Source organism: Salinivibrio sp. VYel1 (genome assembly GCF_009377945.1).
Lineage (GTDB): Bacteria > Pseudomonadota > Gammaproteobacteria > Enterobacterales > Vibrionaceae > Salinivibrio > Salinivibrio siamensis.
Genome location: NZ_RSAM01000002.1, coordinates 1 through 56675 on the forward strand (window position 1 = coordinate 1; position 56675 = coordinate 56675).

Below are 56675 nucleotides of genomic sequence, written 5' to 3' on the forward strand. Positions count from 1 at the left end.
GCTTGATTGTATTGCTTCCAATTGCTGATTTTGTACTTGGCGTTGCTCATCATCGGTGACCTGTTTGAGGCTTTGATGATCTGATCGCAGCTCGGATGATAAGTTCAATGATTTAGGAAACAACGCCGATGAAAATCGCTAGTGTTGATAACTTTCGTTTTTATGACATGCTCCATAGTTGTGCCAGTATCTTAGCCATGAATGGCGCGAGTTTGCTTGAAATCTGTCAGAAATCCCGATAGAACAGAGCTTCGGTTTTGTTGCTTGTGGCGGAAATAAGCTTTAACTGTTGATCGTACCGTTTGTCATCGTAGAGGTGGAAAAGTGTGGTGCAAGCTGGCCTAAAAACTGTCTAGCCTTCTGAAAGTAAAATAACAGCTATTACATTTGTCGTACTCGCTTGTTAAACTGACACAATATCAAATTATCTTCTTTCTCTCTGAATCATGGCTAGATCAAACATAGAACAGCAACAGGAAGTGGAAATCAATGAGACCAAAAAACCGGTAGGTTATCTCCATCTGGTATTTGAGTTGGATTGGGCTGTAGGGAGAGTAGTAGCAACATTACTCAACGTATGCTTGTTTATAATTTTAGTGGGGGTGGCCCTGTTATCCTTATGGTTGGAGCTGAACAATATTTTCGAACATCAAGAGGGCCTATCCGACATATCAACTATCGAGTCTTTGTTCGTAATTTTAGCTCTAGTTCTTTTAAGGCGATATCTCTTCTACACACGTCAAACTAGTGAGCGTTGGTGGAATATTCTATCCATGCCTTTAATCTGGTATGGCAGATTTGTACTATTCGTCTGGTTGGCTGTTAGTGTTGTCGCTTTCTCTGATTTGCTAGATGGGACAGAGTATCTAAACTGGGCATTCCTTCATGGTGAAAACTATAGTCAGATGCTTGCGTTTGCTTGCATGCTATTAAGCCTATACATAGCAGTACCCAGCAAAAATAAAAGGGTAAATGAACTTGACTCTCAAGCTCTAAATAGAGATGACAGTAACGATAAGAACAATGCAACTTCGCAGGAGCAACCCCAAAAATCAACGTCGGGTATCTAGAATGCTACTAAAAAATACCTTTATTATTACTCTTGGTCTATTGCTAGTACCAGCAATCACTTCAGCAAGTCCTCCTCCACTAGCTGATAGTTGCGCTGAGTTAATCAACATATACGTGTCCAAGAATGAAAAGCACCTGCTGGCAGCTCAAACTACTTCGTTATCCGAAAGCTTAAGAGCAGGCTACTGCTTGGGCGTGATAGAGCAATACGCAAAAGGTGACTATCACTGTCGCTCTGATTGGTTTAAGCGAGCGGAATTTATTGCGAAATACTCTCTTGAGGAAAATCCACCATCTGAAAGCAAGTTGTTGAGGTTGTCTTGTGAAATATGATGGATTGTCACCTCCTGACGCGATAAGAGCGTTGTTTTCTGTTGAACTTTCCGAGCACAAGTCATTTAAAGACCTTGTTTACCCTCTTGTACGAAGTAAAAATTTTCTTCTCGTGCACAGAGAAACGATGGGGATTGGTTCAGAGAAAAAACACTTGCTCATTGCACGCGAAAGTCTAAATAAGTTTCACAATGCAGTGTTGCTGCAAGGCTTTTTTGCTGACAGTAAACGCGTTAAAGCTATCTTTACCGATAGTAGTAAACGGATGGAAGCTGCCGAGTTTTTAGACGTTACTTTAGCTGGTAGACAATCCATTGTTGGCATAGGAATCCAATCTGAAGCACTGGATAAGTTGATTAGCGCAATGAAATCGAGTATTTCGTTGTCTGAAACTCGTCTACCAAATCCATTCCATGAGCTCCCACAATTATCGATTGGTAATGTCACCAGTGTTATGCAAGCTTTGCTAGCTCAAAGTGCTGTATTGACTGATGGCGAAACCATGATGCTACATTACTTAAATGGTGAGCTTGAAAGGGCTTATGAAGCAGCATCTTTACTTCAAACTGAACACCCTGTTCTATCCAAATATCAGTCACTGATAATCCAGCAATACCTTGAAGCGAACGAGTTCGATAATTTATTGGACGATTTATTAAATTAGCTGTTGCGAGTGCAGTGCACTCAATCATGCTTTTCTTAGTTCATCAAGAAGAGCAAGAATGACATCAACAAAACAGCTTATTGATACATTCTAGTCTCATATCCCACTGTGCCAGGTTAAGCGTGCTTTCGAAATTGAAAGGTCACTTAAATCGGGGGGCTCTATCTAGTCTAGGAGGGAAGAAGGTTCGCGCTTCCTCGACCTTTATAAGGTTCAGGTTAGGAAGAGGGCTTCGATTTGCTTGGCAGGATAACTCAGATGGACTACACCCTAGAGCGATAACAACTAGGCAAGAATTTGAGCGAACTAGCAAGCAAATTCATGAGTCTAGCTTTAAATAAGGAAATCAGAATATGGCTAAGAAAATAACACCAGCTAGCAATGCGTCCAATATCCCAAATGCAAATAAAGGCTCCAATGGAACTAACCGTCAGTACGACCAGAGTCAGGGTAATCGTGGTAAACAGATGAACCCTAACAATAAAGGGAATAAATAATATGCCAGATCCGAGTGAAATGTCTCAAGATGAGCTTGATATCTGGTCAGATATCAACAACCCAAATAACGACGCAGATATGGATGATTGGGCTGATGCCCACAATCCTAATAATGATGATTACTTGGGTGACGATGAGTAGCTAGAAAACGGCCATAGTCAGGTTGACTGTGGCCGGATTTACACTTTTGTGCTTGGCGATTACTGAAGCCTCTAAATTGCAGGTTGCTTGTAACCTCAACAATGCGATCAACTAGCATTACTTCCAAAGCCAGCGGTCGGCTCGTTCTTCGAGCATATCGCAGTAGATATCACTTTCTTGGTGCACGGTTTCTACCGCAAAGGTGCGCCGATTGACGCGCATGTAGGTCACCGTGTAGGTATCGCACGGGTCGAGCGCTTCGATTCACCCCCGTGACTAAGAGGGAAAGAAAACGTTTTGCAGTGCGATGAGTTAGCCGTAGTTGTGGAAGGCTTGTCGCTCTGATCGCAAATTGAAAGGGAGAAACACTGTTAGGCTGAGTTGGTTCGGAATGAACATCGACAAGCTGGAAAATAGCGCGGAACGTTTTCTATGTCCCTAAACGCAAAAAAGCCCACATGATGTGGGCTTTTTAATATGGCTGGGGTACCAGGATTCGAACCTGGGAATGACGAGATCAAAACCCGTTGCCTTACCGCTTGGCGATACCCCAGTAGGCGTTGCCTAACTTGGTGCGGAGAGAGGGACTTGAACCCTCACGTCCTTTCGGACACTAGCACCTGAAGCTAGCGCGTCTACCAATTCCGCCACCTCCGCAAAAGGTGGGTAACTCGGCAATAAAAAACGCTGCCAAATTACAAAAATACATGGTGGCTACGACGGGATTCGAACCTGTGACCCCATCATTATGAGTGATGTGCTCTAACCAACTGAGCTACGTAGCCACGCTATAAGGCAAAAGCCTTAAGACGGAACGGATTATGCGGATCGAGAGCCTGAGCGTCAAGTATGGCTACCCATTTTTTTATGATTTTCATCTCGTTGGCTGCAATATTCACCAGTTTGTGCTGATTTTGCCAACAGTATGCGTACAAGGCATGCTCTGGACAGTGGTGAGGTCAGCTGTAAGACAAAAAAGCCAGCCCGTAGGCTGGCTCAAGATCATCAGGGTGGGGTCTCGACAACACACCCATGGCGCTTAACGCTTGCGCGTTAAACGTTGAAACGGAAGTGAATGACATCGCCGTCTTTAACAATGTACTCTTTGCCTTCCAGACGCCACTTACCGGCATCTTTGGCACCGCTTTCGCCATTGTTAGCAATGTAATCATCATAGCCAACGACTTCGGCGCGGATAAAGCCTTTTTCAAAGTCGGTGTGGATTTTACCTGCCGCTTGTGGCGCGGTAGAGCCAATCGGCACTGTCCAGGCGCGCACTTCTTTCACCCCTGCGGTGAAATAGGTATGCAAGGTAAGCAGCTCGTAACCGGCGCGAATAACGCGATTAAGGCCCGGCTCTTCAAGGCCCATTTCATCCAAGAACGCGGCCGCTTCTTCGGCGTCCAGCTCGGCAATTTCGCCTTCAATTTCGGCGCACACAGCCACCACGGTCGCGCCTTCTTGGGCGGCGATGTCGCGCACTTGATCCAAATATGGGTTATTTTCAAAGCCATCGTCGTTAACGTTGGCAATGTACATGGTGGGCTTGAGCGTCAAGAAGTTAAGATATTGCACCGCAGCGGCTTCTTCTTTGCTCAGTTCGACTGAGCGCAACATGTTGCCTTCTTCTAGCACAGGCAGCAGTTTTTCCAATACCGTCAGCTCAAACTTGGCGTCTTTATCTCCACCTTTGGCTTTTTTAGCGTTGCGCTGCATCGCGCGCTCACAGCTTTCTAGGTCGGCGAGCGCCAATTCGGTGTTAATCACGGCAATGTCATCAGCAGGATCGACTTTGCCCGACACATGGACAATATTGTCATTTTCAAAACAGCGCACCACATGGCCAATGGCGTCGGTTTCACGGATGTTGGCCAGGAATTTGTTACCCAGGCCTTCACCGCGTGATGCACCCGCGACCAAGCCGGCGATATCGACAAACTCCATGGTGGTCGGTAGCACTTTTTGTGGGTTCACAATTTTGGCTAACGCATCCAAGCGCAAGTCAGGCACAGGCACCACGCCCGTGTTTGGCTCGATGGTACAAAATGGAAAGTTAGCGGCGTCAATGCCCGCTTTGGTCAGTGCGTTAAATAGTGTGGATTTACCTACGTTTGGTAGGCCCACGATGCCACATTTAAAACCCATGAGATGGTAACCCTTTAATCAAAATTACTGTGCTTTGAAGGTATGTAAACGATTTTGCGCTTTAGCAAGATCGTCTTTGAGCAGTATTTCAAGGCTGCGAACCGCCTCATCAGTGGCCTGTTCTAACAGACTCTGCTCATTGGCGGGGGCTTTGGTAAGCACATATCCCGCCACCTTATCCTTGTGACCCGGATGGCCAACACCAATCCGGAGTCGATAAAATGATTTATCATTTGCCAGTTTGCTGATGATGTCACGTAGCCCATTATGGCCACCGTGCCCACCACCTTGTTTAAACTTGGCCACACCGGGTGGTAAGTCTAGTTCGTCATGCGCCACCATGATGGCGTCGACGGGAATATTGTAAAAGTTGGCGAGTGCTTGCACGGCCTTCCCGGACAAATTCATGTACGTGGTTGGGATCAACAAACGCAGATCTTGCCCGTGGACATTGATACGGCCCGTCATACCAAAGAATTTTTTTTCTTCTTTTAACGGTGCATTGTGGATCCGCGCAAGCTCTTGCACGACCCAAGCGCCCGCGTTGTGGCGTGTTTGGGCATATTCTGGCCCTGGATTGGCCAATCCAACTAGTAAGCGGATCTGATTACTCACAACGTTTCTCGCTATTTGTCTACTTATCGTAGCCGGTGAGCATCGCGCCCACGCAAAAAGGCGACATATCCTACCATTGTTGTGACTAAAGGGTCGAGCCAGCACCGACAAATGGCAGATAAAAAAACACCCCGCACAAGGGCAGGGCGCTTAGGGGCTGTTGCTGAGGTTAACTCAGTGACGATGGCTAACTTACGAGTTAAACATCGCAGAGATAGACTCTTCGTTGCTGATGCGGCGAATCGCCTCAGCGAGCATGCCAGAGAGCGTTAATTGCGATACGCGGCCAGTGGCCTGGATCTCAGCGCTCAATGGGGTGGAGTCTGTTACCACGATTTCATCAATCACAGACTCAGCGATATTTTTCGGGGCATCGCCAGAGAAAACCGGGTGAGTGGCGTAAGCGAAGACGCGCTTAGCCCCGCGGTTTTTCAAGGCTTCGGCGGCTTTACACAGGGTGCCACCGGTATCAATCATGTCATCAACGATGATGCAGTCACGCCCTTCAACGTCGCCAATCAAGTGCATCACTTGTGAGACGTTGGCACGTGGACGACGCTTATCGATAATGGCGATGTCAGTGTCATCCAGCAGCTTCGCGGTTGCACGCGCGCGAACCACGCCGCCAATGTCAGGAGACACAACCACAGGGTCTTCCAGGTTCTTCGCCAGCATGTCTTCAAGCAGAACAGGGGTACCAAAGATGTTATCGACCGGTACGTCGAAGAAGCCTTGGATTTGTTCAGCGTGAAGATCCACCGTAAGGACGCGGTCAACACCCACGTTAGAAAGGAAATCTGCAATGACTTTTGCGGTGATAGGAACACGAGAGGAGCGGACGCGGCGGTCTTGACGGGCATAACCAAAGTAAGGGATCACAGCGGTTATGCGGCCAGCCGATGCACGTCGAAACGCGTCTATCATCACGACCAGTTCCATTAAGTTGTCATTGGTCGGGGCGCAGGTGGACTGGAGGACGAACACGTCACTACCGCGCACATTCTCGTTAATCTGAACGCACACTTCACCGTCAGAAAAACGGCCTACAGTGGCGTCACCCAGTGACATGTAAAGACGGTTTGCGATACGTTGGGCGAGAACGGGTGTCGCGTTACCAGCGAACAGCTTCATATCAGGCACGGTGGAAACCTCGGGTTGCATCCATTTAGTAGTCACTGACCGACGGTTTGTTGCTGCAGCGCATCAAGTAGGGGTGAACGATTCAACCCACGTGCAACAAACCCTGTCAGCCAGTTAGGCATAGTGTCGAGTGTGGCCTGGGCATCTTGTGCAGTGTCAAACTCGGCAAACACGCACGCGCCTGTCCCAGTCATCCTAGACGGCGCGTATTCTAGCAGCCACGAAACAGCCTTATCAACCTCGGGGAATTGTTTACGGGCTATCTTTTCGCAATCGTTTTCGTATTTTTGTGCCATTAGCGCAGAAACTGTGCGCTTTGGCGTGTTTCGTTGCAACTGAGGGTGAGTGAAAATTGCAGCGGTTGAGATAGACACGTCAGGCTTTACCACCAAGTAGTATTTCTCGCGCGGCGCGACGGGCGTAAACACCTCTCCAATGCCTTCTGCTACTGCCGCCTGGCCATAAATGAAAATCGGCACATCTGCACCCAGCGTCAGGCCAAGTTGCGCCAGCGCTTGTTGGCTGACTTGGGTTTGCCACAGATGATTGAGTGCGACCAGCGTGGTGGCCGCATCGGATGACCCACCGCCAAGGCCGCCGCCCATAGGAAGGCGTTTTTCCACGTCAATATGTGCGCCTTGTTGGCATCCCGTATATTGCTGCAACGCTTTCGCGGCTTTGACAATCAAGTTGTCGTTTTCACTGACCCCCTCTATCGCGGGACTGAGGCTGATCGTGCCACTCGCGTTCGGCGTAATAGCTAGTGTGTCGCCATGGTCGAGAAACTGAAACAGGGTTTGCAGCTCATGATAGCCATTGTCGCGACGACCGGTGATGTAGAGAAACAAGTTAAGCTTGGCAGGCGCGGGCCAAAAGGTGGCTTTAGTCATTATCGAGCGTCCAATCAGAAATCATTAACTTAATGGTTTGCTGGCCTTTGGTAAGGGTAATACGTGTGGGTAGCGCAGGCTGCGTGTTAGCGCTGTAGTCTTGATAATCAATGTCCCAGCCCTGCGCTCCTTTGAGGGTCGCGACACGGTTATCTGGCCCAAGCAAAAAGGTGTCTTGCGCGCGCGGTAGGCCAATGAGCCAAGGGGCAAGGGCATCAACAGGCAATGGCGCGCCAGTTAAGTAGGCCATCAGACGCGCAGGATTAGGGTCTTGATAGGTCTTACCTTGGTCATCAATCACGGTCGCGCCTTGGGCATTCATGGTTAGCGACAGCAAGGTGGTGCCGAGAAAATTGGTGAGCCGCAGTTGAGATTGGGCGGGCGAGTGCCGCCAGTACAAATTGGCAGAAAAACGCGTGCTGGGGGCAATAAACGCGACCTTACCCCGTGCGGTGTAGCTATCCACCGATGCCAGGGCGTCGCGATGGCTCTGCCACTCAGTCGTGGGGGCTGGGGCAGTGGCACACCCCGCGAGTAGCGCTAAAAGCAACGCCAAGACGCTCACGCGTAACAAGACGCTCACGCGTAAAGAGGAGAACATCAAACCGAATATCCTTTTTGTTTTGGTCAACCGAGCATGGGTTTCGTCAGCCGACCATGGGTTTGGGTCAGACGACATCAATCGCTGTGTAACGCTACTTTGCCACAAGCGCCGGAATGAGAGAAGCCAGTCAAGCGCTTGGTTGTGTGGAGGAAAGAAAGAAATGTTTGTGGTTGTACACCTTTACATCGATCTCGTGAGGCTTCACATTTCCGTGCCACGAAAATGCTGCGATACAATGTTCGCTTTAATTCGCGGGGGGCATCAAGTAAAATCCTCCGCTCCAATCCTTACTGGTGCTGTCGGTAACAACGCTTCATGAGCCTGTTAGTTCTCGGAATTAATCACAAAACGGCCCCCGTCGAGCTGCGGGAAAAGGTCGCCTTTTCGCCGCAACAACTTGAGCAGGCGTTAGGGCAGCTTTCCGAGCATCCGCAGGTGCGCAGTTGCGTGATCGTTTCAACCTGCAACCGTACTGAGATTTATGCTGAGTTAAACCAGCCGGGTGTGGGGGTATTGGTGGAATGGCTAACGCGCTTTCATCAGCTCAGTAGCGACAGCCTAATGGCCAGCATTTATTACCATGAAGAGCAATCTGCGGTGAAGCACTTGATGCGGGTGGCGTGCGGGTTAGACTCCTTGGTGTTAGGCGAGCCGCAAATACTGGGGCAAGTGAAGCAAGCGTACGCCAGTGCCGGTGACGCGGGAATGATTTCTGGCTCATTGGAGAAATTGTTTCATAAAGCCTTTGCGGTGGCGAAGCGGATCCGTACCGAGACCGAGATTGGCGGCAATGCGGTGTCAGTGGCCTTTGCTGCTTGCACATTGGCGCGCCAGATTTTTGAGTCGTTATCAGACGTAACCACCTTGCTCGTGGGCGCTGGCGAGACCATTGAGCTGGTGGCGAGGCATTTAAAAGAGCACCAATGCAGTCAGATTATTTTTGCTAACCGCACACAATCACGCGCGCAGGCACTTGCCGAGCAATTTGACGCGAAAGTGTCGGGGCTCGATGCCCTTGAAGAGCAACTTTGCCACGCTGACATTGTGATTAGCTCGACGGCGGCGCCTATGCCATTGATTGAAAAGGCGATGGTAGAAAAAGCCTTGAAACAGCGGCGTCACCAACCCATGTTGCTGATTGATATTGCCGTCCCGCGTGACATTGATGAAAACGTGGGCAGTCTCGCGGACGCGTATCTCTACAGCGTGGATGACTTACAGTCGATTGTGGAGCACAACCGCGAGCAGCGAAAACTCGCGGCGATTCAAGCCGAAGCGATTGTGACCGAAGAAAGTGCTGATTTTATGCGCTGGTTACGCTCACGCGAAGCGGTAGACAGTATCAAGCAGTACCGTACACAGTCTGAACACATTAAACAGGCGGAACTGGAGCAAAGTATTCAGGCTCTAGCCAATGGCGCTGACGCAGAAAGCGTATTACGCCAGCTGAGTAACCGTCTGACCAATAAACTGATCCATCCCCCCACGCAGGCGATGCAGCAAGCGGCGCAAAATGGTGAGCCGGATAAACTGGCGGTGATGCGCGTTTGTCTGGGGCTGGACAGTGACAACTAACGAAGAGACATATGAAAGCATCAATATTAGCCAAGCTAGAGTCGCTATCTGAGCGTTACGAAGAAGTTCAGCACCTGCTCGGCACCCCAGACATCATTAATGATCAGAACAAATTCCGCGCGTTGTCGAAAGAGTATTCGCAGCTGGAAGAGGTGATCAAGTGCTTCAGTGAGTTCAAGCAAGCGCAAGAAGACTTGGCTGCCGCAAAAGAGATGGCCAACGAAGACGACGCAGAGATGCGTGAAATGGCGCAAGAAGAAGTCGCGCAGGCTGAACAAACCATTGCATCACTGACCGATCAGCTCCAGATCCTGCTGCTGCCGAAAGACCCGAACGATGACCGCAATTGCTTCCTAGAAATTCGCGCCGGTGCCGGTGGGGATGAAGCCGGGATTTTTGCCGGGGATTTATTCCGCATGTATAGCCGTTATGCTGAGCAGCGTGGCTGGAAACTGGAAATTATTAGTGCCAGTGAAGGGGAGCACGGCGGCTTTAAAGAAGTGATTGCCCGCGTTGCCGGTGAAGGCGCGTATGGTGTGCTTAAGTTTGAGTCTGGTGGTCACCGCGTTCAGCGCGTACCCGCAACAGAGTCACAAGGGCGCGTGCATACCTCGGCGTGTACCGTGGCGATTTTGCCAGAAATTCCAGAAGCGGAAGCCCCAGAGATTAATCCAGCTGATCTGAAAGTGGACACCTTCCGTGCATCCGGTGCCGGTGGTCAGCACGTCAACACCACAGATTCTGCGATTCGTATTACTCACTTGCCGACTGGCACTGTGGTGGAATGTCAGGATGAGCGCTCACAGCACAAAAACCGCGCCAAAGCGATGTCGGTATTGGCAGCACGCTTGATTAAAGCAGAAGAAGAAAAGCGCGCCGCAGAAGAGGCGTCAACCCGTCGTAATCTGCTGGGTTCGGGCGACCGCTCAGACCGGATTCGTACCTATAACTACCCACAAGGTCGGGTGTCAGACCACCGAATCAATCTGACGCTGTACCGTTTGGATGATGTGATGCAAGGCGATCTCAATAGCTTGGTCGACCCGGTGATTCAAGAACACCAAGCAGACCAACTTGCGGCCCTGTCTGAGCAGCAGTAATGACAGCAACGATTAGCGCACTACTGGCCGATAGCACCACAGAGCTGACCGCTTTATCGGGCGGCGCTGCGGCTGTCGACGTGAGGGCCTTACTCTGTCACGTATTAGGGCAGCCAAGCAGTTACCTCTACACCTGGCCTGAGCGCAAACTCACCGCGGCACAATTGGCGCAATTTCGCCAGCTGTTTGCCCGTCGTCTACAAGGCGAACCCGTGGCGTATATTTTGGGTTACCGCGATTTTTGGACGCTACGACTCAGTGTCTCATCCGCAACCTTAATCCCGCGTCCTGAAACCGAGCTGCTGGTGGAACAAGCGCTGGCCGTGCTGCCTGCCACGCCTTGTCGTGTGTTGGATTTAGGCACAGGGACGGGGGCGGTCGCCTTAGCCATTGCCAGCGAGCGGCCTGATGTTACCGTCGTAGGGGTCGATCTAATGCCCGAAGCAGTGGCCTTGGCAAGCCGTAACGCCCACGACAACCGCCTTCCCAATGCCCACTTTATTCAAAGTGACTGGTTCGACGCGCTCAGCGATATGAACCCGTTTGAGGTGATTGTGAGTAATCCGCCGTATATCGACAGCGCTGACCCGCACCTTCAGCAAGGCGATGTCCGCTTTGAGCCGGCCAGTGCCCTGGTGGCGGAAGAAAGTGGCTTGGCCGCGATTCGTCACATCGGCCAAACTGCGGCCACGTATCTGGTCGATGGGGGCTGGCTGATGGTCGAACATGGCTACAACCAAGGCGAAGCGGTGCGGTCTGCATGGAAAGAAGCGGGCTGGCCTGATGCCAAAACCCAACAAGATTACGCTGGGCTCGATAGAATCACCTTGGCACAGCGACTTTAACTGACACTGATAGGAAGCAGGAATCGTTATGATCTACATGGCCCTGAAGCACACCCACTTACTGACCGTGGTTTTAAGTCTCTCATTATTTGTGATCCGGTTTGTCTGGGTAATGCGCGACAGTGAGATGATGAATAAAAAATGGGTCAAGGTCACGCCGCATGTGGTCGATACCCTATTATTGAGCACCGGTGTGGCGCTGATTTTTGTGACCGGGTTTATTCCCTTCACCGAATCTGGCGCGTGGCTCACGGAAAAGCTGACCTGTGTCTTGGCTTACATTGCCTTGGGCTTTGTGGCCTTGCACTACAGCCGAGGTAAATTATTCCGAACGGTAGCCTTTTTAGGCGCATTAGGGTGGGCCTATGCCGCGGCTAACCTTGCACTACTCAAAGTTCCTCACGTAATGGGATAAACATGATGCCATTAACCGATCAACAATTAGACGCGCTGACATTGGCAGAAGGGGCGGCGACCCTGAACCATGCCATCGACTCGTCAGTCGATGTGCATCAGGTTAAAGCGTCACTGGATCGCCTTGCCGACGAAGCGGAGCACCAGCTTGGTGCCGAGCCCGATATGGCATTACGTCTGGATGGCCTGTGCCGTCTGTTTTATCACCAGTGGCAATTCAAAGGCGACATCGAGCAGTATTTTTCATCGGATAACGTCTTTATTAATAAGGTATTAGAGCGAAAAACTGGGATCCCAGCCTCATTGGGCGCTGTCTTTTTATATCTGTGCGAGCGCTTGTCGCTGCCGGTTAAGCCAATGGCGTTTCCTAGTCAGCTGGTACTGCGTATTGATGAGTTGGAAGACGCGCCGGTTTTCATCAACCCGTTTAACGGTGAACGGGTTAATGAACGTATTTTGCGTGGCTGGCTAAAAGGGAGCCAAGGCCCACTTGCCGAGCTTGAATCGTCGCACTTGCAGCCAAGTGACAACCCCACGATTATCGGTCGTTGGCTCACCGTGGCGAAAAGTGCGCTATTACGGGAAGAAAAATACGCCATGGCGCTGCGTTGTAGTGAACTGGCGCTAACCTTTAGCCCTGATGATCCTTACGAGATTCGCGACCGTGGCTATATTTTCCAACAATTGGATTGCGATCGTGTGGCGGCGACTGACTACGAGTATTTTATTGAGCAATGCCCGGACGATCCGGCGGCAGAACTGCTAAAAATGCAAGTAAAGGCGCTTAACGAAGAGCAACCAACGTTACATTAATGCGTGATCACGCATGACTAAGGATACCTGTATGACGCAAAAAACCGTCCACATTGGTGACACCCCTGTTGCCAACGATCGCCCGTTTACTTTGTTTGCCGGCATGAACGTGCTGGAATCACGCGATTTGGCCATGCAAATTTGTGAGCATTACGTCAAGGTGACCGACAAGCTTGGCATCCCGTATGTTTTCAAAGCCTCATTTGACAAGGCGAACCGCTCATCAGTGCATTCTTACCGTGGCCCGGGCATGGAAGAGGGGCTCAAGATCTTTGAAGAGCTAAAAAGCACCTTCGGCGTAAAAGTGATTACTGACATCCACGAGCAATATCAAGCGGCACCGGTGGCGGAAGTGGCGGATGTCATTCAATTGCCCGCCTTCTTAGCGCGCCAAACCGACTTGGTTGAAGCCATGGCAAAAACCGATGCGGTTATTAACGTTAAAAAACCTCAGTTTATGAGCCCTGGACAAGTGGGCAACATCGTCGATAAATTTGCCGAGTGTGGCAATGAGAAAGTGATCTTGTGTGAACGTGGCAGCTGCCATGGCTATGATAACTTGGTGGTGGATATGCTCGGCTTTGACGTGATGAAAAAAGCCTCAAACGGCAGCCCGATTATTTTTGATGTTACCCACGCGTTGCAATGCCGTGATCCACAAGGTGCCGCCTCTGGTGGACGTCGTCAGCAAACGGTTGATTTGGCCCGTGCAGGTTTAGGGACCAAAATTGCTGGTTTGTTTATCGAAGCGCACCCAGACCCAGACAATGCCCGTTGTGACGGGCCGTCAGCGCTACCACTGGACAAGCTTGAGCCTTTCCTGGCACAAATGAAAGCGCTGGATGATGTGATTAAACACTTTGCAGAGATTGATATCCGCTAATTAGCGGTCGATCGATACCGATAACAAAGCTGCCGAAATGGCAGCTTTTTTTGTCTGTATTGAAACACAATAGGTCAGCCAGTGACGGGCGCGGTCCCTAGGATAAAAGGGGAGGTCAGCAGTTGCTGAGTAATGAGTCAGCAATCTAGACAAGCAATCAAGATATTTAGATGTTTAGACGTCCATTTGTTGACTGGACGGCTAGAGGTCTGTAACCTTGATCACAGTTTTAAAAGAGGTATTACAAAAACTGCCATGACAACACCAGCAAACACCACACCGCAGCCCTCTGCGCTTGCACTCCTCCCCCTACTATTATTCTTAACCCTTTTTATTGGAGCGGGGGTTTATTTTACTCTAGAAGGTGCCGATTACGCGTTTTATCAGCTTCCTGCGCATGTCGCTATTCTGCCTGCAGTGATCCTGGCCATTGGCTTGAGCCGTGAGCGCCTGAACACCGCTATTGAACAATTTATTCGTGGTATGGGACACGGCGACATTATTGCTATGTGCTTGATCTATTTGCTCGCCGGCGCGTTTTCCGCGGTGGCCGATGCGACGGGCGGGGTCGACGCCACGGTAAACCTAGGATTGGCCCTTATTCCAGAGAGCTTAATCTTGCCTGGGTTGTTTGTGATTGCGGCGTTTATCTCAACGGCAATGGGCACCTCGATGGGCACCATTGCCGCGTTGGCACCGTTTGCATTGAATATGGCGACAGCCACGGGGCAGGCACCGGCGGTGATGGCCGGAGTACTGCTAAGTGGCGCAATGTTTGGTGATAACCTTTCTTTTATCTCTGACACCACCATCGCTGCGACGCGCTCACAAGGCTGTAGCATGCGTGACAAGTTCAAAGAGAACGTGGGGATAGCCATTCCCGCCGCCATCGCCGCGATTATTCTGTTTGTGTTTAACAATCAAAGCGCTCCCGTCGACGCACCAGAGAGTATTAACTATTTGGCGGTATTACCCTATTTGTCGATCATTGTGTTGGCGCTAGCGGGATTAAACGTGTTTGTGGTGCTCACCGCAGGGATTGCATTGGCGTTGTGTGTGGGCTTAATGAGCACCCCAGATTTCACCGTGATGACCTTCAGCCAAGAGGTCAAAGCGGGCTTTGCCAGTATGCAAGAAATCTTTGTCCTGTCGCTAATGATTGGCGGGATAGCGGAGCTAATGCGTTGTCAGGGTGGGCTGAGCTTTTTAACCCAGGCCGTCAACCGTGTGATCGCCCGGTTTGAGAAAAACCGCGGCGCGCATCACTCTCGTGCAAGCGAGTTTGGCATTGCCTTGCTGGTGTCTTTTTCTAACCTGTGCACCGCTAACAACACGGTCGCTATTGTGGTCTCAGGGCAAGTGGCGAAAAACATTGCCAGCGAGCACTCGGTGCCGGCGAAACGCAGTGCTAGCTTGCTGGATATCTTTTCCTGCGTGGTACAAGGCCTGATCCCTTATGGCGCACAAATCCTGCTCCTCGGCGCGAGTTTTGGCTTGTCGCCTTTGGTGATTGTTAGCCATTCTTACTATTGTTTCTTCCTCGCCGCGTCTGCATTAATTGCGGTGATTAGCCGCCGATGGTGGCAAGCGCGTCGCGCTTAATCGTCATGGTTGACACATCACGGCGCTGTCTTTTCTTGTCTAGATAGGTAAGCAAAGGCTGCGCCGTTTTTGATCTGTCTAGAGTGCAGGCTCTAGAAATTTTGTCTTGATCACCAAAGTCGCCTTATCTCGGTGCTGTAAGGTGATCGCAACAACAAAAATATGAAATCACTCAGCACCATAGCATCAATTCTTTTAGACTAGATAGCGTTTTATAACCACCGACAATGATGTCGATGGTGGTTTATCCATCGCTAAAAAGGTCTATGATCATGAAGGAACGTCTTTGTTTAAAGGCAGCGGTCAGCGCTGCATTAATTGCATCATTGGCAGGCTGTGCCAACTCTGGTTCAGAGACACAAGAGCAAGGTTGGGCGCCAGATACCACTTATAAACTCACCATTCTTCATACCAACGATCACCACGGTCGTTTCTGGCACAACCGCTATGGCGAATACGGCATGGCAGCACGTAAAACCCTAATTGATGATCTGCGCGCAGAAGCCAAAGCGGAAGGCAGCCAAGTACTGCTCCTGTCGGGCGGCGACATCAACACGGGCGTACCAGAGTCAGATTTGCTGCAAGCGGAGCCTGATTTTAAAGGGATGACCCAAATTGGTTACGATGCGATGGCCATTGGTAACCACGAGTTCGATAACCCGCTTAGCGTGCTTGAACAGCAAATGCAGTGGGCTGACTTCCCGATGCTCTCTGCCAATATTTATGATAAAGAAACCGGTGAGCGTAAGTATCAGGCTTACGAGATGTTTGAGCGCAATGGTCTGAAAATTGCGGTTGTGGGCCTGACTACCGAAGATACCGCCAAAATCGGTAACCCAGAATACATTGGCTCGCTCGACTTCCGCGACCCGAAAGCCGAAGCGAAAAAAGTGATCGCCAAGCTGAAAGAAACCGAGAAGCCTGACATCATCATCGCCGCGACCCATATGGGTCACTACGCCGACGGTAAGAGCGGCGTGAATGCCCCAGGCGATGTGGCGCTAGCACGTTACATGGATGACGGTGACCTCGACCTTATCATCGGCGGCCACTCACAAGAGCCTGTGTGTATGGAAGGCCCGAACATGTATAACAAGAGCTTCGAGCCTGGGGATGCATGTACGCCAGACCAACAAAATGGCGCGTGGATTATGCAAGCCCACGAATGGGGTAAGTACGTAGGTAAAGCGGAATTTGAATTCCAAAACGGCGACCTTAGCCTTGTTAGCTATGACCTGATCCCGGTTAACCTGAAGAAGAAAATTAAGGTTGATGGCGAGAAAAAACGCGTCTTTATTCAAGATGAAATTGAAAAAGACCAAGCGCTGTATGATTTCTTGAAGCCTTACCAGGACAAAGGCCAAGAGAAGCTGAGCGTCAAAATTGCCGAAAGCAACGGCAAGCTAGTGGGCGACCGCAACATTGTGCGCTTCCAGCAGACCAACCTAGGCCGTCTAATTGCCACCGCTCACATGGAGCGCGCCAAAGCAGACTTTGCGGTCATGAACTCAGGCGGTGTGCGTGACTCTATCATTGCCGGTGACATCACCTATAAAGACGTGCTCAAAGTGCAGCCGTTTGGCAATATGGTCACCTATACCGACATGAGCGGTAAAGACGTGATGGATTACCTGAATGTGGTGGGAACCAAGCCAGTTGATTCGGGTGCCTACGCGCAATTTGCGGGTCTGTCGATGGTCGTTGAAGACGGTAAAGTCCATGACGTGAAGATTGGCGGTGAGCCTATTGATATGGATAAAACCTATCGCTTCACCGTGCCAAGCTTTAACGCTGCGGGCGGCGACGGTTATCCAAAACTGACTAACCACCCTGGTAACGTCAATACTGGCTTTGTTGATGCAGAAGTATTGAAAGACTATCTGGAAGACAACAGCCCAATCGATGTTAACGACTATGCGCCACAAGGCGAGATCGTTTACAAATAAACGGATGTAAGATTGCCAGAAGAAAAAGCGGTACCGATGCGGTGCCGCTTTTTTTATGTAATCATTAGTGACGGGTTTACAAATAAGTGGCAAAAACGATGACGCCTGCAATCAAATTAGCAGAAAAACAAAGCATTGCGTTTGAAGTTCACCAGTACCAGCACGATCCCAATAACCTTAACTTTGGTGAAGAAGCTGTCCAAGCGTTAGGGCAAGACCCCGCTCGGGTATTCAAAACATTATTGTTTTGTATTAATGGTGACAGCAAGCAGCTGGCGGTGGCGGTTGTCCCCGTCAAAGGTAGCCTCAACCTAAAAGCCGCTGCCAAAGCCGCGGGTGGCAAGAAAGCAACCATGGCCGATCCGCAAGTGGCCCAGCGCACAACAGGCTACCTGGTCGGAGGGATCAGCCCCCTAGGCCAGAAAAAGCGGCTACCGACGCTTGTCGACAGCTCCGCGCAGCAGTTTGAGACTATTTGTGTCAGTGCTGGGCGGCGTGGATTGGAAATCGAACTCTCACCGGACGATCTGCTGTCTTTGACGGCGGGGCAATATGCCGCGATTGGCGAATAAATAAGAAGGATACACAGATGACTCTTACCATTTGGGCGTCGCTCGCGTTGGTTTGCATGCTTGGGGCGATGTCGCCCGGGCCGAGCTTGGTGGTAATGGCAAAGCATAGCCTTGCCAATAGTCGCTTACATGGCATTGTGGCTTCATGGGCGCATGCCTTGGGGGTTGGCCTCTACGCGCTAATTACGATGTTAGGGTTGGCGGTTATCTTTAAACAATCCCCGTTGCTTTTTACCGTCATTGCCTACGCAGGCGCTGGCTATCTCGCTTGGCTAGGAGTGAAATCATTGCTTAGTAAAGGCGGGGTGGCAGCTAAATTAGAAGCGGGACAACCCGCCAGTTTAGGCGAGGCGGCACGCGATGGGGCGATGATCTCGATGCTCAACCCAAAGCTGGCACTATTCTTTATTGCCTTGTTTAGCCAGTTTGTTGCGGTGGGCACGGACTTATTTAGTCGTAGTGTGATTGTGCTGACGCCATTATTGATTGATGGGCTTTGGTACACCTTGATAGCCTTTTTGTTATCCAGCCCTGCCATTGTCGACAAGCTACGTCACCACGGCGCGTGGGTCGATAAGCTCTCAGGTGTGGTATTGATTGCGCTGGCCGTGCGTGTGGTGGTTACGCTGCAATAGTGAGGCGAGTCAGAGGCAACAAACGGACGCGTTAATAAAAAGACTGGCAAGTGGCCAGTCTTTTTGCTTTTAAGGGCGGTGGCTTAAGTGACGTTCGCGGGTTTCTAGCTTTTTCTCTTGGCTTTTTTTGAGCATCACATACAACGCACCGGTGCCGCCTTGATGACGCAGTGCCGAGTGGTAGCAGAGCACATCTGAAATTTGTTGTAGCCACTGACAGACATAGCTTTTCATCATTGCCTGTGGGTTACTGCGCTCGCCTTTTCCATGCACAATAATCACGGTGCGCACATCCATACGCTGGCATTGTTTTAAAAAACGTAAAATTTCATCTCGGGCTTTTTCCAATGACATCTTATGCAGGTCGAGCCTTGCGTTGACGTCATATTTTCCCAGTCGTAGTTTACGAAACACGCCATCCTGTACGCCATCGCGTTTGTAAGCCATCACCTCGTCGGGCTTCACCATCTGGGCGTACTCGAGCGACAGGTATTCAGGATCGCTGTTTGCCAGTTTCTGTGCGGCCTGTTGGCGTGCAAGCTGGGCCTCAGTGGGCTGATGCGAGCCTGTTTGCTCCTCAACCTTGTCCTGCTTGATGGGCGCCACATCTGACATCATTTCTCGAAACAGCTCAAACTCGTTTTTATCACTCATCACTACAGTGCCATGTGCGTCGTGGAGTCATTTGGGGACAGTATAAACGAAAATAAAAAAAGAAACCTAGAGCCACACTCTGTGACCAACCATGCAACTCCAGGTTAAGCAATTATGCTTAAAGATAGGTAGGCAATAAAACAGGTTATTGAGGTTTGGAAGTCATCACTTTGTAGACAAAATAGCCGCCGAAAAAGCTGATCAGGCCAAATGTACAGATGATGACAATCATGGATGACAAGCCCACGGCGTTGCCGAAAAGTAGATCAAGCCAAAAGTCCATAGTCTGTACCCTCGTGTCCGTTAATGTAGGGTCAGGATGCCAATAGGAAGCGGGTTGAATACTGATCAGGATCAAGAGAAATGTCGAACAAATTATCAACATTTGTTAACAACGATCCGATCACAAACTGCGCGCAACTGATGCGAGTTTCACCGTTTAATGCGCTTAAGTGAAAAAATACACGGCGAGGGCTTGAGGTTTCGCGGTGCTTGAGTATGATAGGCGACCTCAGCAGGCAGGATGCACTTAAACGCATACTAAGCTGCTTGACAAGTTTGATACCTATTCGTAAAACTTGTCAGAGATGTCGGTGAATAGCGCAGTTTGGTAGCGCATCTGGTTTGGGACCAGAGGGTCGGGGGCCGGAAGCCGGTCCAATCGAATCCTTCTTCACCGACCACTATTTTTAAGCTCGGTAATCTAGGGTTGCTTGGCTGATGTAAAGAACATTGTCGGTGAATAGCGCAGTTTGGTAGCGCATCTGGTTTGGGACCAGAGGGTCGGGGGTTCGAATCCCTCTTCACCGACCACTATTTAGGTAGTGGAGAGCGCGTTTGGTCGGGGGCCGGAAGCCCGGTCGCGCGGGGGCCGCCCCATCAAAGCCCTCTTCACCGACCATTATTTTGAAACTGAGTGATCGAAGGTTACTTGGTTGACGTAAAAAGCATTAACGGTGAATAGCGCAGTTTGGTAGCGCATCTGGTTTGGGACCAGAGGGTCGGGGGTTCGAATCCCTCTTCACCGACCAACAAGAAACCCCAGCCTTTTGGCTGGGGTTTTGTCGTTATAGTGGCAGGGTGTTTATGGTTTTGGGTAATGCTGGAAGGCTTGCGTGTTGCCTGCGTCATCAAACGCCATCACTGTGTAGGGCTGGTGACGGTCGCCATATTCCATGCCTGGCGAGCCGATCGGCATGCCAGCGACAGCGAGACCTTCTAACCCAGTATTGGTAGCGAGTAGCTTTTTCACCTCTTTGGCTGGCACATGCCCCTCAATCACATAGCCGTTGATACGTGCGGTATGGCACGATTGCATCTCCGCAGGCACGCCCATTTCTTGCTTAATGGACGCCATATCGTCATGCGGTTTAACCTCCAGCTCAAAACCGGCTTGCGCCATGTGCTCAACCCAATCGTCGCAACAGCCACAGCTGGGCGATTTATACACCACGCCGCTCGCGGCCATCGCTGAGGCACTCATCAGGCCCACTGTCGCTGCAAGTAATTGTAAACGCTTCATTATCGCTCCTTGTTACTTATCGTCTGATTTTATTTTGAAAAAACGTAGTCGATTGGCGTTGGTGACAACCGTAATCGAAGACAGCGCCATCGCGCCCCCTGCTATCACCGGGCTGAGCAACATGCCAGTGAATGGATAAAGGATGCCGGCCGCGACTGGGATCCCTAAGGTGTTATAAATAAAGGCCCCAAAGAGGTTCTGCTTCATATTGCGCACGGCGGCTTGAGACAAAGCAATCGCGTTGGCCAATGCCCCTAGGTGCTGGTGCATCAAGGTGATTTGCGCACTTTCTATGGCAATATCACTGCCACTGCCCATGGCGACACCCACATCGGCTTGTGCTAGTGCAGGGGCATCGTTAATGCCATCGCCGACCATCGCCACACGCTTGCCTTGCTGTTGCAGATGTTGAATTTGTTCCGATTTACCATCGGGAAGCACCCCAGCAATCACATGATCAATGCCTAGCTGACGACCAATGGCATTGGCGGTATCAGGATGGTCACCAGAGAGCATGATCACTTCGAGCCCTTGCGATTGCAGGTTGGCAACCGCGTCAATGGCATCGTCACGAATAGGGTCACTGACGCCAATCAACGCTTGTACACTGTCTGCATTGGCAAGATAGATGGCGGTCTCGCCACGCTGAGTCATGGCGTCGATATCGCTTTGATGGGAGGCCGTCTCGATCCCTTGTGCGTCCATCCAGGCTTGGTTGCCAATGAAGTAGCGCGCCCCATCGATCTGCGCCTGGATCCCTTTGCCAGATTCGCTATTAAAGTCGTTTGATGTTGGCAGCGAGAGATCTTGTGCCTTGGCATAATTAACAATAGCCTGCGCCAGCGGGTGCTCAGAATGCTGCTCCAGCGAGGCGGCGATTGCCATTAAACGTTCTTGGTCACCGTTAATCGCTTTTAAATGGGTCACTTCGGGTTGGCCGCGTGTCAATGTCCCGGTTTTATCAAACACTAGCGTGTGGAGTTTGGCGGCGGTTTGTAGCGCATCCGCATCACGAATTAATACCCCGACTTCGGCGGCGCGACCCACCGCAGCAGTCACCGATAAAGGCGTGGCCAAGCCAAGCGCGCACGGACAAGCGATAATTAGCACGGTCGTGGCGGTGACTAGCATATAGCTGACCGACGGCTCTGGACCGACAACATACCAGATAGCCGCCGTGATCAGCGCAATGGCCACTACGATGGGCACAAACACCGCGGAAATGCGATCGGCAAGCTTGGCCAGCTCGGGTTTACTGCTTTGGGCTTCGCGCACCAAATCGATAATACGTGCCAGCATGGTATCGCTACCGACGCCGGTGGCTTTAAACGTCAAGCTCCCTTTTTGGTTGACTGTCCCCGCGTGCAGCGTGTCTCCCTGCTGTTTGCTGACCGGCACGGGCTCACCTGTGAGCATCGACTCGTCAATATAGCTGCTGCCTTCGACCACTTCGCCATCTACCGGCACTTTCGCCCCCGGTTTTACCCTAAGCGTCATCCCTTGTTTGACTTTATCAAGCGGACGCTCTGTCTCCTGGCCGTTCTCGATAACCAGCGCCATGGGCGGCTGCAAATCAAGCAGCTGGTCAAGCGCTTTGGAGGTGTTGGCACGTGCGCGTGCCTCAATCGCATGGCCTAGGCTAATCAAACCAATGATCATCGCTGAGGCTTCAAAATACACATGCCGTGCTTGTTCAGGGAATAATGCCGGTGCCACGACGACGGCGGTAGAATACAGCCACGCTGCGCCCGTCCCGAGCGCCACCAAGGTATCCATGGTGGCGCGTTTGTGCATCAACGCTTGCCAAGCATTGGCAAAGAAGTGACGGCCACCCGTAGCCAAAAGCAAGAGGGTAAGGATGGCCACCGCGCCCCACGCCCACTGATCTTGGCTGGATTGAATGGTCATGCTGCCACCGACTATCCCCCAAGCCATAATTGGGCCACCAAGACCTAAGCCAGCTATCGTACTGCGTTTAAAGTTTTTTAACTCGGCGGCTTGTTGGTGCTGCTGGCGCTCGCGGCGGTCATTATCATCCTCGACTTTTTCTGCGCCGTAGCCAGCGTTCTCCACCGCGTCAACGATAGCATCAGGTGAGGCATTGCCTTTTACTATCGCACTGCGTTCGGCCAGATTCACGCTCACATTGGCCACGCCATCAACGCCACTAATCGCGTTTTCCACACTGCTTACGCAGCTGGCACAGGTCATCCCCGATAAAACGTATTGCTGACGGCTCACGTTGGAAGTTGCTTTCGCGGTGTCAGCGCTGGATGAATGCGCTTGTTCAGAGTGAGAGGCGGCGGAGCCGTTGTGTGCACTGTCACTGGGCTTGGCGTTTAACTCTAGCCCACTGACCGTGTCTGAGGCTGTGTGACTACCGGTTTCAGTGTTTTGGTTATCGTCGGTGGCAAGCTCAGCCTGATAGCCGAGCTGATCAACCATTTTAATCAACGTATCAGCAGTTAAGCTGGTGTGGACGTGCGCCTCTGTTTTACTCACCGAATGAGAAAACACCGTGGGCTGCTCGTCCAGCGCTGCTTCGACTTTGGCCACACAACGGCCGCAGTTTAGCCCGCTTAAGGTGAAGTAGTGACGGTAGCCGACCTGATAGCCGAGCGCTTCAATCGCGGAGACCGCCTGGCGAAGTGGGTACTCAGTGCTCTCACCCAGGGCTTCTAACGACACTGACTGGGTGTCAATCTCTTCAATGCGAACCCCGTCGATATCCTCAAGCGCTTTTGTCACTTTTTTCACACAGCCTTGGCAGCTTAAGCCACTCAGCGGCAGTGTGTAGTAGGTTATGTTAGTGTCGGTGGTGGTCATTGCCTCTCCTTATCGCCTGACGTCATTCGATGTTGGCGATTGTCGCAACTTCAGTTAGGCTAAACTGTAAACCTTATAGCTACTGGAAGGTCAAGCGAGCAAAATGAAAATTCAACAAGTGGCAGAGAAAACCGGCCTAACCAGCAAAACCATTCGTTTTTACGAACAAAAAGGGCTGATCACCCCGCCGCATCGGGCGGAGAATGGCTATCGGGACTATCGCGCGCAGCACGTGAGTGAGCTGCAAATGATCCGCCGTGCACGATTGGTGGGGTTTACCTTGGAAGAAAGTGCGGATTTGTTAGCGTTGTCGCGCGATCCGTCGTTACGCAGTGCCGATGTCAAAGCGCGTGCCGAGACAAAATTGGTAGAGATTGATGAGAAAATGGCAGAACTGGCGGCAATGAAAACCACACTGCATGCCTTAACGCAGGCCTGTCCGGGCGATGGTGACGCGCAGTGCCCGATTATCGAAGCACTGCGCGGTGACAGTGAGCTAGGCGAGTTGGACGCCAGCCCCTCAAGTTGTTGTGCATCAGGGGATGAATCGCCCGTGACAAACTAACATTTAGTAAAGCAGCGAATAGAGCTGACGACGATAACGCGACGCCACTTCATTGCCTTGGCCGAGCGCGGTAAGGATGTCCATCAGGGTTTTCTTAGCTTCACCCTCGGCATGATTCATGTCGCGGCGAAGAATGTTCATCAGTAGCTCAAGCGCTTCTTCACTGCGATTAATCTGATTGAACTGCACCGCCAGCTCATAGGCGACGTTGGCGTCGTCTGGGTTTTCTTCGAGTTGAGCCTGAAGACGGCGGATTTCAGGCGCATCAATCGCTTGGTTATGTAGCTCAATCTTGGCGACCAAGCTTTTGTAGGTGGCATCTTGATCTTGCATCAGCACGGTATCCAGCAGCGCTTGCGCCGCATCAAACTGATGAGTCTCGACCAAGCATTCTGCCATCGCCAGTTTGTACTCACCCTTATCGCCGTGACTGGTTTCCAGCGGCTTTAGAATCACCAAAGCATCGGTGTAATTGCCTTCGGCCATAAGCTGACGCGCTTGCTCGAACGCTTGATCTTCTGGGCTTGGAAGGTGCTTGTTCAGCATCTCGCGTACGGTTTCTTCATTTTGCGGGCCAGCGAGGCCATCCACAGGTTGACCGTCTTTAAACAGCGCCAGGGTTGGCAGTGCGCGGACGCCAAACTGCGCGGCAATCAGCTGCTGCGCTTCGCAATCGATGGTCGCCAGTGTGAAGTTGCCGTGACTGTCGTGAGCAATTTGTTCAACCGTGGGTTTAAGCTCCACGCTTTCGGGCATCATGCTCGCCCAAAAGTACACCAGCACCGGCGTGCGAGACGACGACTCGAGAATCTGCTGAAAATTATGCTCGGTTAATTCGACGATATAGTTTGCGTTCATCATGGATCCTGACCAAGTGGATTTGCTTTAAGGGTGGGGGCAAACGTGCAGAAATTCAAGCAACTGGGCGTGTATTTGGGCGTGTTATTACGGTTCTGACCAAAGGCGAAAGGGATTAAAAAGAGAAAAAACGAAAAAGCCACCGGAGGGTGGCTCATTTCGTCGGTCTGCAAGCGAAGTCATTACAAAGCAAGTGCGAGTTACAACACGAGCACCACGCACAAAGCGACGCTCAAGCAGAGCCAGTTCAATTGATGCAAGGTCATCAGCCGGCTCCTTTATGATTGTTATCTAGGGTGTTGCGTTATTGGCGGATAATGTTCTAACGGACGTTTTCCACCAGTGACGGTCAGATTAGCGCTCGTCTATGACAAACGTATGACAAATGCGACAGCAACCACGCTTTTTTGGCGTTTTTTTCGCTGTTGCATCAACCGCCTTTGAGCAAGACCCGATCCAGCCAGCGGCTGGGAAGGAGCCGTTTGAGGATTGCCATCCACACTGTCGGTTGAGTCACGCGATAACGTATTTTGGGGCGAGGCGAGAACAAGGCATGCGTCAGTGGTGCGACAAGCGCGTCAGCGGGCAACGTATATTTGTTGCTGCCCTCATCCGCCGCAAGGCGGTCAAGTTGGGCTTGGTAGGCCTGGTGATGGCGGCTTTTATTAGGGTCTACCCAATGTTTAAAGGCGCTGAGTGCATTGGCACGAAACGCGGTTTCAATTGGGCCGGGCTCAATCAAGCTCACCTTAATCGGCGTGTCGCTGAGCTCTAAGCGCAAGGTATCGGTCCAACCTTCGAGGGCAAATTTGCTGGCGTTATAGGCGCCGCGGTATTTCAATGCCACGATACCCAGCACCGAGCTGTTTTGCACAATGCGTCCCTCGCCATAATTAAGCAGCATCGGCAACAAGGCTTGGGTTAAATGGTGCCAGCCAAACACATTGGTCTCAAACTGAGCGCGTAAGGCGTCGGTGGGCAAATCTTCCAGCGCGCCCGGTTGGCCGTAAGCGCCGTTATTAAACAGTGCAAAGAGTTTGCCGCCTGTCATTTGCTCGACGGTGTCGACCGCTTGGTTGATGCTGGCCGTGTCTGACACATCTAACTGAATACAAGTTAGGCCTTCTTGCTGTAAACGGCTGACATCGTCAGCCTTTCGGCAACTGGCGATCACCGTGTGTCCTTGCTCATGCAAGGCTTTGGCGCAGGCATAGCCGATGCCGGTGGAGCAGCCGGTGATTAAAATGGCGTTATTCAGCGGAGAGGCAGTGTCCATAAGATCCTCATTCATGATTCGGTTGCGTCAGACAAGTAAGGCGCGAGTTTTTCTGCCATAAAATCGGCAATCCAAGGTTGTGCGGCCGGCATCGGGTGAATGCCATCATCACGCATCCATTCAGGCTTTTGGATCACAGTCTCCATAAAAAAGGGCAGCAAGGGGGTTTGTGTTTGCTCTGCCAGTGTAGGATAAATATCAGCAAATCCTTGTGCATAGCGCTGACCATAATTAGGCGGGATTTGGATTTGCACCAACAAAGGCGTGGCATCGGCGGCGCGGGTTTGAGTGATCAATTGCTTAAGGTTGTCTCGTATACGATTAAATGGCCAACCGCGTAGGCCATCATTGCCGCCGAGCTCAATCAGCACCCATTCTGGCTGGTGGCGTTCTAATAATTGCGGCAGACGCTGCAGGCCATTGGCGGTGGTGTCGCCGGAAATACTGGCATTAATCACCTCAACCTCGACATCGTGGTCGTTGAGCGCGCGCGGCAGCTTAGCAGGCCAGGATTGTTCAGCCGCCATTTGGTAGCCAGCGCTTAAGCTGTCACCAAGGACAAGGAGCGTTTGTGCACTGGCACTGCTCACCCACAAAAAACACAACAAAGTAAGGATGCGTAACATGGCCTCTCCTGTTATTCGAGCCGAAAAAATTGCAAAACATGTCGTGACACGCGAACAGCCGCTTACCATTCTGCAGGATGTCTCGCTACAAATCGAGGCAGGCGAGTCGATTGCATTAATGGGCGTGTCCGGCGCAGGAAAATCCACCTTAATGACCTTACTTGCAGGGTTAGATACGCCCAGTGAAGGCGAGGTCGATCTACTCGGTCACAAGCTTTCCACTTTGGATGAAGATGCGCGTGCGGCGCTTCGTGCCGAATCGGTGGGGTTTGTGTTCCAAAGTTTTTTACTGGTGCCGTCACTGAACGCGCTTGAGAACGTGATGTTGCCGCTCACCATTCGCGGTGAGGAAGAAGATGAAACCCGCGCCAAGCAACTGCTGGCGTCGGTGGGCCTACAAGGACGCGAAAGCCACTTGCCGTCGCAACTGTCTGGCGGGGAGCAACAACGGGTAGCCCTGGCGCGTGCATTTATTATTCGCCCGCACGTGCTGTTTGCCGATGAGCCGACCGGCAATCTTGACCAAAAAACCGCGGCGACCATCATCGATTTATTGTTTGAGCTGAACGAAAAGCATGGCACCACCTTGGTGTTGGTCACCCACGATCCGGCGCTGGCAAAGCGTTGTCAGCGTACCTTGATGATGGACAGCGGCAAACTACAGGAGCGAGTGAATGGCGAGTAAAAACGGACTACTCAACCGCTGGGCGTGGCGCGAACTGTTACACGGGCAAATTTGGCCAGTAGCGGTGGCGCTGGCACTGATCATCACCTGTGTGTTTGCGCTATCGGCATTGGCCGATCGCATTGAAAACGTGCTCACCCAGCAAGGGCGTAACCTGATTGCCGCCGACACCGTGTTGCGCACTCGCCAGCCGCTTAACACCGAACAAATTGATGCGTTTAAACAAGCCGGCGCTACGGTATCTGCACAAACCCGCTTTGGCACCATGGCGTTCAGCGAGCAAAAAATGCAGCTGGTCAGCGTGAAAGCGGTGGATAGCCTTTATCCGCTGCGCGGCGACTTGGTGCTGGAGCAAAACGGCCAAGCGATTGGCGGTGACCGACGCATTCAACCCGGTGAGCTATGGCTGTCTGAGCGGGTGTTCAGTTTGCTGAGCGTCAAACCCGGTGACACCGTCTCGATTGGTAATCTCGATCTGAACGTCAGCGGCACTTTGGCCGCCGAGCCGGAGCTGTCGTTTAACCCCTTTAGCCAAATGCCCGCGGTGATGATGCACCGTGCCGATGTGCCGGCTGCGGGCGTAGTGCGCGAAGGCAGTCGCGTGCGCTATCGCTACTTTTTAACCGGTGACGAGCCCAGCTTAAGTGCAGCTAAAGCCAGCTACACGCTGCAAGATGGCGAGCGCTGGGTGGATGAAAACACCTCCGATCGCACTGGCGATATGCTGGATCGCAGCCGTCAGTACTTGTCGTTAACCGTGGTGCTGGTGATTGTGATGGCCGCGGCCACCTTAACCTTAACCTGTCAGCATTATGCCAAAAGCCGTGCGGACTTGGTGGCGATGCTAAAAAGCCTCGGTGCCAGCCAACAATGGGTGCGGCGCTGGTTGGCACGGCAGTTAACCTTATTGTTTGTCCTTGCCACCGCCGTGGGGTTAGCGGCGGGTTACACCCTCGAAGTGCTCTTGCGCTTGCCGCTGACCGATGTGCTGCCCTCGCCATTACCAAGCTATGGCTGGGTGCCTTGGGTGCTTGCGCCGGGTGTCGCGCTGTTGGTGGCGCTGCCAGCCTTGGGGGTGCCGCTGCTGAAACTGCTGGATGCGCCCGCGTTGGCCGCCGTGCAATCGCAGGCTGCCATCGGACGTCGCCGTCGTGGCACCGCGGCTGTTTTGATTGCGATACCGGTGGGGGCGCTTGCGCTGTGGGCGTTTGACAACACCTTGCTATGGACAGTGCTGGGGGCGATGGCGGTGATGATCGTCTTGCTGGCGCTGGCAGGGTTAGGGCTGCTCCGGTTGGTGAAATCACGGGTGCGTGCGCCGTCGGTCAAGCTCGCCTTAAGCCGAATTACCCGCAACAAACTGGCCAGCAGCGTGCAGTTAGGGGCGCTCGCGATCTCCTTTATGCTCTTGGCGATTATCTGGCTGCTGCGCACCGATTTGCTTGCCGATTGGGGACGGATGCTGCCGCCCGATGCGCCTAATGTGTTTGCGCTGAATATCGCCCCGAGTGAGCAGCAAGACTATGTGGGTGAACTCGACGAAGCCAGCCTAATGCGCTCCGATGCTTACCCCATAGTGCGTGGCCGGCTGGTGGGCAAAAACGGTGAGCGTTACCAGATCCCAACCGACGAGGCCGAGCGCGATGAAGCGGATGAGGCTTTGCGCCGCGAGCTTAACTTTACCTGGCGTGACAGCTTGCCGTCACACAATGAGGTGATTGCCGGAGACTGGCCAACCGAGAATGGCGTGTCGGTGGAAGCGGACATTGCCGAGCGCTTGGAGATTGAGATTGGCGACAGCCTGACCTTTAGCGTGACCGGCCAAGACTTTACCGCCACGGTGAACTCGATTCGTGAAGTCGAGTGGCGCAATATGCGGCCTAACTTCTACTTTATTTTCGACCGCGAGACGCTCGCCGACAAACCCGCTAACTGGCTGGTGAGCTTCAGGCTCGATGAATCACAAACACCGCTGCTCAATCGCTTGGCACGGGAGTATCCGACCGTCACGCTGCTTGATTTGCGCACCATGAGCAGTCGTATTCAGTCGATTTTGCGTCAAATTGGCTTGTCGCTCTCGGTCTTGGCGGGGCTGGCGGTGATCAGCGGCTTGCTGCTGCTACTGACTTTGCTGCGTATCAGCCTGAGCGAACGCCAGCAGGAGATAAACCTCTATCGCACTTTGGGTGCGAGCCGCACCCGTATTCAACGCACCTTGTGGAGCGAATACGGCGTGATGGCCTTTGTATCGGGCTTAATGGCAGTGCTCGGCGCAGAAGCGGCGATGGTCGGCCTGCTGAAATGGGGCTTTGAAATGGAGGTACGCCTGCATCCTGAGCTCTGGGCGGTGTTGCCTGTGTTGGCGGTGGCGCTGGTGTTTGTCACGGTCGCCTCGATGCTGCGTAAACTGATTGACCCGCAACGGCGTTAACGCGATAAAACATATCTGATTCGTCGATAACAAAGCGGGTATCAAGAAAACTGATACCCGCTTTTTTGTGCAGAACGTCTAGCAAGCAACACGCTGGTGTGGCAGGAAAAAGCCGCTATTTAAAAAGTGACTGCATGGCTTCTTCCACCTTGGGGTGTTGGAATTGAAAGCCCGCATCTTCGAGTGCGTGAGGCAGGGCGCGCTGGCTATCGAGCAGCAAATGCGAGGCTTCGCCCATCATGGTTTTAATTGCCAGTGTGGGGACAAAGAACACATGCGGGCGTTTTAAGGCACGGGCGAGGGCCTGGCTAAAACGTTTATTGGTGACCGGCTCTGGCGCGGTGCAATTAAACGGCCCCTTGAGCTCAGGGGTGTTGAGCAGATGGATAATCGCACCGACCATATCATCAATATGAATCCACGGCATGTATTGCTGGCCTTTGCCAATTGGGCCGCCCAACCCGAGTTTATAGGGCAGCATCATCCGCTTTAGCGCACCACCTTCAGCGCTTAACACCACGCCGGTACGCAGCAAGCACACCCGCGTTTGTTGCGACGCGCCTTTTAAGGCAATTTTCTCCCACTGATGACACACATGTTGGGCAAAATCATCGGCATGGACCACCAAGGTTTCGTCAAAGCTGCGGTCTTGCTGATCGCCGTAATAGCCCACCGCCGAGCCACTAATAAAGGTGTGTGGTGGGGTGCTGCTGGCATGGATTTTCTCCACCAGTTTTTCGGTTAGCCCCCAGCGGCTGGTGCAGATAATCCCTTTTTGCTGCTCACTCCAGCGTTTATCGGCAATCGGCTCACCCGCCAAATTAATAATGGCATCAATATCATTGAGGTGAGGGAGGTCATCAAGCCGCTCTAACGGGGTGACCTTATCGCCAAAGCACTGGGAGACCTTTTGCTTGGAGCGGGATAACACAGTGATTTGATGCTCGGTCAGCAAGCGTGGAATTAACGCCTGACCAATCAGGCCAGTGCCGCCAGTGATTAAGAGTTTCATGCCTGATGTCCTAACGTCGGGTAATGGTGATTATTACTAACGCTAAGAGGGTTTTAGACTTAGCGCAAGTGATTGCTTTGTATCCTGTTACGTGCCGCAACCAAAATCGGTTTGATCGCGCAGTTTTCTCTTCTGCTCCTCGCACCCCAAATTGGGAGTGCTAACATAAATAGGCATATAAAAGGTGTGTTTTTCATTCTATTGCGCAGGGAGTCATGTCGCCTACATGCAAGCGTTATTCAAATCATTGCTAGGAAGCTTTCGCGATCTCTTACCCATCATCCTAGTGATTGGCTTTTTTCAAGTGATTGTTCTGCAACAACCGCTGCCCAATTGGATATCCATCACCTTTGGGTTGGTGCTGGTAGTCGTCGGGCTGACCTTATTTGTATACGGCTTAGACATGGGGCTATTCCCGATTGGCGAATCCATGGCGCACTCCCTTGCCCATAAAGGTAGCTTAGGCTGGTTGATTGCGTTTGCGTTTTTGCTCGGCTTTGGCACCACCATTGCCGAACCCGCACTCACCGCGGTGGCGGCAGAGGCGGCAGATGTCGCCGCCAATGGCGGGATGATACACACCAGCGAAGCGGCCAAAGACAACTATGCCAACGGCCTGCGGCTAACCGTGGCGCTCTCGGTTGGGTTTGCGATTGTGCTGGGGGTGGTGCGAATCATGAAAGGCTGGCCGATCCACCGTTTAATCATTGGCGGCTATTTGTTGGTGGTGGCGATGACCATGGTCGCACCGCCGAGTATTATCGGCATTGCCTACGACTCAGGTGGGGTGACCACCTCGACCATCACGGTGCCATTGGTCACCGCGCTCGGCGTGGGACTGGCGACCGTGATCAAAGGGCGTAATCCTATGGTGGATGGCTTTGGCTTGATTGCCTTTGCCTCTCTGTCACCGATGATCTTCGTGATGGCCTACGGCATGGTGGTGGCATGAATAATCCACTCACCCTGTTTCTCGACACCTTTTTCTCCACCGTGCGCGATGTGATCCCGATTATCGCGATCATCTTTGGCTTTCAGCTGTTTGTATTGCGCAAAGCGCTCAACAACCCCAAACGGATCTTTCTCGGCTTTTTCTATGTCATTCTCGGCTTGAGCCTGTTTTTAATGGGGCTCGAGCTGGCATTGTTTCCACTCGGTTCGTCGATGGCCGAGCAGCTGACCGCTCCCGATTTTGTCGGCGCGGCACTCAAAGCAGGCGGCGAGATCGACTGGCAAGCCTATTACTGGGTGTATCTGTTTGCCGCAGCGATTGGCTTTAGCACCACGGTGGCCGAACCCTCATTGATTGCAGTGGCGATTAAAGCGGCCAAAGTGTCGGGTGGGGCGATTCGGGTGAACGGCTTGCGGGCCTCGGTGGCGCTCGGCGTCGCCATGGGGATTGCCTTAGGATGCTACCGCATTGTGGTGGGCGATCCGCTTCATTACTACATCATCACCGGCTATGTGGTGGTGGTGATCCAAACCTATTTTGCCCCGCCGTTTATCGTGCCTTTGGCCTATGATTCTGGAGGAGTGACCACCTCAACCGTGACCGTGCCCTTGGTGACGGCGCTGGGGTTGGGGCTAGCCTCTACCGTACCGGGAAGAAACCCGATGCTTGACGGGTTTGGCTTAATTGCGTTTGCCAGTTTGTTTCCGATGATCACCGTGATGGGCTATGCCCAAATCACAGCCTATTTACAGAAAAAGCACGCACAGCGTTCATCGTAAGGAGAGCCTATGCGGTTCAAATTGATCATGGCGTTTATTGAAGATGCCAAAACCGATGCGGTGCTCGATGCCGCCAGACAAGCCGGTGCCACCGGCGCGACCATTATTAACAACGCGCGTGGCGAAGGCTTGGTGAAAAAGAAAACCTTTTTAGGGCTGACGCTGGATGTGCAGCGAGACGTGGCCATCTTCCTGGTGGAAGAGCACTTAGCGCGCACCATACTCGAAACCATTAATGACGTGGGCGAGTTTGATGCCACCTCCGGCAGTGGTATCGCGGTGCAAATTGATGTGGAAGATGCCGTGGGCGTGGCCCACCAAATGCGAGAATTAACCGAAGTGGTGAAGGACGAGTTATGAAACAACATAAAACGGTAAGAGATGTGATGCATGCCCATGCCGTGTGTATTGATGGGCTCACCACGGTCGAAGAAGCGATCCGCATTGCACGCGAACAACAAGTGAAAGCGATTATTGTTAATAAGCGCGATGAGCATGACGAATTCGGCATTGTGTTAATGAACGACATTGCCAAAAAAGTGCTCGCCAAAAACCGCGCGCCATCACGGGTGAATGTTTATGAAATTATGACCAAACCCGCGCTCAGCGTATCGCCCAATATGAACGTGAAATACTGCGCCCGTTTGTTCGAACGCTTCGGCATCAGCCGCGCCCCCGTGATCGAAAACGGCCAAGTCCTCGGTATGGTGAGTTATAATCTGATCGTGATCTACGGCATGCTCGCCGAAGAAGTGGAGAGCCAGCATAGGAAGGATTAGGGTAGGCGTCACTGTGATTTTTAAGGGAGTTGTGGCTAGCTCATTTGTGCCCCAAAACGTGTTAGCAACAGGTAAGAAATCCTTACCTTTTGACCCATCTTTGCCCCGAAATGACTTAGACTAAAGATTCAGCGTAATCGGAGGGCGTGTATTCACCATACTAAAAATTATCCGAATTTAGTAGCTGTAGTTATATTCAACTCCCCACCGATAGTTCTTTACTCATACAGCATGCAAACTAGCTTGCCTAAGTGTGTAAAATTAGATCGTGTGCAAGCAAGTTCACTGAAAGCGAGGTATACTGCCACTAGTAGAATTACTGGATGAGCTTCTTTTATGATGACGATTGACGATATTCGTACCATGATTGACCAACAAGGTGTTATGCCTAACTTTACAGAACATGCTACTAAAGGAACTGTAAAGCGTGGCACTGATGGTGATGCCGATTATGAAATTTTCGTTGGTTGGGACATAGCTAAAGCAAACCAATGCGATAGCATGTGGGGCATCTTTAATACGAACTTAATTCAATTCATCAGAGACCAAAAATATTCACCAGAAGAGCTGGATGATATTGACTCGTATATTCAACTTGCTGATTCGCACTGGGACTGGTTATCGAAGAGTTGTGCTCATAGTAGTGATGAATATGAATGGTTTTACCTCTATGCAGATGGTAAACCTCAAGCAGCATGCATGATTTATCACCCCAAAAAATCAGTAATTCATGAAGAAGACATATTCTACATAGAGTACATAGCAGTAGCCCCATGGAATAGAAAAAACCCTATGCAGGAACGAGAGTTAGTAGGGTTAGGTAAGGTTATGATTCAGTTCGTCGTAAATTATGCAACTAAGACACTAGGACTTCATTTGGGCTTTTCTTTGCATTCGGTTCCGACAGCAACAGGTTTTTACGAGAGCCTTGGCATGCTCAGTTTTGAGCAGAATGACAAAGATGAACTTAAATTTTATGAAATGCCGTCTCAGGTCGCAGACCAATATTTGGAGGCATCATGAATGAGGAGTTTAAAATGCTAGATGATTTTTTTGTCTTTCCAAATGAGCCAAAGTCTCTTCAGGAGCATCTTCGTTGCTTAGATGAAGCAAATGAGACTCTCAAGGGAATACCTGTAGCATTACGCAAAGAAGATACTAAATCTCGACTGTATAAAGAGGCGATTTCAGCACAGCATCAAGGTGTGTTATACAGAAAACGTGATGATGCGTCAGATGTACTGGTTACTTATTGGCTATCCAGAGTTAAGAGCATTGCTTACTTATATGGCTCAGTAAACGATATTCCAAAATTTAAAGCTATAACAAAAGATGAGATTAGAAAGTTAATTTCTTTGAGTCAAGATACAAAAAACTTATCGGCGTTAGAGGAGACTCTAGCAAGGAAAGGAATAATTTTTGTTATTGAGCAAGCATTACCAAGATTGAAAACTGATGGTTCAGTATTTATCAATGAGAATGGGCATGCCGTTATTGCGCTGAGTCTCCGTTACAATAGGTTAGATAATTTTTGGTTCACTTTAGTGCATGAGTTGGCTCATTTGTACCTCCATAGAGAGCAACTCACCACTCCAATAATTGAAGATTTTGACGCTTCAGCAACATCATTGATTGAAAAACAAGCAGATAAATTGGCTAAAGAACTGATGATTCCTCGTCATGTTTGGCGCAATTGTCCTTGTAAATACGAGCAGGGTGATAGAGTATTAAAGGCATTTGCCGCTGAAATTGGAGTTCATCCGACAATTGTTGCAGGAAGAATAAGACGAGAGCTAAACCAATACAACTTATATAGTGGTGTTATCAATGAATTCGATGTGAGGGAGTACTTTGGTATATGAGTTATATTCCATTTCTGAAATTTAAAGTAAATGAGGTTGCAGCTATAAAAGAGCTAAGTCTAGCTCATAAGAAAGGACTGACTCCTTTTTTTGATTTACCTCGACGAGATGAAATGGATGAGGCATATCTCACTAAAATAATAAATTCCTTGCATAGGAAGTATGAGATTAATCTCACTGAGCTTCCTGCATTTTATATAGATAACTTTGATATTGATGACTCTATTGAAATCGAAGGGGACGATAACTATGGTTATCTTTTAAATGTATTCAATGATGCACCTATCATTCCTGTTGTTGGTATTGATAGGACCGAACGCCGCAATGATGTTGTATTTGAATGGTCTAGAGACATTGAGACAGATACAGTAGCATTTCGAATCACAAGTGATGAGCTTGATTACCTCCTCGCAGAAGATGAAATTGGCGAGTTGTTGGATGAGTGTATCGATAATTTCTCATACGTTCACTTAATCATCGACAACAGGATGTGTAATGGAGTAGATATAGAAGAAAGAGCCAATGAAATAATTGAATTTATTTCGGATATTACAAGTGACTATGATTTTGACAAAATTATTGTAACTGGCTCTTCTATTCCTGCGTCTATCCGAGACCTTTTGGAGCCAGGCAAAACAGGTACATTTTCTCGCTCTGAGATTGAGCTATATCGCCAAGTGAAAAAGAGCCATGAGTTCACTAAGTTAGGTGACTATACGGCAGTTAGCCCTAACTATTCGGAAGTAAAGGTTCAGGGTGAAATCATGCGAAAGGTTACAGCACCTAAGATGATTTATTCTTTCGATGATAGCATGCACGTCATGCGAGGGTATGCTATTGAAACCCACCCTAGAGGGAATAAACAATACAATGACCTATCGTCTTTGCTTATCGCTAAAAAGTTCTACAGAACGCAAGGCTATTCATTTGGTGACAAATATATCTATGAAAAAGCCAATGGTATAGGGAATGATGCTACACCTAGCACCATTCCAAAGGCTTTAGTGAACTTACACATTGTGTATATGCTTAATGACTTTGTGCTTTAGCGAAAGACCTAGCTGTAAGCATCTTGGCTACATTAGTGTGAATATTTCCTTTGTTTAGCAATGATGCAAGGTTAGAAGCTAAGTCAGTCTTATTAAGCTTAAGAGAAATGTCTAGTTCTTGTTCTTGAATTATGGAGAGCATTTCTTGTCTCCATAATAATTGGATTGCTTTTTCTTTATTAAACAATGGATTGCTTGATGCTTTTCTGTAATGTTTAATTTTGAATTTGCAATCATCATGTGTGACGATGATTACTCCCCAGTGTGCTGGGGCTTTATTAAGTGCATTTTTTAAGTGCTTTTGTGTTGTTACAAGCGTGATTTTGTTGAAAACAAGGTTGTAGAAAAAACCTTGTTTCTTAATTCTTGTAATGTTGTCATTCTCCCCCTTAATCTCATAGCAGTGAGGTTCTTTGTATACGGCAACCACATCTGCAATAGCATTTCCCTTATGCACATGCAGTTCTTCTAGAATAGCCTGAGGCTTTGTCGGGAGGCGAAGAAGGTATTCCTTCAAGGCTATTCGGATTTCAGTGTCATTTAAGGTCATTAGTTAGGGTCTGTCTACATCATCTAAGAGCATTTTAGTCGATGTTGAAACTGGTTGAAAGAATAGGGTTTAGCTTGAAAAACTATGAATAAGTGATCTTCACCACTAATACTTGACACAAAGTTAAGCGACTTTCCATTCCTGTAGTCATTCATATTTTACTAATTTAGTAAAACCACTGACAAGGTTTTGTCCAGAACTGTTACAGTCGGCACTTTTAAACTCGAAAGTGTCCATTTCCAAGTTAGAACGACATCCGACTTATCCTTTTCGCATTACTCCACCCAAAGCCCGCATTGTTTAGTGCGGACTTGCTCATTTCACAGTATATCCAGCTGAGTAACATCCTGCATTTGCAGCGCCGCTATCGCCACTATGACTTCACTGGCTTCGAGTCACCAAGCCTCAACTCCACCCCTAACGCATTCACAATCGCCATCAGTGTCTTAAGGTTCGGATTGCCTTTTTGGCTGACTGTGCGGTAGAGCGTTTCTCGTGAAAGGCCGGTTTGCTTAGCAATATCTGCCATTCCTTTGGCGCGTGCGATCACACCGAGTGCATCGGCGATAAATGCGGGATCGCCCGTTTGCACCGCTTCGTCTAAGTAAGCTTGAAGTGCTTTTCGATTGTCCAAGGACGCTGCTTGGTCAAATGGGGGTGTCGTTATCATCGCTGAATCCCTTTTATATCTGAAATGTTAGAATTTGCCATCTGCCGCCGCTTTCATGCCTTCTAGTCTAGCGCTTAAGCAACGCCTGTGATCCGCTATGCTCAAATAAAAATCGATAAACCTTATCATGGTTAACGCTATCCTGTGGCTTTTCGTGCCATTCCGTCAGCCTGCCAATAACTCACAATGTCTCTTTATGTGGTTTTTATGTCGCTTAGTGTCAAGTTGTGGCGTGTTATTCCGGACACACTGTGGCCAGTTTAATCAAGCGACAAGAGGCCGAACATGAATCGCAGCGTCATTCTTACCTGCGCCGTCACCGGTGCGGGCGATACCACGGGCAAAAACCCCAATGTGCCAATCACGCCAAAACAGATTGCCGACAACTGTATTGAGGCGGCGCGTGCTGGTGCCAGTGTCGCTCATATTCACGTGCGTGATCCTGAAACGGGCGGCATTAGCCACAACATTGATCACTTCCGTGAGGTGATGGAACGTGTTCGCGAATCAGACGTCGATATTGTCATGAACATCACCGGCGGTGGTGGCGGGGATTGGGTGCCGGATGCCCAAGACCCAAGCCGTGGTGGCCTGGGCACCGATATGCAAACCCCAGCCGAGCGCCATGCGCCAGTGGGCGAGCTCTTGCCTGAGCTGTGTACCTTAGATTGCGGCAGCCTGAATTTTGGCGACATGGTGTACATTAACACCGCTGACTGGCTGCGTGAGCAAGCCCGTATGGTGCAGGCCGCGGGCGTGAAAGCAGAGCTGGAATGCTTTGACTTAGGCCACGTTTGGTTTGCGCGTCAGCTGCAAAAAGAAGGTTTGCTCGAGGGCGATCCGCTGTTTCAGCTGTGCTTAGGCATTCCATGGGGCGCGGAAGCAGACACCGAAACCATGCTGGCAATGCGCAATAAGTTGCCGGAAAACGCCAACTGGGCGGCGTTTGGAATTGGTCGCCATCAGATGCCGATGGTCGCGCAAGCCATGTTGCTGGGTGGTCATGCGCGCGTGGGTTTGGAAGATAACCTCTACCTGGAAAAAGGGGTAATGGCGACCAACGGCGGCTTGGTAGAAAAGGCGAGCACCATCATTGAAAACCTCGGCGGTCGTATTATGACCCCTGCACAAACGCGCGCCGCGCTGAAACTGGTTGACCCTAAAACCGGTAAACCGGTTGAAGGAGGTGACCAATGAGCAAGCAGTTAGCGGTCATCGGCACCGGTGTGATTGGTAATGGCTGGATTGCGCGCGCCTTGGCGCAAGGTTGGGACGTGGTTGCCTATGACCCTGACCCACAAGCGCCTACTCGCACCCGTGCCTTCGTGGCCAATGCCTGGCCATCGTTAGAAAAACTAGGGCTGGCTGAAGACGCAGATCCTGCCCGGTTAACCTTTGTTGATAGCCTTGAGCAGGCGGTGAAAGAGGCCGATCTGGTTCAAGAGAACGTGCCGGAGCGCATTGATATTAAGCGTGAGACCTTGGCGGCAATTGATGCGGCCGCAGCGCCAAACGCGATTATTGGCTCATCGACGTCTGGGTTTAAACCCACTGAGCTGCAGAGTGATTGTGATCATCTTCCCGGACGCGTCATCGTCGCGCATCCTTTTAATCCGGTGTATCTGCTGCCGTTGGTGGAATTGGTGGGCGGCGAAGCCACTCAACCGGATCATATTGATCGCGCTCACGCACTCTACCAAGAATTGGCAATGCGTCCCTTGGTGGTTAAGCGTGAAATCGAGGGGCACATTGCAGACCGCTTGATGGAAGCGCTGTGGCGTGAAGCCTTGCACCTGGTTAACGATGGGGTGGCCACTACCGAAGAGATTGATGCGGCAGTGGTTTATGGCTGTGGCTTGCGTTGGTCGCTGATGGGCACCTTCTTAACCTTCCATCTGGCCGGTGGCGAGCAGGGCATGCGCCATATGCTAGAGCAGTTCGGCCCGGCGCTAAAACTGCCGTGGACCAAGCTGGAAGCGCCTGAGCTCACCGATGAGCTGATTGATAAAGTGGTCGAAGGCTGTGAACACCAAGCCGCGGGTCGTCCGGTCTCTGAGCTAGACCGTCGCCGTGATGCCTTCTTGGTCGAGCTTTTGGACTTGGTACAAAAATACTGGCCCGAGGCTGAAGGTTTGGAAGGGCGCATCTAATGGCACTGTTAACGATAGACGTCGCCCCCGAATGGGTCGATTATAACGGGCACATGAACGACGCCGAGTACGCGCGTGTGTTCTCGCTGGGTGTCGATGCACTAATGGCGACCATTGGCTTGGATGACGCAGGCCGCACCCAACATCGCTACACCATTTATACCTTAGAAACCCATTTGTGTTACCGGCGTGAAGTCCACCAAGGGCAGACCTTGGTGGTTGACGTGACCGTGTTAGCGCGGGATCAAAAGCGCCTGCACGTGTTTATGCAAATGTGTGATACCCAAGGTGAGGTGCTGGCCACCAGCGAGCAGATGCTGATGGGCATCGATACGCAAACCGGTCGCCCAGCGCCGTTTCCGGATGTTGTCGCCAGCCTGATTGAGGGGCTGCCTGCCGCATCCGACCATGACTGGCCCCAGCTTGCCGGGCGTCGTATCGGTCTGCCCAGTAGGCCGTGAGTGCGTCGTCACCGAGATGGTGAGCCATTATGAGGTCCCGCCCAGCAGTCGGCTGGGCGGATAACGGGATCGCCGGCCCGACTTCCGGCTCAAGGAGGAATCATTATCGCTACTTCAACACCCCCACACTCACCCCAACGCGGTGACAGCCAGCAGGCTGCTACCTCGACCGATTATATGGTCACCGAGCTTGCGCAAGGTGGCTTCTTTCAAGGCATGCATCGCGGCATGACCATTTGTTCAGCCGTGCTGGTACTGGCGTTTGTGCTGTTCACCGGCTTTCAATCCGAGACGGCCAGTGTCCTGTTTGGTACCACGCGCACTTGGATTGAAAGTACCTTTAGTGGCTACTACCTGGTCACCGTGATGCTGTTATTGACCGTGTGCGGTTTTATCGTTTTCAGCAAGTACGGTAACGTGCGGCTCGGCCCTGACGACAGTCGCCCGGAGTTTAGTAACTTCTCTTGGTTCTCGATGCTGTTCTCTGCCGGCATCGGTATCGGCATCCTGTTTTTTGGGGTGGCCGAACCGATTTTTTACCTCGATAACACCGGCGGATTTGGTTATCCCAACAACCCCCACGCTGATATGGCGGGCGCGGCTACCATTGGCTATGAGCGCGCCATCGATGCGCTGCGGGTCACCGTGTTCCACTGGGGGCTGCATGGCTGGGCCATCTATGTGATTGTCGGTATGTCGCTGGCGTATTTTGCCTACCGTAAGCAACTGCCTTTGGCCCTGCGCTCGGCGCTTTATCCTTTTATCGGCGATCGTATTTTCGGCGTCTGGGGCCATCTGTTTGACATCCTCGGGGTGCTCGGTTGCGTGTTTGGTGTGGCGACGTCGCTCGGACTTGGCGTGAGCCAAATGGCCGTGGGGCTGGAGCGTTTGATGGGAATCGCCTCTGGCTTATCGACCCAACTGGTGTTGATTGCGGTGATTTCGTTTATCTCGATTGTGTCGGCGGTCTCTGGCGTGCGCCGCGGGATCCGTATCATTTCGCAGATGAATATTTGGGTGTCGGTGTTTGTGGTTGGCGTCTTTTTAATTGGCGGCCCCACACTGTGGTTGTTCGGCGCGTTTGGTGAAACCTTACTCGACTATGCGATTAACTTTATCCCCATGGGGCTGTGGTTTGCCGACGAGCCGGGTACGGTAGATTGGCAGCAGGCCTGGACTATTTTCTATTGGGGCTGGTGGCTGGCTTGGGCACCCTTTGTTGGGTTGTTTATTGCGCGTATTTCCAAAGGGCGTACCTTGCGTGAGTTCGTGCTGGGCGTGTTGTTTGTCCCTACCTTACTGATTTTTGTCTGGTTGGTGATCTTTGGCGGCAATGCGATTTACCAGGAGCTTTATGCCAGTGGTGGCGTGGGTAGTGCCGGCATTATTGACTTGGTCAATGCTTGGGAGCTGCCAGCGGCCTTGTTTGCGGCTGCCGATGGCATTGTTGGCACCGGCACGTTCGGCTGGATACTCTCGGCCTTGATGGTGTTCTTGCTGATGAGCTGGTTTGTGACCTCGTCGGACTCGGGCACCCTGGTGCTGACGACGATTTTGTCACTGGGTGACGAAGAGCCGCCGCGGCGTTTCCGTATTATTTGGGGCGTGGTGATTGGCTTGGTGGCGGCGACGCTGCTGATGGCCGGTGGCCTTAAAGCGCTACAGACGGCGTTGATCGCCGCTGCCTTGCCACTGAGCGTGGTGATCCTGGTAATGACCGCCGGGGTGCTGATCTCACTGTTTGGTGAATCCCGCCGCTCGCTGGTGGCGGCGAAAAAATAGCGAGCCGTTAAAAAATAGCGATTCGCAAAAAAATAGCGGCTTGAAGCGTCGCCCTGTGACGCTTTGAACGCAATATCCGCTCACTCCGTTGCCGATTAAGGTAGTGGGGTGAGCGCTTTTCTTTCCTTACCTCTACTGCGCTTGACGTATCTGACGCGGTGATGCGCCGTAATAGCTGCGAAAGGCGCGGGAAAAGCTCGAGCTTGAATTAAAGCCACACGCCAACCCCACGGACAACACATCGAGATCGGTTTCTTTAAGCAAGTAGCGGGCTCGCTCTAGCCTTAATCCCAAATACCAGCTTCGCGGGGACTGGTTTAGCTCGCTGTCGAAAAGCCGTTGCAGATGACGAAGTGAAATACCGCTGCGCTGAGCCACCTCGGCCAAAGACAGGGGTGATTCTATATGGCGTTCCATCACATCCACCGCTTCGACCAGACGTCGTCGATGGGTGCCGAGGCGGCGGGCGAGTGTCATTCGCTGCTGATCGCGCCGAGTACGAATGCGCTCGTGCACCAGCTGCTCAGAGACGTCGATGGCCAATTGGGTGCCGTGGCGACGTGCAATCACATCCAGTGCCATGTCCATCGCCGCTGCGCCCCCCGCGCATGAGAAGCGCCGCGATCCCAGTTCAAATAGCTCATCTGAGGTTTTCACCTCCGGGAAGCGCTCTTGAAACGAGGGCAGGCTTTCCCAATGCAAGGTGACACGTTCCCCTTTAAGCAGATCGGCAGCGGCCAGCAAAAAGCAGCCGGTATCGAGCCCGCCGAGCGCGCACCCCGCCGCATCAAGACGGTGCAACCAGCGCATTAAGGGGCGGCTTAGATAGGCTTCTGGGTCAAAACCGCTACACACGGCCAGCGAGGGCAGGTCATGCACCGCATCGATGGCTTTATCCGCCAGCAGTGACATGCCGTTAGACGCCTTCACCGGTTTGCCATCTTCACTGATCATTTGCCAATCAAATAGCGCTTCGCCACTGATTTGGTTGGCAATACGCAGCGGTTCGACGGCAGAGAAAAAGGCCATCATCGAGAAGCGGGGCAGTAAAAGAAAGCCGATGCATTCTGGCATCGGGCCGGTGTATTCAAGACGCATGACCGCAAACGAACAAAGAATGGTAGAAATAATGATGAGGGGCAGCCACTAGCCGGGTCAAGATAAGGTGAGCATTTTATTGATAAAAGTACCAACTCGTTTGGCTGCCAAACGCGTCACGGAGAGGTGTGCAAAAATTAACTAGACTGTATCGATATCACCAGAATATACTCCGATTCCTCTTTCTACATAAGGCATATTTTGTGGATCCAACACGCGTCGATTGTCACTCCCCTTCACTGGTACGTTGTCACCAACAAAGGATGCAGTCATGATTGAACCTATGATTACCCTCCTGCTCGGTCTTTTCTTTATTTTGTTAATTATTGCCGCCAATGGCTACTTTGTGGCGCAAGAGTTTGCCTATATGGCGGTTGATCGCGCAAAGCTTGCGACCTTGGCCGCGACGGGCGATGCATCGGCAAAACGGGCGCTGGCGGTGACAAAACGGACGAGCTTTATGCTGTCTGGCGCGCAGCTTGGTATCACGGTCACCGGCTTGGTGTTGGGCTTTGTTGCCGAGCCGTTGGTCGGCGAGTCGATGGGCGTTTTATTGCAACAACTAGGCTTGTCGCTGGAATCGGGGATCGCGATTGGCACCATGGCGACGCTCGCGGTGGCGATGATTGTGCAAATGATTTTGGGTGAGCTTTACCCGAAAAACTTAGCCATTGCCAATGCTGAACCCATGGCGCGTATGATGTCGCGTTCGACACTGATTTATATGTCAGTGTTTGGTTGGATCATCAGTTTCTTTGATAAATCCGCCAACCTGGTGCTACGGGTGGTGGGGATTCAACCGGTGCATGATCTTGATATGAGTGCCTCAGAAGACGACTTACACCATATTATCGCCGACTCGCGAGAGAGCGGGGATTTGCCGGTGGAGTTGTCACTGATGATGGATAGGATCCTGGATTTTCCTGCGCGCGATGTTGAGCATGCGATGGTGCCGCGTTCGCAAGTTGATTGGGTGTCGCCAGAAACCAAGCTGTCCGAATTGTTGGCGCTGATGGCGCAAGCCCATACTCGTTATCCTGTGCTTGATAATAATGATGCGCCTGTGGGCGTGGTTCACCTGTCAGATGTCCTCGCGAAAACAGAGGCGGATTCAAATGATACCGTGGCGTCAGTGATGCGTCCTGCCAGTGTTCTCCCCACATTAATGCCGTTGCCAAATGCGCTAGATCAGTTGGTGCGCACGACCAATCAACTGGCGTGTGTGATTGATGAATATGGCGGCTTTGCTGGCGTATTAACGATTGAAGATTTGGCCATGGAGATCGTGGGGGAAATTACCGACGAGCATGATAGTGATCATGCCGAGGCGGTTGTCCCTGAAAGCGACAATATTTGGTTAATGGATGGTGATGTGCACATCGACGAAGTGGAGCGTGTGATTGGTTATGATCTGCCGCGGGGTGATGTCGAAACCATAGCTGGCGTATTGATTGCGGCGTGTGGCGCATTGCCAGCCGTAGGGGATACGGTGACCATTGCGCTGCCGATTGACCCATCCGAACTGGCGGAGAGTCAACCAATTATGCGCCATCTTGAAGTGGATGTATTAAGCATTGAACGGCACATTCCCACGTCGGTGCGGGTCACGCTTATTGAGCAGCCCATTGTGGAGGATAATCAATGACCGATCCTTTAGTGGTCAGTGTGGTCACGCTGGCTTTGATTGTGTTGAGTGGCTTTTTTGTCATTATCGAGTTTGCCTTGATGGGCGCGCGTCGACATCGTTTGGAAGAAATGGCGGTAGAGAGTGGGTCGGCGCGGGCAGCGCTGCGTGGGATGAATGATTTGACCTTGATGCTGGCAGGGGCGCAATTAGGCATCACCTTTTGTACCTTTGCTCTTGGGGCGGTCACCAAGCCAGCGGTGGATGTCTGGGTAGGGCCCGTCTTTCTCGCGGTTGGCTTACCCGCTTGGGCAGCTGATGCGGCGGCCTTCGGGTTTGCGCTATTTGTGGTGACATTTTTGCACCTCGTCGTGGGTGAGATGGCACCGAAGTCTTGGTCGATTGCTCATCCAGAAAAGTCAGCCTTGGCAATCGGTGTTGTCTCGCGCGCTTATGTGTGGCCGTTACGTCCGTTACTTCGCTGGATCAATCGTATTGCCAATCGCTTGGTGAAAGCCTCAGGGGTTGAGCCGGTAGAAAGCGCCGCGGTCGGGGGACAAGATATTCAGACCATTCGTCAATTGGTTGAGCATTCTGGGCAAGTGGGAACCTTGCAACCAGCGATTCAACGGCAATTGTCGGGGTTGATCGATCTGAGTTCGATTGCAATCGAAACCTTGGTCACCCAGGGGCAGGTGATGGCACATGTTGATAAACATGCAACGGTCGCAGAGGTGCGTGCTGTCGCCGTGGCGTCAGGGCATCTGCGTATTTTAATGACTGGCAACGAGGGGCTAAAGCCGTTGGTGGTGCACGTGCGGGATACGCTACTCGAACCGGCAGACCGACTCGCACGCGATGTCGCTCGCAATGCGTATGTGTTAGATGCCAACACGCCCATCTACGAAGCGCTAGCGCGCATGCGTGAAGCCAGCGTTCAGCTTGCGGTGGTCAGTAAAGAGGGGGAAATGATTGGCGTGGTGACGCTGGCGGATATTTTAAAACGCGTGCTTCCGGTTACGGCAGCAAGTTAACCCGCTATTTGCCAAGGTTAAAAAACGCCACAGTCACTTCACCAGTCACTGTGGCATTTTGTTTAGCTATCGATACTCGTTAGCGTCGCTGCGTTCGTCTGAGCGAACATATTGTGACGCTAGCTTACCAGCCTTTTACCACGGCGCCGTCAAAGATTTCCATCGCGGCGTTGTAAACCGCATCAGTTTGGTAGGCTTTAACAAAGGTTTTGACGTTTTCTGCGTCGACGTTGTCTTTGCGCGCCACAATCAGGTTCACATAAGGCGATTCTTTGTCTTCAACAAAGATACCGTCTTTGCTTGGCGTTAGGCCCACGCCTGCTGCAAAGGTGTTGTTGATGATAGCCAAGTCCACATCTTCCAATGAGCGAGGCAGTTGTGGGGTTTCTAGCTCGATGATTTCTACGTTTTTCGGGTTCTCAACGATATCCAGTTTAGTCGCGTTAATACCTGCGCCTTCTTTGAGCTTGATGATCCCTTGCTGCTCAAGCAATACCAGTGAACGGCCTAGGTTCGATGGGTTGTTAGGCACCGCAATTTTACCGCCTTCTGGTAGATCTTCGACGCTATCTAGCTTGTAAGAATAAGCCGCAATCGGATACACAAAGGTGTTGCCAGCAATCGCAAATTCATAACCACGGTCTTTGATTTGTGCGTCCAAGTAAGGTTTGTGTTGGAAAGCATTCACGTCGACCGAGCCATCATCCAGTGCCGCGTTCGGTGACACGTAATCGGTAAAGGTCACCAGCTCTACCTCAAGACCGAGCTTTTTCGCTTCTTCCACCGCGTGTTCAGCCACTTGTGCTTCTTCGCCGGCCATCACGCCCACGGTGATGCTGTTGGTATCGGTTGCGGCTTGTTCTTTCTCGCCGCAGCCAGTCAGCACCAAGGTTGAGGCAAGGCCAAGGGTGGCAAGTAGTGTTTTGATCGTGGTTTTCATTGTCTGTCTCCCTGTTTGGAACATATTCGTCATTATTGTGTTTGATTTAGCGGTGATCGGCGCGTCGCACCAAGTAATCACCAAAAGATTGAATCGCTTGCACTAAGACTACCAGCATTACAACGGTGATCAGCATCACTGTGGTGTCAAAGCGCTGATAGCCATAGCGGATGCCCACATCCCCAAGGCCGCCGCCGCCGACCGCACCGGCCATGGCCGAGTAGCTCACCAAGGTAACCAGGGTAATGGTCGCGCCATTGATGATGCCGGGGAGCGCTTCCGGTATCAGCACTTTATAAATAATCTGGAACGGGTTCGCGCCCATCGCTTTGGCCGCTTCCTCTAGCCCAGCCGGTAACTCGAGTAACGCCCCTTCAACCAAGCGGGCAATAAATGGAATCGCGCCGACGGTAAGCGGCACAATCGCCGCCGCGGTACCAATCGAGGTACCAACAACCATGCGGGTAAACGGAATAATTGCCACCAGCAAGATAATAAAGGGGATAGAGCGACCAATGTTCACTATTGCGCCCAGCACCTGGTTAACTTGCGGCTGGCCCAGCAAACCACCAGGTTTGGTCACATGCAGTAACACGCCCAATGGGATGCCAATCACAAACCCCATGATCCCTGAGGCAAACACCATATACAGGGTTTGGCCGGTAGCCTCGAGGAGCAAGTTGATAAGGGCGCTGTTTTCATTGACCCAGTGAGTGAGTTGATCAATCAACATAGCCGAGTACCTCCGTGTTGACATGGTGCTTGTTGAGGTAAGTGATGGCGTTTTCAACCGCCTCTTTTGGACCCATGATTTCCGCAAGGAGTAGGCCGAATTTCACGCCGCCGGCGTAGTCGATATCTGAGCTTAAAATGCTGATGTCGATATCAAACAGACGCGAGATCTGGCTGATTAATGGGTCATCGACCGTCGCGCCGGTAAACTCGAGGCGCACCAAGGGGTAACTGCCTTCGAAGTATTCTTGTTGTAAGCGCTGGGCAAAATCATGCGGCACTGACAAGTCGAGGGTTGAACGAATAAATTGTTTGGCCAAGTCGGATTTGGGATGCGCAAAAATCTCGCCCACCGGGCCGGATTCAACCAGCTCCCCATCGCCAATGATGGCGACGTCGTCACAGATACGTTTGACCACGTCCATTTCGTGGGTGATCAGCAAAATGGTGAGGTTGAGCTTTTGGTTGATGGTTTGCAGCAGCGACAAAATCGATTGGGTGGTGGCCGGATCCAGTGCGCTGGTGGCTTCATCACAAAGCAGAACGTTGGGGCTTGGCGCCAGTGCGCGGGCAATGGCGACACGCTGTTTTTGTCCGCCACTGAGGCTGGCAGGATACACATCACGCTTATCGGCCAAGCCGACCAGATCGAGCAGTTCGCTTACGCGGGTTTCTATCTCATCGCGGCTCGAGCCACTTAGCTCAAGCGGTAGGGCGATATTGTCGAAAACGGTGCGTGACGAAAGCAGATTAAAGTGTTGGAAAATCATCCCGATTTTACGGCGCGCTTGGGTCAACTGGCGGTTGGGTAGCGCGGTGAGGTTCGTCCCCCCCACTTTGACTGAGCCGCTGGTTGGGCGCTCGAGCAGGTTAACCATCCGGATCAGGGTACTTTTCCCAGCACCGGAGGCACCGATCACACCAAATACTTTCCCCTTGGGAATAAATAAGTTGATGTCATTAAGGGCATGAATTCGGCGCTCCCCGAGTTCGAATACCTTGTTGAGGTTGGTTATCTCAATCATCACATGTCCTTGGCGAATAATTTGATCACAGCAGACTCACTCAGCGGCTTGTGCCACATTCTTGCTGTCGCTCTGGTTATTGATGCTATGGGTTCGTTAAAAACAAGTCAATGGATATTTTTACTTCTAGACGTCCAAATGGCAATAAGTCTAACCGTCCGGTTATAAAGTGAGCGAAGGGCTTGATCTCTGCAGGCAAAGCGCGTTAACTGACAGCTTCCGTACCTAACTGTTAAGACTGTTGTTTTTATGTCTCCGCTTTTAATTGATACCACCATGCTGACGCTGTTCATCCCTACCTTTTTTTTCGTGTCGGTCACGCCCGGCATGTGCATGACATTATCGATGACCCTTGGCATGACAATTGGCGTTAAGCGTAGCTTACATATGATGTGGGGCGAGCTTATCGGCGTGGGGCTGGTAGCGATCGCCTCTGTCATTGGTGTGGCGACGGTGATGCTGAACTATCCCGCCGTGTTTCAGGTGTTTAAATATGTCGGTGGTGTGTACTTGGCGTATTTAGGCGTACAAATGTGGCGCTCTCGCGGCAAGATGGCGATCCCAAATGATGATGACGATACCGCCAATGAAGCCTCGGCATTGTCGTTGGCCGCGCAAGGCTTTGTGACCGCCATTGCCAACCCGAAAGGTTGGGCGTTTATGATCTCGCTGTTGCCACCGTTTATTAACCCTGCGATGTCACTCCCCAGCCAGTTGAGCGTGCTGGTGTTGATCATCCTTTGCACGGAATTTAGTTGTTTAATGCTGTATGCCAGCGGTGGGCGTACCTTGCGTCAGTTTTTGCAGCAAAAGGGCAATGTGCAAATGCTGAACCGAATCGCCGGCACCCTGATGATCGGCGTCGGATTTTGGTTGGCGTTGGGGTGAATTAACTTTTAATAATTCTGCAAATAATTAGAATAACCACTTAAATTCATAGGCTTGGTCGATTATTGTGCAATTTGGTGGGGCTGAGACGCAGCTTGTTTATGATTTTCTCGATTTGTCCGAGGAAGAACAGGAAGTATGGTTAAGTCGGTTGAAAGTCACGTCTCCCTCTCAATACGCACAACTCTTGCCATTCTATCATTGCGATACACAGCCATTGCTGAGCCAAATTTGGTCAGATGGGGCTCAATCTTTCATCGCATCACAGCTGTTTGAACCGAATACTACGTTGGATAAATATCGTCTCGGTGAGGAGATTGGCCGCGGTGGAATGGGGGTTGTGTATCGCGCTTATCGCGATGATAGTACGTTTGAACAAGAACTTGCCATAAAGTGTATCCACCCCTCTTTGTACCCTATTATCGGTAGAAATTCTCTGTTCAAAGAAGCACAGATGTTGGCGCGTTTAAGTCACCCCTGTATCGCAAAGGTGTTTGATGGCGGGATCAGTGACGGGTGTGTTTATATTGTCATGGAGTATGTGGATGGATGCACGCTTGGAAAGCAGATAGCAACGCAGCCAACGTCGCACAAGGCACGACTATCCTTGTTTGTGTCGATTTGCTCAGCGATTGAGCATGCGCATCGCCACCAAATGATTCATGGTGATATTAAGCCGGATAATATCCTGATTGATAGAGACGGACAGGCCAAAATTATCGACTTTAACCTCACACAAAAACTTGAATGCTATCCAAGCCCTGATAGTGATGATGGTGTGTTGGCCTACAGTGAGAGTTATGCAAGCCCTGAACAAAAACGTGGCGAATACCTTACCCAACAAACAGACGTATACGCATTAGGCAAATTGTTAGCATTTCTACTGACTGCGGACGGTAAAAAGCCCAATCAAGAGTTGGCATTGGTAATTACTAAAGCGACAGAAGAAGAGGCAGATAATCGCTACGTGACTGTCAACCAGCTTCGTAATGACGTTATTCATGTGATGAATAAAAAGCCGATTTCTGTTAAGCAAGATAATTGGCTCTATCGATTACGCTGTTTAGTACGACGACGGCCTATCCCTCTATTTTTATCGATCGTGTTGGTCGTGTCTGCGTTTGTGTTTAGCCTAGTGTTAGTGAAAAAAAATCAGCAGCTTTATTCTGAAAAACAGGCATCTGAAGAGCTGGTTATGCATCTGACACAGTTGATGTTTCATGGTAAAGAAACGTACGACCACCCGATTAGTTTTGAGGTGATGTTAGATCTTTCTCGTCGTCAAATTCTTGCAAATCCCCATGTCTCTGATGATGTTAAACAAAAATTAATTGTCGCTATGATGGTCCCTCATCCGAGTACTTCAAAAAATGAAAAATAAAATTACACTGTTTTTACTATCCTACATGAGTGTGATACTGCCAGCGCAAAGTGAACCGCAATTAAGTGGCTACTTTATTGATGCTCCTGTTACAGGTTTATATTACGAAACATCCTCGGGGCATCAAGGCTTTACAGATAAAGGTCGATTTGAATATGACGAGGGTGACGCTGTTAAATTTTATTTAGGTCAAGATAACCGCGGAGCTTTAATTAGTGCAATTTCAGGTCAAGAAATTGTGACTCCTAATAATATTTCCACTCAGCCAAGTAGAAGTATTAATCTTACTCGCTTACTGATGTCACTGGATAGTACACCAAATAACCGTAATAACATCATGATTGATGACAGTGTGAGGAACAATACTGGGCTAATAAACACACTAAACAATCTTGACTTAAGCTACTTAGATAGTCATCTGGATGAGTTTCAACTTGCATTTGTATCCATCGAAGAAGCTGCTCGTCACCTTAAAAAAAGCCACGAGTATATTAAGGATAAATTTGCTTCAGAGCATAAAATTCTTGATGGGAAAGATACAGTGTTCATCTATGAAACCGTCAAGAAAAGAGACTATAAAGGAAATATCTGCGCCATCAATCTTGACCAACTAAGGAATCCTTATTACCACGCGCCGATAGGGAAAACGGTTTTTGAGATAACAGATGACACGATCATTGAATATCCTTCAATAGGCGATAGGTTCAAAGGGTGCCAGCTTGATCCTAGTAACGACCAGAAGGTAGCAGTCAGCCCACTCAGTGAATTTGGTGGTGGACGAGGCCTAGTAAGTTGTGCTAGCCAGGGCTGTCGACAATATCAATTAAATGGCTTTTACATTGACGATCGACAAGATGGTAGCGATTGGAAATATCGTTCTATTGCCATAAATTATGATGAGAAAACGCATCTTTTAATGAAGAAATCTCAGGGGCTAGGCAAAAAAAAACATATTGAACACAACAATGTTGCTGAAGGTGTGACTTTTATTTATCCGAAGCGTAAAGAGAGTTTTATTGATTACTCCGGAGTATGGATAAAGAAAACATTTAATGGCAGCAAAACTTCATCTCAGTGCGTATTGATGAAAGGTGATCGTCTCCTAGAAGGGCCTAAAGAAACAGATCATTGTCCGATCACAGAATCAAGCTATCAGTTAATGGATAAGTTTTTGTATCGAGATGCCTGGTGGCTAAATGAAACGGGCAAGACTGCTTTGTCTGCACTCAATGTTACTGTGAGTTGGTTTGATATAGATAAGGGCGATCAATACACCAGTTGGGAGTACTTGCCAGTTAATGAAAGTTGGTTAGGCGGGACTATCTATCAATACAATCAAATAAAAATATTAGATAAGCATGGTTTGCCCAGTTTAAAAACTATTAAGACAAGTATGTATACAAAATATGATGAATAAAAACGCTGACTTCACACAGCTTCTTTTACAATGGAAGCAAGGTAATCGACAATCTGAATCAGAACTTTACCATCTGGCTTATGCTAGGTTAAAGCAACTGGCGGCACTTGAAAGCAAAAGAAGTAGTGATAACTTTGGTGCTGACAACACGATTATTAGTGATGCTATTCACAGTGATACTATGCTTGTTAATGAAGCTTATATCAAAATGACGCAAGTGGATTTAACAGATGTGAATAATCGAAAGTCATTCTATCTCATGGCTGCAAAAATTATCCGTCAGGTATTGATTGAACAAGCAAGAAAATTACATGCTAGTAAGAGAAAATCGACCAGAATTTTCGTAGATAAAAATCAGTTGAGTGGATTAGATAGAATGCTAGTTTTTGATATGGAGCTCGAGAAGTTTGGGCATCGCTATCCTAGGCAAGCTGATGTTTTAAAAATGAAGTATCTGGTTGGAATGAAAGTGGATGAAATTAGCCAGACGTTGAGTTGTAGCAAAAGCTTGATCGAAAAGGATCTTAAATTCTCGAAAGGATGGTTTGCATCGAGGATGCGTGCTCAATGAAGCGGAAGCTATTTGTTATAACGTGTATTTTATGTGTGTCCTTCTTTATCTTAAGACCAGAAAGTGAAGGTGCCGAGGAAGAAGCAACAAAGACTCAATCTGAGACAGTTGAAACGCTAAAAGGAAAAAATAAAGCGTCACTCCCTTTTTTCTCACCAGCTCCTTTATTAGTGACTGAGCAGGATATACAAGTAGAAGAAACATTAGAAGAAACAATTTCCCAAGCTTCTATCGCTCCAGTCAAAAAGCCAAAAATATCTCCCGATGACAGTGTTGAGGATGAAGTGGCATTGATGACGGCACAAGCGTCGTCACGAGAAGCGGTTGGTTATCAGAAGCCTAGTAACAGCAAACCAACCATCGATCCTCATGTTTTTTCTCAAATATCTGCGGAGGTTGCAACGTGGCGCTTGGAACAAGACGTTGCCATGTATCATCGGGTTTCGTTCCAAAATTTATTTATTGATGCTGAAGATGATTTCTTAAGTTATCAAGTCGGCATTGAGGGAGCAAAAACACAGTCTATTTCTGTCCGGTTATCATCAAGCCAGGTTGTAGTGAGCGGCTCGCCGAATGATCATCTGGAGCGCTTAACTTTAGTAATCAGGGCGCGAGATAATCACCATGGCAGCGGTGAAGAGAGTTGGGCCGTTGCTCGTTTTCCTTTGCCGGGGATTGAGGACAAACCTGATAAGGCAGAGGTGCTTGTTGACCAACCCTTGTATCGTTTAACAACTACACGGATTCGCGATGAAAATGGTGTCGCTTATGATATCTTGCAATGCGAGATTTTCTTACTTCGTGATGATGCGGTTTGGTATGCCATCGGCCGAGATCGTTTAAAATGTCCAGATATGTCAAATATCGCGCAGCGGGGAGCTTACAGAGTTGAAGGTGATGCTGTTTTAATCCAGTTATCGCGTGAAGCTGGCGAGATCACTTGGTTACTGCGCTTTGATTATGATGCTTATTATGGGCCAAGTGCACATCACTACTTGGTTACGCAACGACGTGGTGGGCAATACCAAACCGATACGCTTTTTGATAACAAACGGGCGGCAGAAGCACGGTTGAATATGCATACCGGACGGCATATCTATGAAGGCCGTTATTTTGACCACTTGTTAATGGATCCTGAGGGTAACTATTACTTGGTGGGCATGATGAATTACATCTACAACGTCCGTATTGATGATCCAAGTTATTATCAGCCTGCAGACTCCGATCTAAATATTACCCATCCTATTCATAGTATGACGTGCGCTGACATTGAACGCTGGTATGGCTACTCAGTGTTGATTGGTCCATCACAATACAACACGCTCATCAGCACGAGTGGTGATCCCATGGGAAATTATCCTCCTCAGTGTGGTACGTACCAGCAAACGCCGACGAGAGTGGCGCTCTACCTAGACTTTTCTTTTGATCCGAGTGATATACCGATTCATGGGCGTATCTACTCTTACTTGTTACACCCTAAGCCTGAATATAAAGATCGCTTAGAAACGTTTAAGATCAATCTTCTCTATGCTGAACCACAGGAGTAGTATGATATATAGACAGATTTTATCTATTTTGGCCTGATTTTTATTCGAAAAGTGGCTTTGAGATAAAAAAGACTAAAAAAAATTACGGTTTTTGTATAGCTTTACGTCCCTTGTGCTAGCAAGGTGTTAGCAACAAAATGAACGAAAATGCGCAGATCGCTTGATCGTGCGCGTAGTTTTTGCAGTTTATTTCAGGGACAAAGATGAATAAAAAAACACTTCTTGCGGCATCCGTTGCGATTGCATTGACCGGTTGTAATGGCTCTGGCTCTTCTGAGCAATCAACGCCATCGAAAGATATGGTAACCATTACGGCAATCGATGGTTATTTGAGTAATGCTGTCGTTTTTATCGACCAAAATAACGACGGTAACTGGAATAAATCCGAGCCTGTTATCGCACAAACGAATAGTGATGGTAAGGCTCAGGTTGCACGTGAAAAGATTAAAGAAAAAGGACCTATCGGGATACAGATTATCGCTGAAGGCAGTCCTAAACTGAGTTGGCTCGAAGAGTTAGGCTTGGATCCTCAAGCGACGATTGACCAAGATTTGAAAGGACAAAAGCTCAATAAAGAAGTCGCATTAATGGCGCCGAGTTCTACTCTTAAGAACAAAAATGTTGTTATTTCACCATTGTCTGATTTGGTCGCAAGTAGAGTGCGCCAAGGTGAAAGTGAAGACGTCGCAATCGACGCGGTGCAAACGGCATTAGGTATTGAAGACTCAGCAGAAATCTTCGATGACTATGTGGGCAAAAATAAAAAATTGCATAAAGTTGCTCAGGTACTGACAGTTTCAAAGGCTGACAGTAAAGCTGAGTATGATGAAATGGCTTTAAAGATCGCTGATCGGGCGGTCCAACATGTTGATACCTTGACTGATGAGCAGTTGGAAGATGCGACGTATAAGCCAGTAATTACGCGCGATAATAACAACGACAGCTTTACGGTCACTGAAAACCACACAGTAAAAGTAAACGCCGATGCCTTAGCTAAACTACAGGCAAAGCTGAGTGACAAAACGAAATCATTAATGGATACCGACAGTTTTCCAGTCATTGATTTAGATATTGCGGAGCTATTCAGTGATAAAGATACTACAGCACCAGTAGCGTGGTCGGTAGACTCATTGTCGCCAGATATGGGGATTCAGATCTCTTATCGCGAGAATACACTTAAGCTTTCGAGTAATGGTGAAGCGTTAAAAGCTGGCCCTGTTGTTCTAACCCTTTTGGCCGACGATTTTAACAGTGATAATAAAAAAGTTGGTAAACAAGCAGTGACACTTCAGTTCACAGTTGGCACATCAAACAAAGCGCCAGTTGTGGATACTCAAGAAAAAACCGAATTGCAGGATATCCTTGATAATTGGTATATCCAGCAAGGTGACGTTTTTGAGCAATCGTTCAGTGTTGCAGCTCTGTTCAAGGACGCCGATGGAGCGATCCAGTCTTATCACGTCGATCAGTTTAATCTCGAGGGTCTCGTTGCCTCCGTGGATAAACAAGGTCTCGTACGTATTACGGGTGTCCCGAAACATGCGCGTCAGTCGGGGACAAAACTCGTTATCTCTGCGAAAGATAATAAAGGGGCGATGACGTCAACCCTGTTCTCCCTTCCTGACGTTAAAGAGGGCTATCAGCCTCCAGTGACTGAACCAGAAAACGGCTTTACCCAAGCGTTATTTGACGATAATCGCGTGTGGAAAATGGGTAGCCTGGCAGATTCCGATGGTGAAATTGGTTATGCCATGTTCCTACAAAATGGTGGAGATTATCAGTTCTGCTGGGGCGGCAATGACGAGGTGCCCGACGCCTACAAGACAAACATTAGTCGTAAGACCGATTGGTCATTAACGAATCCACAATCTGTTCAACAGATGTTGGTCTCTCTTGATCATGTAACAGACTATGTTGAGTATGAACATAAACGTTGCGGTAGTGTGACATTGAACGAAGGGAAATTACAATTGACCTTAGATGGGGCAGGTGAATCGGTAGTGATGGAGCGTCTCTATCACCATGTAGACGCTGAGGGTCAAGAGCAATTGATTATGAAAGCGTTTAATGATGAGTTGTTCTGGCTAGACTCGTCAGATACTCCTTTTTATCAATCAGCTCAGGTTGACTCATTTGTTTACCCTGGTGTTGAAGAATATCGATTGATGGTTGAGCAAACCGGTGTCACCCAAAGTTTCGATGGGGAAGATCCGATTTTGCAATACTCGATATTAATGAATCGCTTCAAAAGCAATGGTTACTACGAATCTCAATCCATCGACTATAAAACACAGTCAAAAGATGACTTTTTTACCGGTGGTCAATGGCGTGTTATTCAAGATGAATTCGGCAATGAGTTGCTTATTCAACAGGAATCGAGTGAGGATAAGAAAAAACGTCATCGCTACATTAACCGCAAAATAGGCGATGTTTTAGTGGGGAT

At 50.1% G+C, this 56675-nt stretch carries 55 protein-coding genes and 6 tRNA genes (1 of these 61 running past the window's edge); 39 read left to right on the forward strand and 22 right to left on the reverse strand.

The annotated features are described in order from the left end of the window. Positions 1-479: 479 nt before the first annotated feature. The 4 genes from EHW58_RS02565 (at position 480) to EHW58_RS15645 (ending at position 2707) form a co-directional block, all read left to right on the forward strand. Complete coding sequence (locus EHW58_RS02565) at positions 480-1070, forward strand: hypothetical protein (RefSeq protein ID WP_370517820.1); 591 nt, start codon at positions 480-482, stop codon at positions 1068-1070. A gap of 323 nt (positions 1071-1393) precedes the next feature. Next, positions 1394-2068, forward strand: coding sequence for a hypothetical protein (locus EHW58_RS02575; RefSeq protein ID WP_370517821.1), 675 nt, complete (start codon positions 1394-1396; stop codon positions 2066-2068). Positions 2069-2421: 353 nt separating this feature from the next. Further along, positions 2422-2565, forward strand: a complete 144-nt coding sequence (locus EHW58_RS15640; protein ID WP_194163202.1) for a hypothetical protein — start codon at positions 2422-2424, stop codon at positions 2563-2565. A 1-nt stretch (position 2566) separates the two neighbouring features. Beyond that, entirely contained in the window at positions 2567-2707 is a 141-nt protein-coding gene (locus tag EHW58_RS15645) for a hypothetical protein (RefSeq protein ID WP_014231391.1), read from the forward strand. Between the two features lie 478 nt (positions 2708-3185). Here EHW58_RS15645 and EHW58_RS02585 read toward each other — a convergent pair. From EHW58_RS02585 to lolB, 8 genes are all read right to left on the reverse strand, one after another. Next, positions 3186-3260 (reverse strand) — tRNA-Gln (locus EHW58_RS02585). Positions 3261-3277: 17 nt separating this feature from the next. After that, positions 3278-3364 (reverse strand) — tRNA-Leu (locus EHW58_RS02590). Positions 3365-3415: 51 nt separating this feature from the next. Next, positions 3416-3492, reverse strand: a tRNA-Met gene (locus tag EHW58_RS02595). A gap of 268 nt (positions 3493-3760) precedes the next feature. Next, positions 3761-4852: a redox-regulated ATPase YchF gene (ychF, locus tag EHW58_RS02600; RefSeq protein WP_046073697.1), complete on the reverse strand. Its 1092-nt coding sequence runs from the start codon at positions 4850-4852 to the stop codon at positions 3761-3763. A gap of 24 nt (positions 4853-4876) precedes the next feature. After that, the gene (gene pth, locus EHW58_RS02605) at positions 4877-5467 is read right to left on the reverse strand and encodes an aminoacyl-tRNA hydrolase (RefSeq protein ID WP_077578587.1); all 591 of its coding nucleotides are present in this window, start codon (positions 5465-5467) and stop codon (positions 4877-4879) included. A 192-nt stretch (positions 5468-5659) separates the two neighbouring features. Then, complete coding sequence (locus tag EHW58_RS02610) at positions 5660-6607, reverse strand: ribose-phosphate pyrophosphokinase (protein ID WP_046073862.1); 948 nt, start codon at positions 6605-6607, stop codon at positions 5660-5662. 32 nt (positions 6608-6639) lie between these two features. After that, on the reverse strand, positions 6640-7497 hold the full coding sequence (ispE, locus tag EHW58_RS02615) for a 4-(cytidine 5'-diphospho)-2-C-methyl-D-erythritol kinase (protein ID WP_077578586.1): 858 nt from the start codon (positions 7495-7497) through the stop codon (positions 6640-6642). Further along, on the reverse strand, positions 7490-8098 hold the full coding sequence (gene lolB / locus EHW58_RS02620) for a lipoprotein insertase outer membrane protein LolB (RefSeq protein WP_227986278.1): 609 nt from the start codon (positions 8096-8098) through the stop codon (positions 7490-7492). Before lolB ends, ispE begins: the two co-directional genes overlap by 8 nt. A gap of 318 nt (positions 8099-8416) precedes the next feature. Here lolB and hemA point away from each other — a divergent pair, with 318 nt between their 5' ends. The 10 genes from hemA (at position 8417) to EHW58_RS02670 (ending at position 18486) form a co-directional block, all read left to right on the forward strand. Further along, positions 8417-9676 carry a glutamyl-tRNA reductase gene (gene hemA, locus EHW58_RS02625; protein ID WP_046073693.1) on the forward strand — a complete coding sequence of 420 codons (1260 nt, stop codon included), beginning with the start codon at positions 8417-8419 and terminating at the stop codon, positions 9674-9676. An 11-nt stretch (positions 9677-9687) separates the two neighbouring features. Continuing rightward, the gene (gene prfA, locus EHW58_RS02630; protein WP_046073692.1) at positions 9688-10776 is read left to right on the forward strand and encodes a peptide chain release factor 1; all 1089 of its coding nucleotides are present in this window, start codon (positions 9688-9690) and stop codon (positions 10774-10776) included. Then, positions 10776-11621, forward strand: coding sequence for a peptide chain release factor N(5)-glutamine methyltransferase (prmC, locus tag EHW58_RS02635; RefSeq protein ID WP_077578584.1), 846 nt, complete (start codon positions 10776-10778; stop codon positions 11619-11621). The genes prfA and prmC overlap by 1 nt, the downstream gene beginning before the upstream one ends. Before the next feature lie 31 nt (positions 11622-11652). Next, positions 11653-12036, forward strand: a complete 384-nt coding sequence (locus EHW58_RS02640; protein ID WP_046073861.1) for a SirB2 family protein — start codon at positions 11653-11655, stop codon at positions 12034-12036. Positions 12037-12038: 2 nt separating this feature from the next. Continuing rightward, positions 12039-12848 (forward strand): SirB1 family protein, encoded by an 810-nt coding sequence (locus tag EHW58_RS02645; protein WP_046073690.1) that lies wholly within the window; start codon positions 12039-12041, stop codon positions 12846-12848. Positions 12849-12879: 31 nt separating this feature from the next. After that, positions 12880-13731, forward strand: a complete 852-nt coding sequence (gene kdsA, locus EHW58_RS02650; protein ID WP_046073689.1) for a 3-deoxy-8-phosphooctulonate synthase — start codon at positions 12880-12882, stop codon at positions 13729-13731. A 255-nt stretch (positions 13732-13986) separates the two neighbouring features. After that, entirely contained in the window at positions 13987-15333 is a 1347-nt protein-coding gene (locus tag EHW58_RS02655) for a Na+/H+ antiporter NhaC family protein (protein WP_152794627.1), read from the forward strand. Positions 15334-15605: 272 nt separating this feature from the next. Beyond that, the gene (ushA, locus tag EHW58_RS02660; RefSeq protein WP_152794630.1) at positions 15606-17279 is read left to right on the forward strand and encodes a bifunctional UDP-sugar hydrolase/5'-nucleotidase UshA; all 1674 of its coding nucleotides are present in this window, start codon (positions 15606-15608) and stop codon (positions 17277-17279) included. A gap of 98 nt (positions 17280-17377) precedes the next feature. Next, positions 17378-17851, forward strand: a complete 474-nt coding sequence (gene ybaK / locus EHW58_RS02665; protein ID WP_077658817.1) for a Cys-tRNA(Pro) deacylase — start codon at positions 17378-17380, stop codon at positions 17849-17851. A 17-nt stretch (positions 17852-17868) separates the two neighbouring features. Continuing rightward, entirely contained in the window at positions 17869-18486 is a 618-nt protein-coding gene (locus tag EHW58_RS02670; RefSeq protein ID WP_046073686.1) for a LysE family translocator, read from the forward strand. 69 nt (positions 18487-18555) lie between these two features. Here EHW58_RS02670 and smrA read toward each other — a convergent pair whose 3' ends face one another. Together smrA and EHW58_RS02680 are read right to left on the reverse strand one after the other, a co-directional pair. Beyond that, positions 18556-19140: a DNA endonuclease SmrA gene (gene smrA / locus EHW58_RS02675; RefSeq protein WP_077578581.1), complete on the reverse strand. Its 585-nt coding sequence runs from the start codon at positions 19138-19140 to the stop codon at positions 18556-18558. A 145-nt stretch (positions 19141-19285) separates the two neighbouring features. After that, positions 19286-19423 carry a DUF3149 domain-containing protein gene (locus tag EHW58_RS02680; protein WP_046073685.1) on the reverse strand — a complete coding sequence of 46 codons (138 nt, stop codon included), beginning with the start codon at positions 19421-19423 and terminating at the stop codon, positions 19286-19288. 308 nt (positions 19424-19731) lie between these two features. On the opposite strand from EHW58_RS02680, the gene EHW58_RS02685 reads away from it, so the two are divergent. The 3 genes from EHW58_RS02685 to EHW58_RS02695 all read left to right on the forward strand — a co-directional run bounded on the left by EHW58_RS02685 (position 19732) and on the right by EHW58_RS02695 (position 20171). Then, positions 19732-19823: transfer RNA gene (locus EHW58_RS02685), tRNA-Pro, on the forward strand. 53 nt (positions 19824-19876) lie between these two features. Then, a tRNA-Pro gene (locus tag EHW58_RS02690) sits at positions 19877-19953 on the forward strand. Between the two features lie 141 nt (positions 19954-20094). Then, a tRNA-Pro gene (locus EHW58_RS02695) sits at positions 20095-20171 on the forward strand. A gap of 53 nt (positions 20172-20224) precedes the next feature. Here EHW58_RS02695 and EHW58_RS02700 read toward each other — a convergent pair. Together EHW58_RS02700 and EHW58_RS02705 are read right to left on the reverse strand one after the other, a co-directional pair. After that, on the reverse strand, positions 20225-20662 hold the full coding sequence (locus tag EHW58_RS02700) for a DUF411 domain-containing protein (protein ID WP_046073684.1): 438 nt from the start codon (positions 20660-20662) through the stop codon (positions 20225-20227). A 12-nt stretch (positions 20663-20674) separates the two neighbouring features. Then, a complete protein-coding gene (locus EHW58_RS02705; RefSeq protein ID WP_152794634.1) occupies positions 20675-23488 on the reverse strand; it encodes a cation transporter in 2814 nt (937 codons plus the stop codon). A gap of 103 nt (positions 23489-23591) precedes the next feature. Between EHW58_RS02705 and cueR the strand changes: the two genes are divergently transcribed. Then, positions 23592-24053 carry a Cu(I)-responsive transcriptional regulator gene (gene cueR, locus EHW58_RS02710; RefSeq protein WP_077578578.1) on the forward strand — a complete coding sequence of 154 codons (462 nt, stop codon included), beginning with the start codon at positions 23592-23594 and terminating at the stop codon, positions 24051-24053. 3 nt (positions 24054-24056) lie between these two features. Here cueR and EHW58_RS02715 read toward each other — a convergent pair whose 3' ends face one another. The 3 genes from EHW58_RS02715 to tesA all read right to left on the reverse strand — a co-directional run bounded on the left by EHW58_RS02715 (position 24057) and on the right by tesA (position 26813). Beyond that, positions 24057-24911, reverse strand: coding sequence for a co-chaperone YbbN (locus EHW58_RS02715; RefSeq protein WP_046073681.1), 855 nt, complete (start codon positions 24909-24911; stop codon positions 24057-24059). Positions 24912-25341: 430 nt separating this feature from the next. After that, positions 25342-26169 (reverse strand): SDR family oxidoreductase, encoded by an 828-nt coding sequence (locus tag EHW58_RS02720; protein WP_152794854.1) that lies wholly within the window; start codon positions 26167-26169, stop codon positions 25342-25344. A 29-nt stretch (positions 26170-26198) separates the two neighbouring features. Next, the gene (tesA, locus tag EHW58_RS02725) at positions 26199-26813 is read right to left on the reverse strand and encodes a multifunctional acyl-CoA thioesterase I/protease I/lysophospholipase L1 (protein WP_152794637.1); all 615 of its coding nucleotides are present in this window, start codon (positions 26811-26813) and stop codon (positions 26199-26201) included. Here tesA and EHW58_RS02730 point away from each other — a divergent pair. Then, complete coding sequence (locus EHW58_RS02730) at positions 26812-27498, forward strand: ABC transporter ATP-binding protein (protein ID WP_074213144.1); 687 nt, start codon at positions 26812-26814, stop codon at positions 27496-27498. The genes tesA and EHW58_RS02730 overlap by 2 nt on opposite strands. Then, positions 27488-29929 (forward strand): ABC transporter permease, encoded by a 2442-nt coding sequence (locus EHW58_RS02735; RefSeq protein WP_152794640.1) that lies wholly within the window; start codon positions 27488-27490, stop codon positions 29927-29929. Before EHW58_RS02730 ends, EHW58_RS02735 begins: the two co-directional genes overlap by 11 nt. 115 nt (positions 29930-30044) lie before the next feature. On the opposite strand, the gene EHW58_RS02740 is transcribed toward EHW58_RS02735, so the two are convergent. After that, the gene (locus EHW58_RS02740; protein WP_077578575.1) at positions 30045-30941 is read right to left on the reverse strand and encodes a TIGR01777 family oxidoreductase; all 897 of its coding nucleotides are present in this window, start codon (positions 30939-30941) and stop codon (positions 30045-30047) included. Positions 30942-31167: 226 nt separating this feature from the next. On the opposite strand from EHW58_RS02740, the gene EHW58_RS02745 reads away from it, so the two are divergent. From EHW58_RS02745 to EHW58_RS02775, 7 genes are all read left to right on the forward strand, one after another. Next, entirely contained in the window at positions 31168-31893 is a 726-nt protein-coding gene (locus tag EHW58_RS02745; protein ID WP_074213141.1) for a DUF1538 domain-containing protein, read from the forward strand. Continuing rightward, positions 31890-32672 (forward strand): DUF1538 domain-containing protein, encoded by a 783-nt coding sequence (locus tag EHW58_RS02750; protein ID WP_046073675.1) that lies wholly within the window; start codon positions 31890-31892, stop codon positions 32670-32672. The genes EHW58_RS02745 and EHW58_RS02750 overlap by 4 nt, the downstream gene beginning before the upstream one ends. Positions 32673-32681: 9 nt before the next feature. Further along, complete coding sequence (locus EHW58_RS02755; RefSeq protein ID WP_025674528.1) at positions 32682-33032, forward strand: P-II family nitrogen regulator; 351 nt, start codon at positions 32682-32684, stop codon at positions 33030-33032. Further along, a complete protein-coding gene (locus EHW58_RS02760) occupies positions 33029-33451 on the forward strand; it encodes a CBS domain-containing protein (RefSeq protein ID WP_077605520.1) in 423 nt (140 codons plus the stop codon). Before EHW58_RS02755 ends, EHW58_RS02760 begins: the two co-directional genes overlap by 4 nt. 336 nt (positions 33452-33787) lie before the next feature. Then, positions 33788-34474 carry a GNAT family N-acetyltransferase gene (locus EHW58_RS02765; RefSeq protein ID WP_152794643.1) on the forward strand — a complete coding sequence of 229 codons (687 nt, stop codon included), beginning with the start codon at positions 33788-33790 and terminating at the stop codon, positions 34472-34474. Then, positions 34471-35313 (forward strand): ImmA/IrrE family metallo-endopeptidase, encoded by an 843-nt coding sequence (locus EHW58_RS02770; protein ID WP_152794646.1) that lies wholly within the window; start codon positions 34471-34473, stop codon positions 35311-35313. The genes EHW58_RS02765 and EHW58_RS02770 overlap by 4 nt, the downstream gene beginning before the upstream one ends. Then, positions 35310-36362 carry a beta family protein gene (locus tag EHW58_RS02775; protein ID WP_152794648.1) on the forward strand — a complete coding sequence of 351 codons (1053 nt, stop codon included), beginning with the start codon at positions 35310-35312 and terminating at the stop codon, positions 36360-36362. The genes EHW58_RS02770 and EHW58_RS02775 overlap by 4 nt, the downstream gene beginning before the upstream one ends. Here the strand turns inward: EHW58_RS02775 and EHW58_RS02780 are convergent. Together EHW58_RS02780 and EHW58_RS02785 are read right to left on the reverse strand one after the other, a co-directional pair. Further along, positions 36343-36912 (reverse strand): sce7726 family protein, encoded by a 570-nt coding sequence (locus EHW58_RS02780; protein ID WP_152794651.1) that lies wholly within the window; start codon positions 36910-36912, stop codon positions 36343-36345. The two genes, EHW58_RS02775 and EHW58_RS02780, sit on opposite strands and share 20 nt — an antisense overlap. 373 nt (positions 36913-37285) lie before the next feature. Next, complete coding sequence (locus EHW58_RS02785; protein WP_152794654.1) at positions 37286-37582, reverse strand: addiction module antidote protein; 297 nt, start codon at positions 37580-37582, stop codon at positions 37286-37288. Between the two features lie 285 nt (positions 37583-37867). On the opposite strand from EHW58_RS02785, the gene EHW58_RS02790 reads away from it, so the two are divergent. The 4 genes from EHW58_RS02790 (at position 37868) to EHW58_RS02805 (ending at position 41975) form a co-directional block, all read left to right on the forward strand. Next, positions 37868-38779 carry a 3-keto-5-aminohexanoate cleavage protein gene (locus EHW58_RS02790; RefSeq protein ID WP_152794657.1) on the forward strand — a complete coding sequence of 304 codons (912 nt, stop codon included), beginning with the start codon at positions 37868-37870 and terminating at the stop codon, positions 38777-38779. Next, on the forward strand, positions 38776-39732 hold the full coding sequence (locus EHW58_RS02795; protein WP_152794660.1) for an L-carnitine dehydrogenase: 957 nt from the start codon (positions 38776-38778) through the stop codon (positions 39730-39732). Before EHW58_RS02790 ends, EHW58_RS02795 begins: the two co-directional genes overlap by 4 nt. After that, entirely contained in the window at positions 39732-40193 is a 462-nt protein-coding gene (locus EHW58_RS02800) for a thioesterase family protein (RefSeq protein WP_152794663.1), read from the forward strand. Before EHW58_RS02795 ends, EHW58_RS02800 begins: the two co-directional genes overlap by 1 nt. A 177-nt stretch (positions 40194-40370) precedes the next feature. Next, on the forward strand, positions 40371-41975 hold the full coding sequence (locus EHW58_RS02805; protein WP_077578569.1) for a BCCT family transporter: 1605 nt from the start codon (positions 40371-40373) through the stop codon (positions 41973-41975). A gap of 132 nt (positions 41976-42107) precedes the next feature. Here the strand turns inward: EHW58_RS02805 and EHW58_RS02810 are convergent, their stop codons facing one another. Further along, positions 42108-43073 (reverse strand): GlxA family transcriptional regulator, encoded by a 966-nt coding sequence (locus EHW58_RS02810; RefSeq protein WP_152794665.1) that lies wholly within the window; start codon positions 43071-43073, stop codon positions 42108-42110. A gap of 271 nt (positions 43074-43344) precedes the next feature. Between EHW58_RS02810 and EHW58_RS02815 the strand changes: the two genes are divergently transcribed. After that, a complete protein-coding gene (locus EHW58_RS02815) occupies positions 43345-44718 on the forward strand; it encodes a hemolysin family protein (RefSeq protein WP_152794668.1) in 1374 nt (457 codons plus the stop codon). Further along, positions 44715-45731: a CNNM domain-containing protein gene (locus tag EHW58_RS02820; protein ID WP_069361057.1), complete on the forward strand. Its 1017-nt coding sequence runs from the start codon at positions 44715-44717 to the stop codon at positions 45729-45731. The genes EHW58_RS02815 and EHW58_RS02820 overlap by 4 nt, the downstream gene beginning before the upstream one ends. Positions 45732-45855: 124 nt before the next feature. On the opposite strand, the gene metQ is transcribed toward EHW58_RS02820, so the two are convergent. From metQ to metN, 3 genes are read right to left on the reverse strand one after another with little or no spacing between them, the layout of a single operon-like run. Continuing rightward, the gene (gene metQ, locus EHW58_RS02825) at positions 45856-46671 is read right to left on the reverse strand and encodes a methionine ABC transporter substrate-binding lipoprotein MetQ (RefSeq protein ID WP_077605865.1); all 816 of its coding nucleotides are present in this window, start codon (positions 46669-46671) and stop codon (positions 45856-45858) included. Positions 46672-46717: 46 nt separating this feature from the next. Beyond that, a complete protein-coding gene (locus EHW58_RS02830; protein WP_077578564.1) occupies positions 46718-47404 on the reverse strand; it encodes a methionine ABC transporter permease in 687 nt (228 codons plus the stop codon). After that, positions 47394-48428 (reverse strand): methionine ABC transporter ATP-binding protein MetN, encoded by a 1035-nt coding sequence (gene metN, locus EHW58_RS02835; protein ID WP_077456719.1) that lies wholly within the window; start codon positions 48426-48428, stop codon positions 47394-47396. Before metN ends, EHW58_RS02830 begins: the two co-directional genes overlap by 11 nt. A gap of 264 nt (positions 48429-48692) precedes the next feature. Here metN and EHW58_RS02840 point away from each other — a divergent pair, with 264 nt between their 5' ends. The 6 genes from EHW58_RS02840 to EHW58_RS02865 all read left to right on the forward strand — a co-directional run. After that, entirely contained in the window at positions 48693-49316 is a 624-nt protein-coding gene (locus tag EHW58_RS02840; protein ID WP_370517142.1) for a LysE family translocator, read from the forward strand. Positions 49317-49383: 67 nt separating this feature from the next. Then, complete coding sequence (locus tag EHW58_RS02845) at positions 49384-50697, forward strand: serine/threonine-protein kinase (RefSeq protein WP_077479667.1); 1314 nt, start codon at positions 49384-49386, stop codon at positions 50695-50697. Then, entirely contained in the window at positions 50687-52114 is a 1428-nt protein-coding gene (locus EHW58_RS02850) for a chromosome partitioning protein ParA (protein ID WP_152794674.1), read from the forward strand. The genes EHW58_RS02845 and EHW58_RS02850 overlap by 11 nt, the downstream gene beginning before the upstream one ends. After that, complete coding sequence (locus EHW58_RS02855; protein ID WP_152794677.1) at positions 52104-52685, forward strand: ECF-type sigma factor; 582 nt, start codon at positions 52104-52106, stop codon at positions 52683-52685. Before EHW58_RS02850 ends, EHW58_RS02855 begins: the two co-directional genes overlap by 11 nt. Then, a complete protein-coding gene (locus EHW58_RS02860) occupies positions 52682-54232 on the forward strand; it encodes a hypothetical protein (protein WP_152794680.1) in 1551 nt (516 codons plus the stop codon). The genes EHW58_RS02855 and EHW58_RS02860 overlap by 4 nt, the downstream gene beginning before the upstream one ends. 203 nt (positions 54233-54435) lie before the next feature. Next, a protein-coding gene (locus tag EHW58_RS02865; RefSeq protein WP_152794683.1) for a hypothetical protein crosses the window boundary here: on the forward strand, positions 54436-56675 show its 5' portion. Its footprint extends 112 nt past the window's final position; only the first 2240 of its 2352 coding nucleotides appear in the window; it begins with the start codon at positions 54436-54438; its stop codon lies beyond the right edge, outside the window.

What these genes read in the sequence shown, in the direction of transcription:
- EHW58_RS15640 (WP_194163202.1), top strand. Translation starts at nt 2,422, where the DNA reads ATGGCTAAGAAAATAACACCAGCTAGCAATGCGTCCAATATCCCAAAT.
- EHW58_RS15645 (WP_014231391.1), top strand. Translation starts at nt 2,567, where the DNA reads ATGCCAGATCCGAGTGAAATGTCTCAAGATGAGCTTGATATCTGGTCA.
- ychF (WP_046073697.1), bottom strand. Translation starts at nt 4,852, where the DNA reads ATGGGTTTTAAATGTGGCATCGTGGGCCTACCAAACGTAGGTAAATCC.
- ispE (WP_077578586.1), bottom strand. Translation starts at nt 7,497, where the DNA reads ATGACTAAAGCCACCTTTTGGCCCGCGCCTGCCAAGCTTAACTTGTTT.
- lolB (WP_227986278.1), bottom strand. Translation starts at nt 8,098, where the DNA reads ATGTTCTCCTCTTTACGCGTGAGCGTCTTGTTACGCGTGAGCGTCTTG.
- hemA (WP_046073693.1), top strand. Translation starts at nt 8,417, where the DNA reads ATGAGCCTGTTAGTTCTCGGAATTAATCACAAAACGGCCCCCGTCGAG.
- prfA (WP_046073692.1), top strand. Translation starts at nt 9,688, where the DNA reads ATGAAAGCATCAATATTAGCCAAGCTAGAGTCGCTATCTGAGCGTTAC.
- prmC (WP_077578584.1), top strand. Translation starts at nt 10,776, where the DNA reads ATGACAGCAACGATTAGCGCACTACTGGCCGATAGCACCACAGAGCTG.
- EHW58_RS02645 (WP_046073690.1), top strand. Translation starts at nt 12,039, where the DNA reads ATGATGCCATTAACCGATCAACAATTAGACGCGCTGACATTGGCAGAA.
- kdsA (WP_046073689.1), top strand. Translation starts at nt 12,880, where the DNA reads ATGACGCAAAAAACCGTCCACATTGGTGACACCCCTGTTGCCAACGAT.
- EHW58_RS02655 (WP_152794627.1), top strand. Translation starts at nt 13,987, where the DNA reads ATGACAACACCAGCAAACACCACACCGCAGCCCTCTGCGCTTGCACTC.
- ushA (WP_152794630.1), top strand. Translation starts at nt 15,606, where the DNA reads ATGAAGGAACGTCTTTGTTTAAAGGCAGCGGTCAGCGCTGCATTAATT.
- ybaK (WP_077658817.1), top strand. Translation starts at nt 17,378, where the DNA reads ATGACGCCTGCAATCAAATTAGCAGAAAAACAAAGCATTGCGTTTGAA.
- EHW58_RS02670 (WP_046073686.1), top strand. Translation starts at nt 17,869, where the DNA reads ATGACTCTTACCATTTGGGCGTCGCTCGCGTTGGTTTGCATGCTTGGG.
- smrA (WP_077578581.1), bottom strand. Translation starts at nt 19,140, where the DNA reads ATGAGTGATAAAAACGAGTTTGAGCTGTTTCGAGAAATGATGTCAGAT.
- EHW58_RS02680 (WP_046073685.1), bottom strand. Translation starts at nt 19,423, where the DNA reads ATGGACTTTTGGCTTGATCTACTTTTCGGCAACGCCGTGGGCTTGTCA.
- EHW58_RS02700 (WP_046073684.1), bottom strand. Translation starts at nt 20,662, where the DNA reads ATGAAGCGTTTACAATTACTTGCAGCGACAGTGGGCCTGATGAGTGCC.
- EHW58_RS02705 (WP_152794634.1), bottom strand. Translation starts at nt 23,488, where the DNA reads ATGACCACCACCGACACTAACATAACCTACTACACACTGCCGCTGAGT.
- cueR (WP_077578578.1), top strand. Translation starts at nt 23,592, where the DNA reads ATGAAAATTCAACAAGTGGCAGAGAAAACCGGCCTAACCAGCAAAACC.
- EHW58_RS02715 (WP_046073681.1), bottom strand. Translation starts at nt 24,911, where the DNA reads ATGAACGCAAACTATATCGTCGAATTAACCGAGCATAATTTTCAGCAG.
- EHW58_RS02730 (WP_074213144.1), top strand. Translation starts at nt 26,812, where the DNA reads ATGGCCTCTCCTGTTATTCGAGCCGAAAAAATTGCAAAACATGTCGTG.
- tesA (WP_152794637.1), bottom strand. Translation starts at nt 26,813, where the DNA reads ATGTTACGCATCCTTACTTTGTTGTGTTTTTTGTGGGTGAGCAGTGCC.
- EHW58_RS02735 (WP_152794640.1), top strand. Translation starts at nt 27,488, where the DNA reads ATGGCGAGTAAAAACGGACTACTCAACCGCTGGGCGTGGCGCGAACTG.
- EHW58_RS02740 (WP_077578575.1), bottom strand. Translation starts at nt 30,941, where the DNA reads ATGAAACTCTTAATCACTGGCGGCACTGGCCTGATTGGTCAGGCGTTA.
- EHW58_RS02745 (WP_074213141.1), top strand. Translation starts at nt 31,168, where the DNA reads ATGCAAGCGTTATTCAAATCATTGCTAGGAAGCTTTCGCGATCTCTTA.
- EHW58_RS02750 (WP_046073675.1), top strand. Translation starts at nt 31,890, where the DNA reads ATGAATAATCCACTCACCCTGTTTCTCGACACCTTTTTCTCCACCGTG.
- EHW58_RS02755 (WP_025674528.1), top strand. Translation starts at nt 32,682, where the DNA reads ATGCGGTTCAAATTGATCATGGCGTTTATTGAAGATGCCAAAACCGAT.
- EHW58_RS02760 (WP_077605520.1), top strand. Translation starts at nt 33,029, where the DNA reads ATGAAACAACATAAAACGGTAAGAGATGTGATGCATGCCCATGCCGTG.
- EHW58_RS02765 (WP_152794643.1), top strand. Translation starts at nt 33,788, where the DNA reads ATGATGACGATTGACGATATTCGTACCATGATTGACCAACAAGGTGTT.
- EHW58_RS02770 (WP_152794646.1), top strand. Translation starts at nt 34,471, where the DNA reads ATGAATGAGGAGTTTAAAATGCTAGATGATTTTTTTGTCTTTCCAAAT.
- EHW58_RS02775 (WP_152794648.1), top strand. Translation starts at nt 35,310, where the DNA reads ATGAGTTATATTCCATTTCTGAAATTTAAAGTAAATGAGGTTGCAGCT.
- EHW58_RS02780 (WP_152794651.1), bottom strand. Translation starts at nt 36,912, where the DNA reads ATGACCTTAAATGACACTGAAATCCGAATAGCCTTGAAGGAATACCTT.
- EHW58_RS02785 (WP_152794654.1), bottom strand. Translation starts at nt 37,582, where the DNA reads ATGATAACGACACCCCCATTTGACCAAGCAGCGTCCTTGGACAATCGA.
- EHW58_RS02790 (WP_152794657.1), top strand. Translation starts at nt 37,868, where the DNA reads ATGAATCGCAGCGTCATTCTTACCTGCGCCGTCACCGGTGCGGGCGAT.
- EHW58_RS02795 (WP_152794660.1), top strand. Translation starts at nt 38,776, where the DNA reads ATGAGCAAGCAGTTAGCGGTCATCGGCACCGGTGTGATTGGTAATGGC.
- EHW58_RS02800 (WP_152794663.1), top strand. Translation starts at nt 39,732, where the DNA reads ATGGCACTGTTAACGATAGACGTCGCCCCCGAATGGGTCGATTATAAC.
- EHW58_RS02805 (WP_077578569.1), top strand. Translation starts at nt 40,371, where the DNA reads ATGGTCACCGAGCTTGCGCAAGGTGGCTTCTTTCAAGGCATGCATCGC.
- EHW58_RS02810 (WP_152794665.1), bottom strand. Translation starts at nt 43,073, where the DNA reads ATGCGTCTTGAATACACCGGCCCGATGCCAGAATGCATCGGCTTTCTT.
- EHW58_RS02815 (WP_152794668.1), top strand. Translation starts at nt 43,345, where the DNA reads ATGATTGAACCTATGATTACCCTCCTGCTCGGTCTTTTCTTTATTTTG.
- EHW58_RS02820 (WP_069361057.1), top strand. Translation starts at nt 44,715, where the DNA reads ATGACCGATCCTTTAGTGGTCAGTGTGGTCACGCTGGCTTTGATTGTG.
- metQ (WP_077605865.1), bottom strand. Translation starts at nt 46,671, where the DNA reads ATGAAAACCACGATCAAAACACTACTTGCCACCCTTGGCCTTGCCTCA.
- EHW58_RS02830 (WP_077578564.1), bottom strand. Translation starts at nt 47,404, where the DNA reads ATGTTGATTGATCAACTCACTCACTGGGTCAATGAAAACAGCGCCCTT.
- metN (WP_077456719.1), bottom strand. Translation starts at nt 48,428, where the DNA reads ATGATTGAGATAACCAACCTCAACAAGGTATTCGAACTCGGGGAGCGC.
- EHW58_RS02850 (WP_152794674.1), top strand. Translation starts at nt 50,687, where the DNA reads ATGAAAAATAAAATTACACTGTTTTTACTATCCTACATGAGTGTGATA.
- EHW58_RS02855 (WP_152794677.1), top strand. Translation starts at nt 52,104, where the DNA reads ATGATGAATAAAAACGCTGACTTCACACAGCTTCTTTTACAATGGAAG.
- EHW58_RS02860 (WP_152794680.1), top strand. Translation starts at nt 52,682, where the DNA reads ATGAAGCGGAAGCTATTTGTTATAACGTGTATTTTATGTGTGTCCTTC.